This window comes from Ruegeria sp. BHSA118 (genome assembly GCF_059613405.1).
Window position 1 is genome coordinate 1 of sequence record NZ_JBXWSM010000034.1, and the last position, 44,308, is coordinate 44,308.

42 protein-coding genes and 1 pseudogene are annotated in these 44,308 nt (G+C 58.2%); 21 read left to right on the top strand and 22 right to left on the bottom strand.

Annotation, left to right across the window (positions count from 1 at the left end; translation table 11 throughout):
• Positions 1 to 70 precede the first annotated feature (70 nt).
• The 8 genes from ybgF to AC2FNN_RS11870 all read left to right on the top strand — a co-directional run bounded on the left by ybgF (position 71) and on the right by AC2FNN_RS11870 (position 8,921).
• Positions 71 to 895: a tol-pal system protein YbgF gene (gene ybgF, locus AC2FNN_RS11835; protein ID WP_496758785.1), complete on the top strand. Its 825-nt coding sequence runs from the start codon at positions 71 to 73 to the stop codon at positions 893 to 895.
• Complete coding sequence (gene tilS, locus AC2FNN_RS11840; protein ID WP_496758786.1) at positions 886 to 2,145, top strand: tRNA lysidine(34) synthetase TilS; 1,260 nt, start codon at positions 886 to 888, stop codon at positions 2,143 to 2,145. The genes ybgF and tilS overlap by 10 nt, the downstream gene beginning before the upstream one ends.
• A gap of 75 nt (positions 2,146 to 2,220) precedes the next feature.
• Entirely contained in the window at positions 2,221 to 4,134 is a 1,914-nt protein-coding gene (gene ftsH / locus AC2FNN_RS11845) for an ATP-dependent zinc metalloprotease FtsH (RefSeq protein ID WP_496758787.1), read from the top strand.
• Between the two features lie 96 nt (positions 4,135 to 4,230).
• Positions 4,231 to 4,806 (top strand): MOSC domain-containing protein, encoded by a 576-nt coding sequence (locus tag AC2FNN_RS11850; RefSeq protein ID WP_496758788.1) that lies wholly within the window; start codon positions 4,231 to 4,233, stop codon positions 4,804 to 4,806.
• Positions 4,807 to 4,971: 165 nt separating this feature from the next.
• Positions 4,972 to 6,648: a formate--tetrahydrofolate ligase gene (locus AC2FNN_RS11855; protein WP_496758789.1), complete on the top strand. Its 1,677-nt coding sequence runs from the start codon at positions 4,972 to 4,974 to the stop codon at positions 6,646 to 6,648.
• 60 nt (positions 6,649 to 6,708) lie between these two features.
• Positions 6,709 to 7,014, top strand: coding sequence for a chorismate mutase (locus tag AC2FNN_RS11860; protein ID WP_170344981.1), 306 nt, complete (start codon positions 6,709 to 6,711; stop codon positions 7,012 to 7,014).
• A 53-nt stretch (positions 7,015 to 7,067) separates the two neighbouring features.
• Positions 7,068 to 7,958 (top strand): bifunctional methylenetetrahydrofolate dehydrogenase/methenyltetrahydrofolate cyclohydrolase FolD, encoded by an 891-nt coding sequence (folD, locus tag AC2FNN_RS11865; RefSeq protein WP_171636839.1) that lies wholly within the window; start codon positions 7,068 to 7,070, stop codon positions 7,956 to 7,958.
• Between the two features lie 342 nt (positions 7,959 to 8,300).
• Complete coding sequence (locus AC2FNN_RS11870) at positions 8,301 to 8,921, top strand: LytTR family DNA-binding domain-containing protein (RefSeq protein ID WP_496758790.1); 621 nt, start codon at positions 8,301 to 8,303, stop codon at positions 8,919 to 8,921.
• 2 nt (positions 8,922 to 8,923) lie between these two features.
• Here AC2FNN_RS11870 and pdeM read toward each other — a convergent pair whose 3' ends face one another.
• The 15 genes from pdeM to AC2FNN_RS11945 form a co-directional block, all read right to left on the bottom strand.
• On the bottom strand, positions 8,924 to 9,586 hold the full coding sequence (gene pdeM, locus AC2FNN_RS11875; protein WP_496758791.1) for a ligase-associated DNA damage response endonuclease PdeM: 663 nt from the start codon (positions 9,584 to 9,586) through the stop codon (positions 8,924 to 8,926).
• A gap of 40 nt (positions 9,587 to 9,626) precedes the next feature.
• Positions 9,627 to 12,038: a ligase-associated DNA damage response DEXH box helicase gene (locus tag AC2FNN_RS11880; protein WP_496758792.1), complete on the bottom strand. Its 2,412-nt coding sequence runs from the start codon at positions 12,036 to 12,038 to the stop codon at positions 9,627 to 9,629.
• 40 nt (positions 12,039 to 12,078) lie between these two features.
• On the bottom strand, positions 12,079 to 13,386 hold the full coding sequence (locus AC2FNN_RS11885) for a DUF8689 domain-containing protein (RefSeq protein WP_496758793.1): 1,308 nt from the start codon (positions 13,384 to 13,386) through the stop codon (positions 12,079 to 12,081).
• A gap of 115 nt (positions 13,387 to 13,501) precedes the next feature.
• Entirely contained in the window at positions 13,502 to 14,047 is a 546-nt protein-coding gene (locus AC2FNN_RS11890; protein ID WP_496758794.1) for a prepilin peptidase, read from the bottom strand.
• Positions 14,048 to 14,050: 3 nt separating this feature from the next.
• Positions 14,051 to 14,902: a tetratricopeptide repeat protein gene (locus AC2FNN_RS11895; protein ID WP_496758795.1), complete on the bottom strand. Its 852-nt coding sequence runs from the start codon at positions 14,900 to 14,902 to the stop codon at positions 14,051 to 14,053.
• A 30-nt stretch (positions 14,903 to 14,932) separates the two neighbouring features.
• A complete protein-coding gene (locus AC2FNN_RS11900) occupies positions 14,933 to 15,475 on the bottom strand; it encodes a tetratricopeptide repeat protein (protein WP_496758796.1) in 543 nt (180 codons plus the stop codon).
• Between the two features lie 57 nt (positions 15,476 to 15,532).
• Positions 15,533 to 16,507 carry a type II secretion system F family protein gene (locus AC2FNN_RS11905; protein ID WP_496758797.1) on the bottom strand — a complete coding sequence of 325 codons (975 nt, stop codon included), beginning with the start codon at positions 16,505 to 16,507 and terminating at the stop codon, positions 15,533 to 15,535.
• A gap of 10 nt (positions 16,508 to 16,517) precedes the next feature.
• A complete protein-coding gene (locus AC2FNN_RS11910; protein ID WP_496758798.1) occupies positions 16,518 to 17,486 on the bottom strand; it encodes a type II secretion system F family protein in 969 nt (322 codons plus the stop codon).
• An 11-nt stretch (positions 17,487 to 17,497) separates the two neighbouring features.
• Positions 17,498 to 18,940 (bottom strand): TadA family conjugal transfer-associated ATPase, encoded by a 1,443-nt coding sequence (locus AC2FNN_RS11915; RefSeq protein ID WP_496758799.1) that lies wholly within the window; start codon positions 18,938 to 18,940, stop codon positions 17,498 to 17,500.
• 25 nt (positions 18,941 to 18,965) lie between these two features.
• On the bottom strand, positions 18,966 to 20,201 hold the full coding sequence (locus AC2FNN_RS11920; RefSeq protein WP_496758800.1) for a CpaE/TadZ family protein: 1,236 nt from the start codon (positions 20,199 to 20,201) through the stop codon (positions 18,966 to 18,968).
• Positions 20,202 to 20,422: 221 nt separating this feature from the next.
• Complete coding sequence (locus tag AC2FNN_RS11925) at positions 20,423 to 21,046, bottom strand: OmpA family protein (RefSeq protein WP_496758801.1); 624 nt, start codon at positions 21,044 to 21,046, stop codon at positions 20,423 to 20,425.
• A gap of 17 nt (positions 21,047 to 21,063) precedes the next feature.
• On the bottom strand, positions 21,064 to 22,437 hold the full coding sequence (locus tag AC2FNN_RS11930) for a type II and III secretion system protein family protein (RefSeq protein WP_496758802.1): 1,374 nt from the start codon (positions 22,435 to 22,437) through the stop codon (positions 21,064 to 21,066).
• Between the two features lie 195 nt (positions 22,438 to 22,632).
• On the bottom strand, positions 22,633 to 23,511 hold the full coding sequence (gene cpaB, locus AC2FNN_RS11935; RefSeq protein ID WP_496758803.1) for a Flp pilus assembly protein CpaB: 879 nt from the start codon (positions 23,509 to 23,511) through the stop codon (positions 22,633 to 22,635).
• 292 nt (positions 23,512 to 23,803) lie between these two features.
• A complete protein-coding gene (locus AC2FNN_RS11940; RefSeq protein ID WP_224857494.1) occupies positions 23,804 to 24,043 on the bottom strand; it encodes a hypothetical protein in 240 nt (79 codons plus the stop codon).
• A gap of 311 nt (positions 24,044 to 24,354) precedes the next feature.
• Positions 24,355 to 24,585, bottom strand: coding sequence for a Flp family type IVb pilin (locus tag AC2FNN_RS11945; RefSeq protein WP_496758804.1), 231 nt, complete (start codon positions 24,583 to 24,585; stop codon positions 24,355 to 24,357).
• A gap of 353 nt (positions 24,586 to 24,938) precedes the next feature.
• Between AC2FNN_RS11945 and AC2FNN_RS11950 the strand changes: the two genes are divergently transcribed.
• Positions 24,939 to 25,805: a lytic transglycosylase domain-containing protein gene (locus tag AC2FNN_RS11950; RefSeq protein WP_496758805.1), complete on the top strand. Its 867-nt coding sequence runs from the start codon at positions 24,939 to 24,941 to the stop codon at positions 25,803 to 25,805.
• A gap of 38 nt (positions 25,806 to 25,843) precedes the next feature.
• On the opposite strand, the gene AC2FNN_RS11955 is transcribed toward AC2FNN_RS11950, so the two are convergent.
• Both AC2FNN_RS11955 and AC2FNN_RS11960 read right to left on the bottom strand, forming a co-directional pair.
• Positions 25,844 to 26,470: a CoA transferase subunit B gene (locus tag AC2FNN_RS11955; protein WP_152457252.1), complete on the bottom strand. Its 627-nt coding sequence runs from the start codon at positions 26,468 to 26,470 to the stop codon at positions 25,844 to 25,846.
• Positions 26,470 to 27,174, bottom strand: coding sequence for a CoA transferase subunit A (locus tag AC2FNN_RS11960; protein ID WP_171636867.1), 705 nt, complete (start codon positions 27,172 to 27,174; stop codon positions 26,470 to 26,472). The genes AC2FNN_RS11955 and AC2FNN_RS11960 overlap by 1 nt, the downstream gene beginning before the upstream one ends.
• 163 nt (positions 27,175 to 27,337) lie before the next feature.
• On the opposite strand from AC2FNN_RS11960, the gene AC2FNN_RS11965 reads away from it, so the two are divergent.
• Positions 27,338 to 27,715, top strand: a complete 378-nt coding sequence (locus tag AC2FNN_RS11965) for a hypothetical protein (RefSeq protein WP_496758806.1) — start codon at positions 27,338 to 27,340, stop codon at positions 27,713 to 27,715.
• 73 nt (positions 27,716 to 27,788) lie between these two features.
• Here AC2FNN_RS11965 and topA read toward each other — a convergent pair whose 3' ends face one another.
• The 3 genes from topA to tldD all read right to left on the bottom strand — a co-directional run bounded on the left by topA (position 27,789) and on the right by tldD (position 33,369).
• Positions 27,789 to 30,416, bottom strand: coding sequence for a type I DNA topoisomerase (gene topA / locus AC2FNN_RS11970; protein WP_496758807.1), 2,628 nt, complete (start codon positions 30,414 to 30,416; stop codon positions 27,789 to 27,791).
• 168 nt (positions 30,417 to 30,584) lie between these two features.
• The gene (gene dprA / locus AC2FNN_RS11975; protein WP_496758808.1) at positions 30,585 to 31,709 is read right to left on the bottom strand and encodes a DNA-processing protein DprA; all 1,125 of its coding nucleotides are present in this window, start codon (positions 31,707 to 31,709) and stop codon (positions 30,585 to 30,587) included.
• A 238-nt stretch (positions 31,710 to 31,947) separates the two neighbouring features.
• Positions 31,948 to 33,369: a metalloprotease TldD gene (gene tldD / locus AC2FNN_RS11980; RefSeq protein ID WP_496758809.1), complete on the bottom strand. Its 1,422-nt coding sequence runs from the start codon at positions 33,367 to 33,369 to the stop codon at positions 31,948 to 31,950.
• Positions 33,370 to 33,545: 176 nt separating this feature from the next.
• On the opposite strand from tldD, the gene coxB reads away from it, so the two are divergent.
• From coxB to AC2FNN_RS12035, 11 genes are all read left to right on the top strand, one after another.
• Complete coding sequence (coxB, locus tag AC2FNN_RS11985) at positions 33,546 to 34,457, top strand: cytochrome c oxidase subunit II (protein WP_496758810.1); 912 nt, start codon at positions 33,546 to 33,548, stop codon at positions 34,455 to 34,457.
• A gap of 88 nt (positions 34,458 to 34,545) precedes the next feature.
• The gene (gene cyoE, locus AC2FNN_RS11990) at positions 34,546 to 35,496 is read left to right on the top strand and encodes a heme o synthase (RefSeq protein ID WP_496758811.1); all 951 of its coding nucleotides are present in this window, start codon (positions 34,546 to 34,548) and stop codon (positions 35,494 to 35,496) included.
• A complete protein-coding gene (locus AC2FNN_RS11995) occupies positions 35,493 to 35,654 on the top strand; it encodes a cytochrome c oxidase system small membrane protein (RefSeq protein ID WP_162896804.1) in 162 nt (53 codons plus the stop codon). The genes cyoE and AC2FNN_RS11995 overlap by 4 nt, the downstream gene beginning before the upstream one ends.
• Positions 35,654 to 36,229: a cytochrome c oxidase assembly protein gene (locus AC2FNN_RS12000; protein WP_496758812.1), complete on the top strand. Its 576-nt coding sequence runs from the start codon at positions 35,654 to 35,656 to the stop codon at positions 36,227 to 36,229. The genes AC2FNN_RS11995 and AC2FNN_RS12000 overlap by 1 nt, the downstream gene beginning before the upstream one ends.
• Positions 36,230 to 36,251: 22 nt before the next feature.
• A complete protein-coding gene (locus tag AC2FNN_RS12005) occupies positions 36,252 to 37,067 on the top strand; it encodes a cytochrome c oxidase subunit 3 (protein ID WP_496758813.1) in 816 nt (271 codons plus the stop codon).
• Between the two features lie 157 nt (positions 37,068 to 37,224).
• The gene (locus AC2FNN_RS12010) at positions 37,225 to 37,902 is read left to right on the top strand and encodes an SURF1 family protein (RefSeq protein ID WP_496758814.1); all 678 of its coding nucleotides are present in this window, start codon (positions 37,225 to 37,227) and stop codon (positions 37,900 to 37,902) included.
• Positions 37,899 to 39,287, top strand: a complete 1,389-nt coding sequence (thrC, locus tag AC2FNN_RS12015) for a threonine synthase (RefSeq protein WP_496758815.1) — start codon at positions 37,899 to 37,901, stop codon at positions 39,285 to 39,287. Before AC2FNN_RS12010 ends, thrC begins: the two co-directional genes overlap by 4 nt.
• Positions 39,284 to 40,546, top strand: coding sequence for a M16 family metallopeptidase (locus tag AC2FNN_RS12020; protein WP_496758816.1), 1,263 nt, complete (start codon positions 39,284 to 39,286; stop codon positions 40,544 to 40,546). The genes thrC and AC2FNN_RS12020 overlap by 4 nt, the downstream gene beginning before the upstream one ends.
• Positions 40,546 to 41,130 carry a GNAT family N-acetyltransferase gene (locus AC2FNN_RS12025; protein ID WP_117869702.1) on the top strand — a complete coding sequence of 195 codons (585 nt, stop codon included), beginning with the start codon at positions 40,546 to 40,548 and terminating at the stop codon, positions 41,128 to 41,130. Before AC2FNN_RS12020 ends, AC2FNN_RS12025 begins: the two co-directional genes overlap by 1 nt.
• A 102-nt stretch (positions 41,131 to 41,232) precedes the next feature.
• Complete coding sequence (locus AC2FNN_RS12030; protein WP_496758817.1) at positions 41,233 to 42,051, top strand: MBL fold metallo-hydrolase; 819 nt, start codon at positions 41,233 to 41,235, stop codon at positions 42,049 to 42,051.
• Positions 42,052 to 42,089: 38 nt separating this feature from the next.
• Complete coding sequence (locus AC2FNN_RS12035) at positions 42,090 to 43,505, top strand: FAD-binding oxidoreductase (RefSeq protein WP_496758818.1); 1,416 nt, start codon at positions 42,090 to 42,092, stop codon at positions 43,503 to 43,505.
• A 36-nt stretch (positions 43,506 to 43,541) separates the two neighbouring features.
• On the opposite strand, the gene AC2FNN_RS12040 is transcribed toward AC2FNN_RS12035, so the two are convergent.
• Both AC2FNN_RS12040 and AC2FNN_RS12045 read right to left on the bottom strand, forming a co-directional pair.
• A complete protein-coding gene (locus AC2FNN_RS12040; RefSeq protein WP_496758819.1) occupies positions 43,542 to 44,024 on the bottom strand; it encodes a fasciclin domain-containing protein in 483 nt (160 codons plus the stop codon).
• Between the two features lie 170 nt (positions 44,025 to 44,194).
• Positions 44,195 to 44,308, bottom strand: a pseudogene (locus AC2FNN_RS12045) (adenine phosphoribosyltransferase); the annotation flags it as partial.

Sequence of the window (44,308 nt, forward strand, 5' to 3'; positions counted from 1 at the left end):
GTTGAGGAATGCTATTCCAAGAACCGCCGCGCAGTGACGGTGCTGACCGGGTCAACTCTGGGGTAAGATGATGCGCATTGCAGGATGGGTATTGGCGGCAGTCATGGTGACGGCCGGTGTTGCACAGGCACAGGATCAACAGACACTGGCCGACATACGTCAGGAACTGACGGTGCTGCATGTGGAAATTCAGCGTCTGAAGCGTGAGTTTTCCACCACAGGATCGCCCGCGCCAAACTTGTCCGGCAGTTCTGTCCTCGAGCGGGTTGACGCCATAGAAGCGGAACTGCAACGCCTGACCCGTCAGACCGAGCAGCTGAACCAGCGTGTGCAGAACATTGTCTCGGACGGAACCAATCGCATCGGAGATCTGGAATTCCGCCTGTGCGAGCTGGAGGTAAACTGCGAGATTTCAGGCGAACCGACCAGCACACTGGGCGGAGAGGGTACAGATGCTGGTGCGGCCGTGATCACGCCTGCCGCACCATCCCAAACCGATCAGGGTGAACTGGCCGTGGGAGAGCGGGCGGATTTCGACGCGGCATCGCAAGCACTGGCCGATGGGAATTACCAGACTGCGGCTGATTTGTTTGCGCAGTTTGATGCGAACTATCCCGGCAGCCCTCTGGCGCCCGAAGCGAATCTGAAACGTGGTCATGCGCTTGAAGGCCTTGGCGACACCCGCGAAGCGGCACGTGCGTTTTTGGCAAGCTTTACCGGAGATTCCGAAGGCGCATTTGCCCCCGAGGCCCTGTTCGAGTTGGGCGCGGCGCTGGGGCGTCTGGGACAGACCGATCAGGCCTGCATCACGCTCAATGAAGTTGGCGTGCGCTTTCCATCCGCACCGGCGTTTGCGGATGCGACGCAAGAGATGTCTGCGCTGGGGTGTTCTTGAACAGTCACAGCGAAAACCTGCTTGCAGAGCTTCGCGCCCGGCTTCCCGAAAGGCTTCCGCGTAAACTGGGCGTGGCGGTCTCGGGCGGTGGGGATTCCGTCGCGTTGATGCATCTTTTGCATCAAGTCGCCCAAAATGAAGAGATCACCCTTTTTGTGGCCACGGTTGATCACGGCTTGCGCCCCGACGCAGCGCAAGAGGCCGTGACAGTGTCCCGCCAGGCCGCTGCATTGGGGCTGCCGCATGACATTCTGCATTGGGCAGGTTGGGACGGAGCGGGCAATGTTCAGGGCGAGGCCCGCAAGGCGCGTTACAGCCTGCTTGCCGGTTGGGCGCAACAGCGCGGAATCGACGCCGTCGTACTGGGGCACACAGCGGATGATCAGGCGGAAACGTTGCTGATGCGACTGGGTCGATCATCAGGTGTCACCGGACTGTCCGGCATGTCGGCAAGTCGGCAATGGGAAGGGGTGACATTGCTGCGGCCAATGCTGGGAGTCAGACGCAAGGATCTGAGAGCCTACCTGACCGGTATCGGCGCAACATGGGTCGAAGACCCGTCGAATCAGGACCCTCGTTTCGACCGGATCAAGGCACGAGAGGCCGTGTCCGGCCTCAAACCACTGGGAATTGACGCGCTTTCATTGTCGCGAGTGGCCGAAAATCTGGCGCAGGCCCATGCAGCCCTGGGTGTGTTTGCGCAGGAATCCGCACGGAAGGTCGCCCAGGTCGAACAAAGCGACGTGAAGGTGGACAGGGCCGGTTTTGCCGCATTGCCCAAGGAAATCAGACGCCGCGTGTTGCTTGGTTGCCTTGCCTGGATCGCTGGGCAGGGATATCCCCCGCGTCAGGCGGCGGTCGAGCAGGCCATGAAGGCCATAACCGACGGGCGGGCAGGATCGCTCAGCGGCTGCCTGTTGGTCCCGGAAGGGATGAGTGTTTGGATTTGCAGGGAATTCAAGGCTGTGGAGGCTCGGATATCAGCACCTGATGAAGTTTGGGATGGCAAATGGGTCTTGGCGGGGCCTGAGATGTCCGGTGTCGAGATCCGCGCTCTGGGTGAAGACGGGCTGCGACAGGTGCCCGAATGGCGCGAAACAGGCCGGCCCAGGCTGGCTTTGAGCGCGACGCCAGCGGTCTGGAAGGGGGCCGCGGTGCTGGCCGCTCCGCTTGCGGGATTTGCGAATGGATGGCGTGCGGACACGACGCCGGAATGGCCCGAGTTCTACGCATCTTTTTTATCGCATTGAACATACCACAATCCTCTCTATTTTAAGAGGTAACTTGGCAGCTCCTCACCTGCCGGAACTTTTGGGAGAATTTCCTTGGGCAACGCTCGCAATATCGCGTTTTGGGTCGTTCTGTTCCTGCTGATCCTTGCACTGTTCAATCTGTTCAGTGGACCGGGCGGAACGCTTCAGAGCAATGAAAGAACTTACTCCGACTTCGTCGGCGCCGTGCAAGGCGGTGAAGTCAAGAACGTGACGCTGGATGGTGAACAGATCCGCTATACGACCGAGAGCGGTGCGACTTACGTCACGATCAAACCCGGCGATGCCGAGGTCACCAAGCTTTTGATCGATGCGAAAATCCCGGTTCAGGCGGTCAAGCAACAGCAGTCGGGTTTCCAGTCCTTCCTGATCACGCTCTTGCCGTTCCTGCTGCTGATCGGTGTCTGGGTCTATTTCATGAACCGGATGCAGGGCGGCGGCAAAGGCGGTGCGATGGGCTTTGGCAAGTCCAAGGCCAAGATGCTGACCGAAAAGCATGGCCGCGTCACATTTGACGACGTCGCGGGCATCGACGAAGCCAAGGAAGAGCTGGAAGAGATCGTCGAATTCCTGCGCAACCCGCAGAAATTCTCGCGCCTTGGCGGCAAGATTCCGAAAGGCGCGCTGCTGGTCGGTCCTCCGGGTACTGGTAAAACATTGCTGGCCCGTGCCATTGCGGGTGAGGCGGGCGTTCCGTTCTTCACCATTTCGGGGTCCGACTTTGTCGAGATGTTCGTCGGCGTCGGTGCATCCCGTGTCCGGGACATGTTTGAACAGGCCAAGAAGAATGCGCCCTGTATCGTCTTCATCGACGAGATTGACGCCGTGGGCCGCCATCGTGGTGCCGGTTATGGCGGCGGTAACGACGAACGCGAACAGACCCTCAACCAGCTTCTGGTCGAAATGGACGGGTTTGAGGCCAATGAAGGCGTGATCATCCTCGCGGCCACAAACCGTAAGGACGTTCTGGATCCTGCACTGCTGCGCCCGGGCCGCTTTGACCGTAATGTGACCGTTGGCAACCCAGACATCAAAGGCCGTGAGAAAATTCTGGGCGTGCACGCGCGCAAGACACCTCTGGGCCCCGATGTCGATCTGCGCATCATTGCGCGCGGTACGCCGGGCTTCTCGGGGGCTGATCTGGCAAACCTCGTGAACGAGGCTGCGTTGATGGCCGCCCGCGTGGGCCGCCGCTTTGTCACCATGGAAGACTTTGAGAACGCCAAGGACAAGGTGATGATGGGGGCCGAGCGCCGCTCGATGGTGCTGACGCAGGACCAGAAGGAAAAGACAGCCTATCACGAGGCGGGGCATGCCGTTGTCGGCCTGACCCTGCCGTTGTGCGATCCTGTCTACAAAGCCACGATCATTCCGCGCGGTGGTGCGCTGGGTATGGTTGTATCGCTGCCTGAAATGGATCGCCTGAACTACCACCGTGATGAGTGTGAGCAAAAGCTGGCCATGACCATGGCCGGCAAAGCCGCCGAGGTTATCAAATACGGTGAAGACCACGTTTCGAACGGCCCGGCCGGGGACATCATGCAGGCCAGCCAGTTGGCGCGCGCCATGGTGATGCGCTGGGGTATGTCGGACAAGGTCGGTAACATCGACTATGCCGAGGCGCATGAAGGCTATCAGGGCAACACCGCAGGGTTCTCGGTGTCGGCCCATACGAAAGAGCTGATCGAAGAAGAGGTGAAGCGATTGATCCAGCAGGGTTATGAGCGCGCGCACCAGATTCTGACCGAACAGCACGAAGAATGGGAACGCCTGGCGCAGGGTCTGCTTGAATACGAAACCCTGACCGGTGATGAGATCAAGCGCGTCATGAATGGTGAATCACCCAGCGAGGATGACGAAGGCGACAAGCCGGATGAAGGCAGCGCACCCAGTGTCACGGCCATTCCCAAGACAAAGGCCAAGAAATCTCCGCCCGATGGCGGGATGGAGCCTGAACCCACTGCATAGTCAAAAAGACCCGGCGCATAGTCCGGGTCTTTTTTCTTTTCATCGGTGTTTTGCCGGGCAATATGCGCGCAAGAAAAATGACGAAAAGGGAAGGCTATGCCATTTTTGCGTGAAACCGAATTTGCCGCCGAAGCCGTCTGGCTTGGCCATGTCCCTGCGGGAACCTCCTTGCGGGCCAAGGCTGTTGACACGCTGGATCTGGGTTTTGACGGCGTGAAGGGTGAGCGCCACGAGGGACTCAATCGGGCGTCCTGTGTCAGGGTCTCGAACCTCTACCCGAAGGGCACTGAAATTCGCAACGTGCGTCAGCTTTCAGTTTTGTCCGAGGAGGAGTTGCAGCAAATTGCGCAGGACATGGGGTTGGACCAGCTTGACCCGTCCTATCTTGGGGCTTCCATTGTGCTGCGCGGGATCCCGGATTTCTCACATATTCCCCCGTCTTCACGTCTTCAGGCAACGAGCGGGGCGACGATAACAGTTGACATGGAAAACGCCCCTTGTGTTCTGCCGGGGCGCGAGATCGAAGCGGATCAACCGGGGCATGGCGCGGATTTCAAACCTGCGGCGGCCGGGCGTCGGGGCGTTACGGGTTGGGTCGAACGTCCGGGGCGCATTCAACTGGGGGATCGGCTGAAGCTATTCGTTCCCGATCAACCTGCCTGGGCTTGTTAAAACGGGCTTGTTTCCGATTAGAAACCCCTGAAACGAACTTACGACGCTTCGCGACGCCAGAATGTCGGAATCCATGGCTTTCGGGATTGTACACAAGGGTATGGAATGCACAGCGCCGACGCCCCGCGTCGGTTTTGCACGGTATTCAATCAAGGACCCCGGCCAATGAGCTACAAATCCGATATCGAAATCGCCCGCGAAGCGAACAAAATGCCGATTCAGGAAATCGGTGCCAAGATCGGCATCGACTCTGCGGATCTGCTGCCTTACGGCCATGACAAGGCGAAGGTCAGCCAGAACTTCATCAACTCGGTGCAGGACCGCGAAGACGGCAAGCTGATCCTCGTGACTGCAATCAACCCGACCCCGGCAGGCGAGGGCAAGACCACGACCACAGTGGGTCTGGGTGACGGTCTCAACCGCATCGGCAAGAACGCGATGATCTGTATCCGTGAGGCCTCGCTTGGCCCGAACTTCGGCATGAAGGGCGGCGCCGCAGGTGGCGGTTACGCGCAGGTTGTTCCGATGGAAGAGATGAACCTGCACTTCACCGGTGACTTCCACGCCATCACCTCGGCCCACTCGCTGCTGTCGGCGATGATCGACAACCACATCTACTGGGGTAATGAGCAGGAGATCGACACCCGCCGCGTTGCGTGGCGTCGTGTGGTCGACATGAACGACCGTGCCCTGCGTCAGATCACCGCCAGCCTGGGTGGTGTGTCGAACGGTTTCCCGCGTGAGGCAGGTTTTGACATCACCGTGGCGTCCGAGGTCATGGCGATCCTCTGCCTGGCGAACGACCTGAAAGACCTGGAAAAGCGTCTGGGCGACATCATCGTTGCGTACCGCCGCGACAAAACCCCGGTCTACTGCCGTGACATCAAGGCCGAAGGCGCAATGACCGTTCTGCTGAAGGACGCGATGCAGCCCAACCTGGTACAGACGCTGGAAAACAACCCGGCCTTTGTCCATGGCGGCCCGTTTGCGAACATCGCGCATGGCTGTAACTCGGTCATCGCGACCAAGACCGCTCTGAAAGTTGCCGACTATGTCGTGACAGAAGCCGGTTTCGGTGCGGATCTGGGTGCCGAGAAGTTCATGAACATCAAGTGCCGCAAGGCGGGCATTGCCCCGTCGGCCGTGGTGCTGGTTGCGACCGTCCGGGCGATGAAGATGAACGGCGGCGTTGCCAAGGCCGATCTGGGTGCGGAAAACGTTGACGCGGTCAAATCAGGCTGTGCCAACCTGGGCCGTCACATCGAGAACGTGAAGTCCTTCGGTGTACCGGTTGTCGTCGCCATCAACCACTTCGTTACCGATACCGATGCCGAAGTTCAGGCCGTGAAAGACTATTGTGGCGAGCACGGCGTCGAGGCGGTTCTGTCGCGTCACTGGGAGCTGGGTTCCGAAGGGTCCGCCCCATTGGCCGAGAAAGTCGTCGAAATCGTCGAAGGTGGCACCGCGAACTTCGCACCGATCTACCCCGACGATATGCCTCTGTTCGAGAAAATCGAAACCATCGCCAAACGCATCTACCGCGCTGACGAGGTTCTGGCTGACAACAAGATCCGCAACCAGCTGCGTGAATGGGAAGAGGCCGGATATGGCAACCTGCCGGTCTGCATGGCCAAGACGCAGTATTCCTTCTCGACCGACCCCACCCTGCGCGGCGCGCCTACCGGCCATTCGGTTCCGGTGCGCGAGGTGCGTCTGAGCGCGGGCGCGGGCTTTATCGTGGTCGTCTGCGGCGAGATCATGACCATGCCGGGCCTGCCCCGCAAGCCGGCTGCGGAAACCATCTGCCTCAATGACGCAGGTGAGATCGAGGGCTTGTTCTAAGCCGCCGAATAGGACATCTCGTGGTCCGGGGATTCATTCCCGGGCCATGAGGAGATGACGATGCCCACTCTGACACCGCCTCAGAACTGCAACACGATGCAGGACCTGCGGGCTGAGATCGACAAGCTGGATCGCCAACTGATCGAAATGCTGGTGACACGCGCCAGCTATATCGACCGCGCGTCGCAGCTGAAACCGGGCGAGGGCCTTCCGGCCCGTATCCCGGAACGCGTCGAAGAGGTGGTGCAACGCGTGCGTGCAAGCTCGGACGCGCTGGGGATGGACCCGGATCTGGCCGAGAAGCTATGGCGCATATTGATTGACTGGTCGATTGCACGCGAAGAGCGCGTGATTGGCACCGACTGACTGACCGGGCGCTCTGTGCGCCCGATCCGTTTTTTGAAGAAAGGGATCGAAGTATGGTAGCTCAGGTTATCGACGGTAAGGCCTTTGCCGCAAAAGTGCGCGGACAAGTTGCCGATCAGGTCGCGAAGCTGAAAGAAGAAAACGGCATCACCCCCGGCCTGGCCGTGGTTCTTGTGGGCGAAGACCCTGCCAGCCAGGTCTATGTCCGCTCGAAGGGCAAAATGACCGTTGAAGTCGGCATGAATTCATACGAGCACAAACTGGACGCCGCGACATCGGAAGAAGATCTGCTGGCGCTGATCGACAAGCTGAACAACGACCCGGCCGTGCATGGCATTCTGGTTCAGTTGCCGCTGCCCAAACACCTGAACGAGGATCTGGTGATCAACTCGATCGACCCGGCGAAAGATGTGGATGGCTTCCACATTTCGAACGTGGGCCTTCTGGGAACCGGTCAGAAATCAATGGTGCCCTGCACCCCGCTGGGCTGCCTGATGATGCTGCGTGACCACCACGGCTCGCTTTCCGGCATGGACGCCGTTGTGATCGGCCGCTCGAACATTGTGGGCAAACCGATGGCGCAGCTGCTGCTGGGCGACAGCTGTACCGTGACCATCGCGCATTCGCGCACCAAGGATCTGCCGGATGTCGTACGCCGCGCCGACATCGTTGTTGCCGCTGTTGGCCGCCCCGAGATGGTTCCGGGCGACTGGATCAAGGAAGGCGCGACGGTGATCGACGTGGGCATCAACCGCATCGAACGTGACGGCAAGAACAAGCTTGTTGGTGACGTGGACTATGCCAGCGCGTCCCAGCGTGCTGGCGCGATCACTCCGGTTCCGGGTGGTGTAGGTCCGATGACCATTGCATGCCTGTTGGCCAACACCTTGACTGCGTGCTGCCGCGCCAACGCTCTGCCCGAACCCGAAGGTTTGACGGCGTAAGGTAATCTGGTCGGGTCGATCATATCGGCCCGACACACTCCTCGGTTGTGTCTGACCCCGCGAGACAATCATTGCACGCTGTGGTCATTTTGCCCTGAATGGGTTTGACAGCTTGAAAAATCGTGATATCCCTGTTTTCCCAGTTGGTTACAGGTAAGGTGCATCAGTGCGTGTCGTGCTAAGGTTGAATTTTGTTGAGTCATGCACAAAAGCGGTATGACGTCTGGGATTAACACCGTTCGGAATGCTTGTACCCCACAGCGAGTGACGGCAGGCGTTGTCTTTCTTCCCTTACTTGCCTACGCGTTTCCTCCGTTTCTGGTTGCGGATCTGAGCTTCGGTTTGCGTCTTCTTTTCTGGACCGGGGTGATGGTCCTTGCCCTGACAGTCACCGGGTTGGCGCGCAAGCTGATGCAGAAAAACCCTGTTCTGTTGAATGTTCCCGTCCGTGATCTGGCATTTGCGGCACTGATCCTGGTTCTGTTCACGCCGTCCCTTTGGATGTTGGCGTGGGTCCTGTTCACGTGCGGGGGCCACATAGCACCTGGCGCCCAGACCGTAGCGGTATATGGGGTCCTGTTTGCAACGGGTCTGGTTCTTGTGCAACGCAATGATCTGAACCCACTGATGGCCTCGACCCCGGACGCCGAGAAGCCGCGCCTGATCAGGCGTCTGCCGCCTGACTTCGATGGTCAAATTCATCGTCTGACGGTCAGGGATCACAATGTGGATATCGTGACTTCGGAGGGCACGTTCACGATCCGCTCACGCTTTACGGACGCAATTGCCGAGATGGAGCCGGTTCCCGGGCACTGTTCGCACCGTTCACATTGGGTGGTAGACGCGTCCATTGTTGGGCTTGAAAAAAAGGCGGGCAAAACCTTTTTGCGCCTGGCGAACGGTGATCTGGTTCCAGTGAGCCGCAAGTACAAGCCGAAGTTGGAAGAAGACGGGTTGATCTGAACTCAACGCGGCATTGGAATCATCTGTGGTTGCGGACCCGTCAGAATGGCAATCGCGCCCGCGCCCATGAGATCGGAAAGTGCCCGATCCGAACTGCGCAAACCCCCAGTATAAGCTCCGTAGGCAGGCAGGATCAGCCGATTTCTGTCCAGCAGAAAGGCGGGCCGGGAAATGTGCCTGCCTTTTGTGCGAATCTGTGCTTTCGGATGAAAGTGGCCTGAAACTTCACCTTTCGGCTGATCCTGTGGGATGTGACGAAAGACAAGCGGGCCGCATTGCCATTCGACCAAATGAGAGCCCCCCATCTCGATCGGGCCGGGATCGTGGTTGCCTTCGATCCAGATCCATTGGCGCCCGGCCTGTAAAGTTGCAATCCTCAACCCTTCTGCGTCGGGCAAGGCCCAGGCGGCTTCGAGATCGTCAAAGCTGTCACCCAGGCAGATGACGGTTTCGGCGCTGGTGTGTTCCAAATCGCGCGCCAGCCGGTCAAGCGTTTCGCAACTGTCATAAGGCGGAAGCGTAGCCCCGCCCCGACGGGCCATACGTTCGGATTTTCCCAGATGCAGGTCCGAAACACAGAGCAGTCGCCGCGCCGGCCACCACAATGCGCCAGACGGCAACGCAGCGAGTTGCTGGCCTGCAAAGGAAAATTTGCACACGTTCATGATACGTTCTTGGCCTGATTCCACATCTTGCGCAAGGGGATCAAAGCTGGTCCAACCCTGCGGCTTCCAGCAGGCGTGCGCTTTCTTCGGCAAGCAGCCTTTCTTCGGCGGCCCCTTTGACAGGCACCTTTCCGACCTCAAGAAAAAGCGGCGCGGCCAGTGGGGAAACGCGGTCAAGACGCAGCAGATCGATGCGGTCGCCGATGCGGGCCAGCATCGCCTCGATCCGACCGAAGTCAACCAACCCGCGCATGGCCTCTTCGCGGGTGATCTGCATCAACAGATGGTCGGGATCATATTTCAGCAAAGTGTCATAGAGAATATCCGACGAAAACGTGGCTTGCCGTCCGGTTTTACGTTGCCCGGCCATGTTGCGTTCGATCAGACCGGCAATTGTGGCCGACGCGCGAAAGGTACGCTTCATGACTGCGTTGCCTGCCAGCCATGTGTCCAGCCCGTCACGCAGCGCTTCGGGTTGAAACAATGGGCGTGGGTCAGTGACCGCATCCAAACCCCAAATCAGCGTGGCATAGTCTGTGGCGACAAACCCCAGCGGCGCCAAACCGGTTTCCTCCATCCGTTTGGTCAGCAGCAGGCCCAGCGTTTGTTGCGCGTTGCGACCGGCGAATCCGTATACGCACAGATGCTCTCGCCCGTCGCTTGGAAAGCTTTCGATCAGCAGACGATCCCGTTGAGGCAGGCGGGACATTTGGCGCTGCAAGTCCAGCCAATCAGCCGTATGCGAAGGCAGGTGCGGCCAGTCAGTTTGGGCGAACATGCGCAGAATGCGGTCGCTGAGTTGCGTTGACGTCGCAAATTTCGTGCCCGAGAAGGTTGCGATCTTTGGTTTGCGCTCGGCGCGGCGGCTAACTTCGACCACCATTTCGCGCAGACCTTCATAACGTACGATCTGTCCGCCGATCAGGAAGGTATCGCCGGGGGTCAGCGAAGCAGCAAAGGTTTCCTCGACTTCGCCCAACGGCTTTCCACCACGGCTGCGTCTAAGGCGCACTTTGAGTGTATCCGTGTCCTGAATCGTGCCCAGATTCATGCGAATGCGCGACGCCGCGCGGGGATCGCGCAATTGCCATTGCCCGTCGGCACGCTGCTGCAACCTTTGCCAGCGATCATAGGCGCGCAAGGCGTAGCCGCCGGTGGCACAGAAATCCAGACAGGCGTCAAATTCGGATCGGGTCAACTGTGCGTAAGGTCCGGCGGATGCCATTTCGGCATACAGATCATCGGCGTTAAAGGGCCCGGCGCAGGCCGCAATCAGAATGTGCTGGCACAACACATCGCGGGGGCCGGGGCCTCGGGGTTCCCCGTCCAGGTCATGGGCTTTGGCGGCCTCGAGCGCAGCAACGCATTCGACAACTTCAAAACGGTTCGCAGGAACCAGCAGCGCCTTGGAAGGCGCGTTATAGCGGTGGTTGGCCCGTCCAATCCTTTGCACCAGCCGTTTGACGTTCTTGGGGGCACCGATCTGAATCACCAAATCGACATCGCCCCAATCAATGCCCAGATCGAGGCTGCCGGTGCAGACGATGGCGCGCAATTCGCCACGCACCATCGCGGCTTCGACCCGCTCGCGTTGCTGTCGGTCAAGGCTGCCATGATGGATGCCGATGGGCAGGCCGTCGTCATTCGCCAGCCACAGATTGTGAAAGTAGATCTCGGCCTGTGCGCGCGTGTTGTGAAAAATCAGTGTGGTCTTGTGCCGCCGGATCTGGTCCAGCACAGCCGGAATCGAATAGGCCGCGCCTCCGCCGGACCAGGGCGGCATTTCCGTTGTTTCCAGCATCTGGATGTCCGGGTCCGGGCCGGGATCGGCCTGTATGATCCGGCAGGGGTCCGGGTGGCGCGCCAGAAAGCCGGCAATTGCCACGGGGTCTTCGACCGTGGCTGAAAGGCCCACACGGCGCAAATCCGGGTTGAGGCGCTGAAGACGTGCCAGGGCCAGCATCAGTTGATCTCCGCGTTTGCTTTCCGCCAGCGCGTGGATTTCGTCGACGATGATCCGCTGCACCCCATCGAACATGCGCGGCGCATCCTCGTACGAGGTCAGCAGTGCCAGACTTTCCGGGGTGGTCAGCAGGATATGGGGCGGATCGGCCCTTTGGCGTTTTTTCTGTGTGGCCGAGGTGTCACCGGTGCGATCCTCGATCCGGATGGGCAGGCCGATCTCATCCACCGGGGTGCGCAGGTTACGTTTGATATCCGCCGCCAGCGCCTTGAGCGGCGAGACATAGAGTGTATGCAAACCGTTGTGGCCACTGTCGGCCAGTTCGGACAGGGAAGGCAGAAAACCGGCCATGGTCTTGCCGCCACCGGTTGGGGCGATCAGCAGGGTCGCCGGTTCCTTCGCCCGATCGAACATCTCTATCTGATGTGGGTGGATGGACCAGCCTTTGGAGGAGAACCACGTACCAATCCGAGCGGGAATCTGCGTCATGGTTGCAGATTACCCGCCCGGAGGAGGGATTGGCACGGCGTTATTTGACGATTTTCTCGTCTTTTACGAACATGTTGGCCCAGGCACGGTCAATCAGCTCCGGGCTCATCTGATAAGGGATGCCTTCGAACTCGCAGATCGAGATCATCTGGTCGATCAGGAAGATCGGTTGGTAGTTGGCATAAATATTGTTGATGGTCGGGTACTTGACCTTCAACAGGTGCACCAGTGCCGCCTCGTCCAGCGGCATTCCACGTTTGCGGGCCACCATGGCAAAGATTTTCAGGAAGTTCTCCTGATTGGGGCCGTCAATCTTGATCTTGAAGAAAATCCGACGCAAGGCGGCCTGGTCGAAGATCTCGTTCGGGTGGAAGTTGGTCGAGAAGATGACCAGCGTGTCAAACGGAACTTCGAACTTTTCACCTGATTGCAGGCCAAGGATATCCTTGTTTTCTTCAAGCGGGACGATCCATCGGTTGACCAGCGCTTGCGGCGGTTCGGCCTGACGGCCAAGGTCGTCCACGATGAAGATGCCTCCGGTGGATTTCAGCTGCAACGGGGCCTGATAGGTTCGTGCGGTCGGGTTGTAGACCAGATCCAACATGCTGAGCGAGAGCTCACCACCGGTTACAACGGTGGGGCGTTCACACTGAACATAGCGAGAATCGAACCGCCTGCGGCGCCGCAGACTGTTGGGGTCGTCCGGCTCCTGCTCGATCGCCGTGTGCACGATCGGGTCATAGACCGTGATCACCTGACCCGCATATTCGATGGCGTAGGGCACATAGACGTTATCACCCAGCGCATCCCGGATTCCGTTCGAGATCGAGGATTTACCGTTGCCCGGAGGACCGTACATCAGAATCGACCGGCCCGCACTGACCGCCGGGCCCAGATGGTCCAGCAGGCTGTCGGGCAGAACCAGATGACCCATTGCGCCAACCAGTTGCTCTCGTGTGACCTGAATATTCCGGATCGACTGGCGTTTGACCTGCTCGCGATAGACATCCAGCGGCACCGGCATCGCGCCAAAATATTCGGATTGGCTCAGCGCATCCAGCGCACGGGCCTTACCTGCATCGGTCAGCTGATATCCCATCTCGTTGCCGCTATTGGCGTTCAGTGTCCCGGTCGCTTCAAGCAGTTTCTGAGTACGCGCGATGTCGATCAGTTCCTGTGTTACCGAACCAGGCAGACAGATGGCTTCGGCGACTTCTGATACCGTGCTCGCGTTTTTGCGAAAAATCGTCTTCAGCAGAATGTCCCGCATCATTACAAGCGGAAGCTTCATTTCGCCCAGACCCTTGGGGGCAGGGGGGGCCATAACTGAGGAAGTCTGCATATTCATGCGCGGTGCTCGTCCATCAAAATGTCACGCCAAGAACCCGAAAACGGGCGTCTTGAAGAGAATGAACCAGCTTTGTGGCGGGACAAAGGCAGCGACAAGGCGTGCTGATGATAGTTTACGATCCGAGAACAGTGCCCAGAATCAGGTACATCGCCAATGATCCGCCCAGGGCAAAACCCATCGGAAACTGTTTGCCCCGGCTCCAGCTTTCCCAATGCGGCGCGATCGTGCGCAACTTTGTGATCCTGGCCAAACGATGAGTGACCACGGCAGCCAGAATACAGGCGGTCAGGATCATCAGCATAATTCGCAGATCGCCCAGCCAGACAAACGCCGATGCGGCGGCCAGAAACTTGGCATCGCCAGCGCCCATGGTGCCCGCAGCGTTCAGGAAGATACCAATGACCAAAACCACGACGATATGCAGCAGTTGCCAAAAGTAGATTGGCATAGACACGGTGAACGGTCCGAGATTGCCGCCGACACTGCCTGTGGACCACGGGGGAATGGCGATCAGACCTATCACAATGTAAACCACCGTCAGCGCAAGGACTGCATGGTTCTTGATCTGCATCTCACGCATATCCGTGAAGGCCACGTAAAAGCAGATCGGCAGCACAAACGGCAGAAACCAGGCCGCTGCCACTGCTGGTATTTGCATGTGTCAGACCCCTTCAAGCGCCCGAAGCGAGCGGACCGCCTCGTCGAAATGCTGCGGGTGGGTTGAAATGGCTTCGCGGAACAGGTTCTTGGCGGTGGTTATGTCGCCCTGTTTGACTGCCGAAATACCCATCGTGTTGAGCAGACGCGCCCGTTCGACCTGTGTCATGGGGACGACCGGCAGGCTATAGTTGCCTTGTGCCGATCGGGCCAAAACCAGATTGTTCTTGGCGGTAAACAGCGAGTTGTCCTGACGGATAGCGTCCGAAAACAACCGTTCGGCTTCGGCATATTCGCCTCGGGTCAGTTTGGAATATCCCCAGTTGTTCATCACACTGCCCGGACGTGTCGTCAGCCCGACAGCGGTTTCATAGAAATGATCCGCGCGTTTCCACTCTTTCCGGGAATCCGCAACGACTGCCTCGAGGCGATACCGTTTGAAGGTTTCAAAGGTGGGGGGAACCGAATCCAGAACCGTTTTGGCCTGCGACCAGTCGCCGTTTCGGACCAAGGCGTCCGCGTATTCAACCTTGTCCGCGGCGTTCGAGCCCTTCATCGTTGTGACGCGCTTCCATGCGGTCACGGCCTCGGTCGTGCGTTTGGCGCGGCCCAAAGAAATTGCCAGTCCGCGCTGAAGATCGATCCGGTCCGGGTTTTTGAGCGTTGCGCCGTGGAAATAGGTCACCGCTTCGTTTGGATCTGCGGCGCTCAGAAGCACATCGTTCAGGTTTGTTTCGTCAATAACGTTCACTTCCTGAAACGTTCGTTCAACCTTTTCCTCTTCGGTTTCCTTTGCACAGGCCGAAAGGATCAGACCACTGATAACAACAGTCGGAATCAAGAATTGCTGGCGCATTTTTTGCGTCCTTTACTGCTCTCGCCTCAATTACTGGATCTTGCGTAGCGTGAATTGCCCGTCGCCAAGCTGCTCCAGTGTGTATTCTTGTTTTTCTTGTGGGGTATTATTAACAGGATTTTCCATTTTTGCGAGTGCTAAGCGCAGATTGTCCCGGATTGCGTCACTTTCGCCATTGTCCAGCGCATAGGCCCGCTGAAACACTTGCGCGGCCTCGGGGTATTCCTGTTTTTCCATCAGCAGGACACCCAGATTGTTCCAGGCCACCGGCCAGTCCGTGTCGTCTTCGACGGCTCTGCGCAGAAGTTTTTCGGCCTGTCCCAAGCGGCGTAGCCCCACATTTGCGGTACCCAGAGACGTCAGGACCTGGGGCGTCATACCCTGTTCCAGCGCGGCCCGGGTAAAGGTTTGAAGCGCCAGTTCGTATTCTCCGGCGGCCATCAATCTGTTTCCGACCTCGATGCTGTCCTCGGCCTGACCTTTGGTGTCAATTCCCGGTGCATCCAAACCGTTGGGTGACAGGCCTTCTGTGCAAGAAGCCACCATGGCAAAAACCATGGTGGCCCGGAACATTAGGCGAAACCCGGAAGGGAAGCACCTGAATTCAGCTTTCATATGGCTCTATCCGACCTAGCGTCCAAAACTCGAAATAACATTCGCCGACGGGCCAACCAGAATAATCAGCAGCGGTGGGACCGTCAGCATCATTGTGACAAGAGTCATCTTGGTCGGCAACTTGTTCGCGGCCTCCTCGGCGCGCATCACGCGTTTGTCGCGCATCTCACCGGCGTAAACCCGCAACGCCTCGGCGATTGATGTACCAAATGTTGCCGATTGGATCATGACGGTGACAAAAGAGTTCACGTCCTGAACGCCACAGCGCACGCCGAAGTCGCGCAGGACGGTATCCTTGTCCTTACCGGCCTTCATTTCATACGCGACGGTTTCGAATTCCTGCGCGATATCCGGATAAGACGCGCTCATTTCACTGGCCACGCGAACGATGGCCTGATCCAGCGATTGACCGGCCTCGACGCAGACCAGCATCAGATCAAGCGTATCGGGAAAACCGGCGGTGATCGCTTCCTTCCGCTCTTCGACCCGTCGCGTGATCCAGTACTTGGGTGCGAAATAGCCGATCGCGCCCGGGACAAGCACCCGGATCATCATCTGTGTTCCGGTAAATTCCTGTCCGCCGGAAAAAACCGTGACCAGCAGAACACCAATGAAGATACCAAGGATACCCAAGGAAAACTGCGCAAAGTGGAAGAACCGAACCGAGTCCTTCGACCGGTAGCCGGCCTGGCGCAGCTTCAGCTCGACGGCCGAGTATTCTTCTTCGTTCTTGGGCTCAAGGAAAGTTGCGAACTTCTCGAGCTGTTCGTTTCGGCTCGAGTTTCGAAGCTGCTCTTTCTTCCCTTTTTTCTGCTTTGGAGGAGCCGCATTCGATCTTTGCAGTTTCTTCAGGGGGTCTTCCGGCTGCTTCATCATCAGTGTGACAGCGACCAGAACCATAAGCAGGCCAAGTACGCCGACAATGATAAGCGGGCCGAATTCACCCAGGTGCTGGGTCAACAGGTCATTGATGCTGGTCAGGATTTCCATGGTGCTGCCCTCAGACCTTGATGTTGGTGATGATTTTCATGACGATCAGGTTCAATGTCAGCAGGATCGCGACAACAAAACACGCGGGAATAAACCAGGGGTGATCCAACACGTCGTCGTAATAGCCCGGGTCCTTGACCAGAATGAAAATCAGACAGGCAACAGGGAACCCGGACAGGAACTTGCCGGACCATTGCGCCTCGGCGGTAATCGCCTTGACCCGGCGGAACAGGCGAAAACGGGCGCGGATCACCTTTGCCAATCCGGCCAGAATTTCGGCCAGGTTACCGCCGGATTGCTGCTGAATACCCACGGCGACGGCCAGGAAACGAAGATCCTGCATGTCCAGACGTTCAGCCATATCCTTTAGCGCCTCGCCCACGTCGCGACCATAGGCGCATTCATCGGCGATAACGCCAAATTCGGTTCCCAGCGGATCCTGAACTTCGTTTGCAACCACCTGAATCGTCGAGATGAACGGGTTGCCGACACGCAGAGATCGCACCATCAGTTCAACCGCATCGGGCAGTTGTTCTTCGATCATCCCCATGCGTTTCTTGGCCTTGTGGTTGACCCAGGCGTAAACGCCACCAATGCCGATTGCGATGGAAACAACGATGCGAAGCGCCGTGTCCGTAGCGGTTCCGATGCTCAAACCGACAAAGGCCATGGCCGAAACCAGGGCCATGATCATGATCAACTGACGGGGAGAGAACGCGATTGCCGCCTTTTGCGCCTTGTCAGCGAGAAGCGAATACAGAGGGATGCTCTGCGATTTCATATGCTGCCGCATCTCTTTGCGCAGCTGCTCCAGCACCTGTTCGCGCCCGGCACCTTTTTCCAGCATATCCAGACGTCGGTTGACCCGGCTGTTCAGGCTGATGGACTTGCCGAAGGCGACAAGATAAATGCCCTCGACCAAGGCAAGAACCCCCACAAAGATGGCGACATAAATGATCGCCTCCATAGGCAATTGCATACCCGGTTCTCCTACATTGTGGTTGGGTCGTAGATGGACGCTGGCAAGTCAAAGCCCCACAGACGGAAGCGTTCCGAATAGTGGCTGCGCACACCAGTTGCGGTAAAGTGACCGATGATCTTGTTGTCAGGTGTCAGGCCAACACGTTGAAAACGAAAGATTTCCTGCATTGAAATCACGTCACCTTCCATACCGGTAATCTCGGTGATTGAGGTCATGCGGCGCGAACCGTCCTGCAATCGGCTGGCCTGAACGATCAGGTTCACAGCGCTTGCGATCTGGCTGCGGACGGCCTTAATGGGCATTTCGATGCCGGCCATCGCGATCATGTTTTCCAGACGTGAAATCCCGTCACGGGCCGAGTTCGCGTGGATCGTGGTCATCGAACCGTCGTGGCCAGTGTTCATGGCCTGCAACATATCGATCACCTCGGCGCCGCGTGTCTCGCCGACGATGATGCGGTCAGGTCGCATACGCAAGGCGTTCTTCAGACAGTCGCGCGGACTGACCTCACCTTTGCCTTCCACGTTGGGCGGTCGGCTTTCCATCCGGCCCACATGCGTCTGTTGCAGCTGAAGTTCCGCTGTATCCTCGATGGTCAGGATGCGTTCGGCATCGTCGATAAAGCTGGACAGAGCGTTGAGCGTAGTCGTTTTACCGGAACCGGTACCGCCCGACACGATAACGTTCAGTCGGGTCGACACGGCAGCTTGCAAATAGGCAGCCATTTCCTCGGTGAACGCACCAAAATTGACCAGATCATCGATACCCAGCTTGTCTTTTTTGAATTTACGAATCGAAACCAGAGACCCATCAACCGCGATAGGGGGCACCATGGCGTTGAACCGCGATCCATCGGCCAGTCGGGCGTCAACATAGGGGTTGGATTCATCGACACGACGGCCTACCGCGGACACGATCTTATCGATGATCCGCATCAGGTGCTTTTCATCCTTGAAGGTGATGTCGCTGATTTCCAGCTTACCGGCACGTTCGACGAAAATCTGATGCGGTCCGTTGACCAGAATATCGTTGACCGTATCGTCCTGCAGAAGCGTCTCAAGCGGGCCAAGGCCTGTTACTTCGTCATAAAGTTCCTTGTTCAGTTGGGACCGGTCTTCGCGGTTCAGAACAATGTTTCTTGTTTCCAGAACTTCACTGGCGATGGCACTGATTTCAGCGCGCAACTCTGCTTCGCCGGCGTTTTCCAGCGCGGCCAGGTTCAGGTTTTCCAGCAGTTCGCGGTGCAGTTCGATCTTTATCTCACCCAGCCGCGCCTTGCGTTTGCGGTCTTTGTCTGAACTTGCGACCTCGCCAGCAACCTTTTTTACGGGTTTGCGTGCCACCGCGGTCGCAACAGGCGTCGCTTGTGCAGAAGGCGCCGCTGTTTCAGCCGGTTGTGCCGGCGTTTTGACGGGCTGCGCTGCGGGTTGCTTTTTGTATCTTGAAAACACGGCTTATCCCCCCTTTGGGATGATGTTACGCAGCTTCTTCGGCACTGCTGCCGAGGCTGTGAAGCGACTTCGCCAGCTTTGAGATTTCCCGGCGCAACGGGTTCTTGGCGGCCGCATTTGCCAGAGGCAGACCATGATCCCCACTTTGCATGACCGGTTTGCCACCATCAGGCAGCAGCAGGTCGATGGAGATTCCAAGGCTTTCCCCCATGCGTTTCACGCGGCTTTTCCCGTTCAGGTCGGTAAATTTTGGTGCCCGGTTCAACGCAAAACGCAGCTTGTTGAACGGCAGTTCCTCTGCCTGCAACGCACGTTTCAGGCGCAGGGCATTCTGGGCGGACCGCATGTCCAGCTCGATCATGGCGAAATACACATGGGCGGCCTGCAAAACTGTTTCCGACCACAGGACCAGCGTCTTTGGCATGTCGACAATGACATAGTCGAAATGCGCGCGCGCCATGTCGATCACGCGCTGAATGTCTTCCGGAGTGATCAAGTCCAACGGCACCATGTCGGACGGTGCGGTCAAGACCTGAAGCTTTTCTTCATATGTTTGAAGGGCTTGCGAGAATACTTCGTTGTCCATCGCATCCGTGTCCGACAGCATTTCAAACACGGTCTCTCGTCGCGGCAGATCCAGATAAGTGGAAACGGTCCCGTATTGCAGGTCCAGATCGATCAGGCATACGGTCGGCGCTTCTTTGTCCGAGACACAGGCCAGTTCCCAGGCCAAGTTAACGGCCAGTGTCGTTGCGCCGACACCACCCGCAAGGCCCTGAACGACAAACAATGCGCCTTCTTTTGACGCGCCACCGGCCAGGGGAACGGCGGCCGCTTGCGCGACGGCAACCGGGTCAGGTTGCTTCATGCGCGCGATGGCTTCCTGCAATTCGCCTTCGGGAAGAGGATAGGGGACGAACTCGTCCGCACCCTTGCGCAGCAGTTGGTGCAGAGACGCCGGAGTAACATCCTCGGCGATCAGAACAACTTTTACTTTCTTTTCATTGGCTTGGGTGATTATCTCACCCAGCAAAGAAAGGTTGTCTTCGTCTTCTCCGTCGATTGCCAGCGCTACGAATTCCAGCGTTTCAGCTTCGGGTTGGCTGAAAAAGGCCAACGCTTCTGCAAATCCCAGATCTCCCCAGCGCTCACCCAAGATGGCTTCCATGTCTTCGATCAGAAGGTCGAAATTCTGAACATCCCGACTGATGGTGCAGGCCAAGATTGCAGTATTGTCGTCTTGCGGCGTCGCGCTGGTCATAAACACTATCCTCGTCGTGAGGGCTCAGCATGTCATATGAACGAAATCCGCCAGATTGATGTGCTGTCGCCCCAATACGGTCAAATTTGGCCGCAGGTCACCCTATTGTTCACAATGTTGCTTTGAAGTTGGGCAAGAATTGGGCGCAAAAGAACCAATTGTAGGGAAATGGGCGACGATGCCGCCCATTTCAAACGTATTATCCACCGCTGCCAGCGGCACTAGTTGGCCGCATCTGTTGTTGATGCATCCTCAATCACGGTCTTCCACGTCGCACTTTCAACGTATTCGCGATAGATGATGTTCGCGTATTTACCGTCGAGCAGTTGCGGGTGACGGTCAACAAAACCAGAAACTTCCGTTACCGTCCGGCGGTTGCGGCGATCCCGATTCGGTGTCGCGATCAACGGCTGCGTTTTTCCAAAGGATACAACGGCTTCAAGACGTGAACGCGAGATGCCTTGCCGTTCAAGGAACGCGACGACGGCCTGTGCGCGGCGTAGCCCTAGGCTCTTGTTGTAGCTGGTCGACCCAACGGCATCCGTATGTCCATAAACCCGGAACCTGGCTTCGGGGAACTGTTTGATCCAGTCAGCCTGCTGCAACAGTATGCTTTGCGCTGATGCGTCCAGTTGCGAACTGTTGAAAGCAAAGTTCACTTGGCTGGGCACATCCGCGGCAAATCTGCGACCGAGAATTTGAGCATAGGTCAACTCGCCGTTTTGAACCTGGATATTGTTCAATGTCGCGTTTCCAAAGGTTCCGGCATCGATCTCGTATCCGACCTCGCGCGTACATGCGGCAACGGCGACCGTAAGACCCAGTGTGATGATCCACTTCTGCATTGGTCCTATCCTCCTGATCAATCTAGGACGTAGCCGTACGAGCTGCCGAAGCTCTGTTTGGCAACCTCTGACGCTCCGCCGGCACCCGCGCGCTGCGTGCGCGCCACCCGACCATTCGCGAACAGGTCGAATTCGCTGGGCGGTTTGACCCGATCGGTTGGAAGCGCAAGAGTTTCGCCCCGAGTCGGTGACACCAGATGCGCCGTGATGATGATGACAAGTTCACTTTGTTCACGCTGGTAATCAGCGCTGCGGAACAAGGCCCCCAGAACCGGCACATCTCCCAGCCACGGCACTTGGTTGACCTGGTCCACAAAGTTGTCCTGAAGCAGTCCGGCGATGGCAAAGCTTTCCCCGTCGCGCAGTTCAATTGTGGTCTTGGCTTCCCGCACGATAAAGCTGGGAACGGTGTCTCCATTGATCGTGAAGTTCGTGCTGGTGTCGATGCTCGAAACCGAGGTGCCCATTTCCAGATTGATCAGGTCGCCGTCGACAACCCGCGGAATGAAGTTCATATTCACACCGAAGGGTTTGTACTCGATTGCCACGACACCGTCGTCTTGCGGCACCGGAATCGGAACCTCACCACCAGCCAGAAACGTTGCTTCCTGACCGGACAGGGCTGAAAGGTTCGGTTCGGCAAGGTTGCGAACAAGGCCCTTCGACTCGAGGGCTTGCAGAAGCAAGTTGACTTGTGCCGATCCGACCCCGAAGCCAAACAACAAGACACCATTTTCCACGGTGACAGGGGGAACAAGGTTCTGCGGATTGAAACCACCGACAAAATCAGTGCCCGCAACTGAAAGCGTTGAAGAAAGCTCTTTAGCGACCGAGCGGTTCATCTCGGCAAAGCGAACTTTCAGCATGACCTGCTGGACGCCACCGACCGACATCAGATTCGAGACGCGCTCGGGGGCATACCGTTCAGCCAGTTCCAGCGCGCGCGCCAGTTTGGCCGAGCTGGAGATCGTACCGGACAAAACAATGCCATCATTTGCTGTGCGAACCTCGATGGGTTCGTTGGGCAGGATCTGACGCAGACGTTCCTTGAATTCCGTGACATCTGGTGCGACCCGGACGCGGACATTGGCCAAAAGATTGCCCGCGCCGTCAAACAGTGTCAGCGTGGTCAGGCCCGGGGCCTTGCCCAGAACATAGATTGTGCGCTCGGACAACGATGAGATGTCTGCAATGCCGGCATTGGCAATGCTGAGCTCTGCGAAAGGTTGTTCGCTTTCTACGACAATTGCGCGGTTCATCGGGACGTCCAGTGTTTCCACGGTCCCTTTTTTCACCACGCGCAAAGTTTCGGCCCAGGCGGTGTCGCCAATTGGGCCCATAACAAGCGACAACCCCAGCAGGGTTGCGCTGATCCAGGTACGTATTGTCATGTGACCTGCCTCTCCGATCACGCCTCGTTTTTTTGGGTCTTATGCCCTATGGGAGGAGAGACTGCGTGAAATCCGAATTTATTGCAATAATCAATGGTTTCCGTTAGCTTCCTTATGTGGGGAATTGGCAACAATCGCAAAAAAATGAGCCGCACCAAGGGCGCGGCTCTGAACCTGTAACGTTCTGAATTGTCGTCAATTTGTGCAGGGGATAGGCACATTTACGATTTCGCCACCGCGGCGGATGCGCGTTGTGCATACCTTTTCCGCCTTTGCCTCTGGTTCCGGGGCGGCTTCTTGAATTCCCAGCAGCTTGCGCTGATCCACCTCAATCGTGGAGGCAACGGATTCATCCTGTACCCCAACCAAAGCCAGGGAAAGACGCCCGGTGTTCTGGGCCTGTGCCAGCGCGGCGACCTGTTCCGGTGTGGCCGCAACTGTAACTGTACGTGCAATGGTTGTGTTGGTGACGTCTGAACCAGCGGTCTGGTCGACTGCAATGAGCTGCACGTTGGTTTCGATCAGGCGGGTAATTCCGCCGCTGTTCCCTTCGACCGTTCCACTGGAACCGGTCCAATAAATGTCGACACTGTCGCCGGGCCGCAGGAATCCGGAAACGCCCGAGGCCACGTCAACGCTGATTGCGAAGGCGCGCATACCTTTTTCCAGACGTGACGTCAGCCCGGCTTTTTCGCCCGGACGAGTGATCTTGACCTCCATGATCGCTTCGTCTTTTTCCATTGCCCTCAAAACGAAACGTTCATTTGCGCCGCTTTCGGGGAACAGGGCCGTGAGCTCGGTGAATGTACCTTCGGGAATCGCGTTTTCCGGCCAGTCAACAGCGCGGATATCTTCCTCTGTCAATGGCTCGCCGTATTTCAGAGCGCGATTCGACACAAAGACAGTGACAGTCGGAACAACATCAACTTTGGCATTGGCCAGGGCCTCTTCCGCAGCAAGTCTTTGGCGTGCCAGCTCGTTTTGGTAGGCCGCGATATAGTTTCGCGCCATGTAGACGGCGCCCCCGGCCAGTGCAACGCCGACAATCAGGACAAGTCCGAAAACTGCTCGCATGCGTGTACCTCATTCTTTTGTTTGGTCGAATACTTAGCGGCCAAGGAACCACATTGAAACAGCCTATTTGCTAACCGCAAATTGTGTCGAAATGTGGGACAAAAATGCCTGATCGTCAGATTTCTGCGTCTTCTTCCGCACAATTCCGCATGGTTGATGTGGCCTTTTCCCACGATAGCCAACGGACCGAGCGCAACAAAACAACGCTGCACCCACCGGGCACAGCGCTTTGCTTCGAAAGGGTTAAGCAAGACGTTTTTGGAAACCAGTCAGAGCGTGCGCCAGCCGCACCTTAGTTTCCGCCGCCGGCTGTTCCTGCCGTGATAATACCAGACGGCGCAGTGTTGGAGCCGGTGCTGACGACGGCGCTGTTCATGGCCCCGTTGATATTGCCGCCCATGCTGTTGACGCTTGAGCTGATGACAAGGTAGGTCGCGCCCGACAATCCTATGACCACGGCGGTCAACACCACCCAGTCAACTGTCACCGCTCCTGCTTCGTCAGTTTTGAACTGATTAAGGAACCTTAACATGTGCTTATCTCCAAATACGTCTCGTCAGTGCCAATAACAGGCTGACCTGTAACTGGTTCGCATGGATGGCGAAAGTTAGGCTAAATATTGATTTCGTAGGGAAATTTGGAAACCCTGGCAGGTTTTGCACGTTGGTTGAGTTGATCGGGGCAGAAAAACACAGCCATTACAGCAAAACGCCCTGATCGTCGCGATTGGCTTCGGAACTTGAGCGCAAGCAGGCTCCAGCGAACTTGGGATGGAGCAGTTTCAGATCATAAAAAAGGCCGCGCCCGATGAGCGCGGCCTTGGAAATTCTCTAGGTCAGCAACTTATTGGCTTTTGCCTTCGCCGGTGATACCACCTGTCGCGGTGTTGCTGCCGGTGCTCAGCGATGCGGCGTTCAGCGCTTCGTTTACGCCGGTTGCCAGGCCAGTGGCGCCACCCGAGATCTGCTGATATGCAACGGCGGCCAGGCCGATGACTGCTGCGGTCAGAACAACCCAGTCAACAGTTACTGCGCCGTCTTCATCTTTGCGGAAGTTCTTGATGAACTTGATCATGTTACGTCCCTCCTAAAGGATCAAAAAGAGTTTAACAAACCTCGGCGTCTTTCAGAGCTTTCTCTCTCAGTCCGCTCATGTCCGTCTCGGTATGGGACTATGTTTGACCGTTGGGCGTGGCAGGAATTGGGCCAAACACCGATTTTTTTTCGTACGGCTTAACTTTTTGGTTATAAATTTTATAACTACATGAAAATAAACGGTAAAAAAATCACCGCGATTGAATCGAAGGCCCTTTAGCGATGCAAAATTGCGCCAAATGAGGCGAAACTGCCCCAATTCGCTTTGTTTTTCTGGCCTTGCGGGAAGATTCGGGGTTCAAATCGCCTAAAAAGAAAACACGAGGCAGGCAAATGAATCTCCGGAACGCACTTCAATGCGCCGGCGTGCTGGCGTTTCTGATATCGGGTACTGCATCCGTAAATGCGACCGAGACGGAACCGCGCGGCGTATACAAGCGCGTCAAAGCCCCAAAACCCGGTGAACGTCCGCGTGTGACCGTGCAGATCACACCGGAAGAACACGCAGCCAACCCTTCAGCGCCCAGCACGGGCACTGAACTGGTGGTGCCGGAAATCATCGCGCGTACCAAAGTCGCTCCGCTTCCGGCGCCGGGTGCGGAGGTCAAACGAGACCCCAATGGATCGTACAAGGCTTTCTGGAACCGGATTTCACCGCACATTGATGAAGGTGGGGCCGGGCGGCTTGACGCGGCGATCAACGCCCTGGCCGCAACCAACGTAAGATCACCGCGATTGCAATCGCTGCAAGATATCGCAAAGGAACGCGGGATAGATATCCTCCGTTCCACTGTGGGAACCAATGTTTCACCTGCGCTGGTGCTTGCGGTCATCTCGGTGGAATCGGCCGGGCGTACAGACGCGGTCAGTTCCGCAGGCGCGCAGGGGCTTATGCAGTTGATGCCCGCGACAGCGGCCAGATTCGGGGTGAAGGACAGCCTTAAGCCCTCTGAGAACATTGCGGGCGGTGTAAAATACCTCAACTGGCTGATGGAAGAGTTCGGGAATGATCCAATACTTGTATTGGCTGGATACAACGCGGGTGAGGGGGCCGTACGCAAACACAGCGGCGTGCCGCCCTATGCTGAAACCCGGGATTACGTGCCAAAAGTCCTCGCCGCGTTCCAGATCGCGCGGGCCCTGTGCACGACGCCGCCGGATTTGATCTCTGATGGCTGTGTTTTTCAGACTTCCAACTAAAAAGGCCCGCCGTGATCCGGCGGGCCTTTTGCAACTGATCAGGAAACGATTGTCGCTTCCGTTGCGGCGCGCAGCTCATCTTCGCTGACACCTTCCGCCAGTTCGACGATTTTCAGACCGCCTTCGACCACATCCAGCACACCCAGGTTGGTGATGATGCGATCAACGACGCCCTTTCCGGTCAGTGGCAGGGTGCATTCCTTCAGGACCTTGCTGTCGCCATGCTTGTTGGTGTGATCCATCACGACAATCACTCGGCCGACGCCTGCGACCAGGTCCATCGCGCCGCCCATCCCCTTCACCAGCTTGCCGGGGATCATCCAGTTTGCCAGATCGCCTTTCTCATCCACTTCCATGGCGCCCAGAATCGCCGCAGCGATCTTGCCGCCGCGGATCATGGCGAAGGACGTCGCACTGTCGAAATAGGCCGTGCGGGACAGTTCGGTGATCGTCTGCTTGCCCGCATTGATAAGGTCCGGGTCTTCTTCGCCCTCAAAGGGGAAGGGGCCCATGCCCAGCATGCCGTTTTCCGATTGCAGCGTGATGTCCTTGTCACCCACATAGTTTGCCACCAGCGTCGGGATCCCGATGCCCAGGTTCACATACATGCCGTCTTCCAGTTCCTCTGCCGCGCGTGCGGCCATCTGATTGCGGTCCCAGGGCATTATGCTTCCTCCTTCTTGCGGGTGGTGCGCTGTTCGATGCGTTTTTCGTGTTCGCCCTGAATGATGCGATGCACATAGATACCGGGCAGGTGGATGCAGTCGGGGTCCAGCGAACCACGCGGAACGATCTCTTCCACTTCGGCCACGCAGATCTTGCCGCAGGTCGCGGCAGGAACGTTGAAATTACGGGCGGTCTTGCGGAAAACCAGATTGCCGGTGTCGTCAGCCTTCCAGGCTTTGACGATGGCCAGATCGGCAAAAATGCCTTCTTCCAGTATGTAGGTCTCGCCGTTGAAGTCCTTGTGCTCTTTCCCTTCGGCGATCACGGTGCCGACGCCGGTCTTGGTGTAAAAGCCGGGGATGCCCGCGCCGCCAGCGCGCATACGCTCGGCCAGAGTGCCTTGCGGGTTGAACTCCAGCTCCAACTCGCCGCTCAGGTACTGGCGCATGAATTCGGCGTTTTCGCCGACATACGAGCTGATCATCTTTTTGACCTGCTTGGTCTGCAACAGGATGCCGATTCCGAAATCGTCCACACCGGCATTGTTCGACGCAAAGCTCAGGTCCTTGACGCCCGATTCCCTGATGGCCTCAAGCAACAATTCCGGAATGCCGCACAGGCCAAACCCGCCTGCGGCAATCAGCATGCCATCCGACAGCAGCCCATCGAGCGCCTCGGTGGCATTGGCATAGACTTTCTTCATGGAAAACTCCCCCAATGACATGGTGATGGGCTGGTTGTGCCGTCGCGTCACGGGGAAGTCAATGAAACCAAGGGGTAGGTGGTATTTCTACCAATAGAATGAGTTGTTGCAATGAAACAGGCGATTCAGCATAAGCGCTGTACCGTTATAGGAGATTGAAAACATGGAACGAATTTGGGTCGGAGCAGCCGCAGGTATTGCGCTTTTGGCTATGTCAGCCTGTGAGCCTGATCAGGCGGCGGTACTTCAGCTCGATGATAACAAGATCAAAGTTGTTGGTACCGGATATTCTGAGAAGTCTTCACTTGAATCTGCAATTTCAACCGCCAACGCACGGTGCGCACAGCAGGGCAAAGAGGCCTTCGTTCTGGCCAGCGATACCGGCTATCAGGGGGTGGACAAGAATGCAGCCCTGATCATCGATGTCCTGACGGCTGCTGCCCAGAACTCAGGCAGCGCACCCGGCTACTATCCTAGCTCAAGCAGCTCGGAAGACTGGCAGACGACGCTCGAAGTGCGGTGCGGCCCACAGCCCAAGTAACACGCTGACAGCCCCCCGCAGTATCGAAACGGCGATTGTGGGGGGCCTTTTTCAGCCCCGACCATCTTTCAGCCTAGGTTGTTGCTTTCTTGGTGGTTGCTTTCTTTTTAGACGTGGACTTTTTCTTGGTGCCTTTTTTGGCTGCGCGCTCGTTGACAAGCTCGATGGCCATTTCCTGCGTCACGTCCTCGGGTTTGATGTCCTTGGGGATCGTCGCGTTGACCTTTTCCCATTTCACATAAGGCCCATAGCGCCCGTCCAGAACCTGCATCGCGCCGCCATCGGGATGCTCACCCAACTCCTTCAGAGGTTTCGCCGCGGCCCGCCGTCCACGGCCCGGGTTGGCGCGTTTTTCAGCCAGCATCTCGACCGCCCGGTTCATGCCGATCTCGAACACATCGTTCGGATCCTTGAGGTTGGCATAGACCGGCTTTGCCTCCTCCGGCAGCTGATGCATCAGGTAAGGCCCGAACCTCCCGAAATTCGCACTGATCATGCCGCCTTCGGGGTGTTCGCCGATCTGACGGGGCAGGGACAGAAGCGTCAGTGCCTTTTCCAGGTCTATGTCATCCTTGCTCCACCCGCGGGGAAGGGAAGCGCGCGGGGGCTTTTTGTTCTCGGGCGTGGGTTCGCCCCGCTGAACGTAAGGACCAAAGCGGCCGGATTTCAGCCAGATCTCATCCCCGGCATCTTCGCCCAGCAACCTTTCGTCACCTTCCGCCCCTTCACCGGCAATCGGGCGCGTATAGGTACATTCGGGATAGTTTCCGCATCCGACGAACCCACCCGTACGAGAGGTCTTCAGATGCAACTGACCGGTGCCGCATTTCGGGCAGATACGCGGATCGGACCCATCCTCGCGCGGCGGGTACAGCTGCGGAGCCAGAGCTTCGTCGAGCTTGTCCAACACTTCCGAAATCCGCAGTTCGGACGTCTCGCCAATCGCGGCTGAAAAATCACGCCAGAACTTGCCCAGCAGATCCTTGTAGTCACGGTCCCCGGCGCTGACGTCATCCAGTTGCTCTTCCAGATTCGCGGTGAACTCGTAGCCAACATACTGGCGGAAGAAGTTCAGCAGGAAGATGGTGACGATCCGGCCCTTTTCCTCGGGGATCAGCCGGTTCTTGTCCTTGCGGACATATTCCCGGTCCTGGATCGTCGTTACGATCGAGGCATAGGTTGATGGGCGTCCGATCCCCAGCTCTTCCATCCGTTTGACCAAAGTGGCTTCGGTATAGCGCGGGGGAGGTTGGGTGTGGTGTTGAAGGGCCAGAACGGATTCGTTCTCGGACAGGATTGCCTCTTTCGCGATCTTGTCGCCGCTGTCGCTGGTCGCCTTGGCAAACTGATCCTTCAGAGAGGTTTTGGCAAAACGGGCCGGATCGCCCTGCGTGATCTGTGGCAGACGCTTTTCATCTTCGTCCGCGACGTCATCCCGGCCTTCTTCGTACACCCGCATGAACCCATCGAACATTACGACCTGGCCCGTGGCGCGAAGACCGACCTGACCGTCGTCGCTGCCGATCTCGACGGTGGTGCGCTCCAGACGTGCGGCAGCCATCTGACAGGCGATGGTGCGTTTCCAGATCAGATCATAAAGCTTGCGCTGATCCTCGTCTGTCACTTTCAGCGCCTTGGCGTCGCGCGACATATCCGTCGGTCGGATACACTCGTGCGCTTCCTGCGCGTTCTTGGCCTTGTTCTTGTAGATGCGCGGGCTGTCCGGCACATATTCAGCACCGTAGCGATCCGTGATGGCGTCGCGGGTTGCGGCCACGGCTTCGGGCGCCATGTCGATCCCGTCGGTCCGCATATAAGTAATGTATCCGGCTTCATAAAGCCGCTGCGCAACTTGCATTGCATGACGCGCGCCCATGCCGAATTTGCGGCTGGCCTCCTGTTGCAGGGTCGATGTCATGAACGGCGCGCTGGGGTTGCGGGCGGCGGGTTTGGCCTCGACCGATGTCACGCTCAGCGCGCGGCTGGTGATGGCCTGAACCGCCAGTTCGGCCTGTGTCGCATTGGCCAGATCGTGCTTGTCCAGCTTCTTGCCGGCCAGCGTGACCAGACGCGCCTCATAGGTCTGCCCGCGCGGTGTCTCGAACAGCGCCCGAACCGACCAGTATTCCACCGGCTTGAATGCCTCGATTTCCATCTCGCGCTCGACGATCAGGCGCAGACAGACGGATTGCACGCGACCCGCCGATTTCGCGCCCGGCAGTTTGCGCCACAAAACCGGAGACAGGTTGAACCCCACCAGATAATCCAGCGCGCGGCGGGCCAGATAGGCTTCGACCAACGGCATATCGACCTGACGCGGGTTCTGCATCGCCTCGGTCACGGCGTCCTTGGTGATGGCGTTGAAGGTCACGCGGCTGACGGGCGTATCCTTCTTGATCGAGCGGCGTTTGGTCAACGCCTCCTGTAAGTGCCAGCTGATTGCCTCGCCCTCGCGGTCGGGGTCGGTGGCGAGGATCAGCGCATTGTCTTCTTTCAACGCGTCGGCAATGGCCTTGACATGCTTGCGGCTGTCGTTCCCGACCTCCCATTTCATCGAGAAGTCATGTTCGGGATCGACCGATCCATCCTTTGGCGGCAGGTCCCGCACATGGCCGTAAGAGGCCAGAACCGTGTAGTCGGGGCCCAGGTATTTATTGATTGTTTTTGCTTTGGCCGGAGATTCTACAACAACTACGGGCATTTAAGGGGAAACCTCGCTCGACGAATTTGACGCCTTCTATGGTGGTGCAAAATGTGTGGGGCAAGCAGGAATTGTCAATGCGTTCCTTTCGTCGATGGAAAAGCGCCGTGATTTCAGTGCGCTACCACAGATCTTCAGAAACCGGGCACGCCGGAACGAGGGGTTCGATCAACTTGCCAGCGACAGCAGACCTCCGGGCTGACGCTGGATTCGCCCATCAAGTTCAAGGTCGATCAGCGCCGGTCCAAGCTCACCGGCCGAGGCCGCGATATCCCGCAGCAATTGATCTTCGGCGATGGGCGAGGGGCCAAGCCGCGCGATGATTTGCTCGTGCAGGTCTCTTGCAGGGCGCGCGATTGGTTCCGAGGGCGGTTCGATTGGCCGGGAAAACAGGTCGTCCTGCCGCGGCAAGGCTTCAATAACGTCATCAGCGGATCGGACAAGTGTGGCGCCATCACGAATCAACAGATTGCAACCGGCGGCCCGCGCGTCGAACGGGTGGCCGGGAACGGCCAGAACCTCGCGCCCCTGATCCAGTGCGTCCCGTGCCGTGATCAGACTGCCGGACTTGGCGGCAGCCTCGACGACGACAACCGCCTGCGCAAGCCCCGAAATGATCCGATTTCGGCGTGGAAAGTGCCGGGCCTGGGGTGTCACGCCCATCGGCTGTTCCGAAATCCGCAAGCCGCTGGACGCGATGTCATGGGCCAGTTCCGTGTTTTCGGCGGGATAGATCACATCAACGCCACCGGCCATGACTGCCACCGTGCCGGTCTCCAGCGCGGCCATATGTGCGGCTGTATCGATTCCTCGCGCAAGGCCAGAGACGATTACGTGCCCCTTGCTGCCCAGTTCGGTGGCCAGGCTACGTGCCATCCGTGCGCCGAGCGAGGAACAGTTTCGCGCGCCAACCATCGCAATCGCTGATTTTTGCAGCAGCGAAACGTCCCCGATCGCCCAAAGCAGCGGCGGGGCTTCGTTCAGTTCAACCAGGGTCGCGGGGAATTCAGCGGACCCAAGGCACAAAAGCCGCGCTTTAGCGGCTTTTGCGGCCCTGAGTTCCGCCTCGATCACGCCGGGGGGGCAGGTTTCATACCCTTTTATACCGGCGGCGCGTGCCATTTCAGGCAGCGCGGCCAGCGCGTTCTGCGCTGAGCCATGTTCGCGAAGCAGCCGACGAAATGTCGCCGGACCGACCTTGCGAGAACGCAACAGACGAAGCCACGAGAACCGGTCCTCTTCCGTGGTGGGTGGGAGTGGGGGGTGATTGGAAGAAAGCTGCTCTTCGGTCATCCGTTGCTCCGCCTTGTTGCAGAACTGGTTTACGGGACAGGCAGTTAACAGCTTGTGAATCGTTGAAAATTAGAACTGATTTTTTGCAATTCTATCAGGAGAAAGCATGGAACATATTGATAATAAACAAAACAAATAATGTTCAGTCAGAAAGGGCGCTTTGGCCAGAAAAGGCGATCTTCGCGAAAAAAGAGGCGCTGGGTTAACCCTGCGCCTCTTGGACTGTGCCGCGTCCGACTCAGGCGGCCGAGCCGCCGACAGTCAGCCCGTCCATCAAGACGGTCGGCTGGCCAACACCCACCGGCACCCATTGCCCGTCCTTGCCACAGGTTCCCATGCCCGGGTCCAGCGCCATATCGTTGCCCAGCCCGCGGATGCGCTTCAAGGCCGATGGCCCGTCACCGATCAGCGTGGCGCCCTTGACCGGCGCGCCGATTTTGCCGTTTTCGACACGATACGCCTCGGTGCACGAGAAAACGAACTTGCCATTGGTGATGTCCACCTGACCGCCTCCGAACCCAACGGCCCAGATGCCGTTCTTGATATCAGCCACCAGAGCCTGCGGGTCGGCTTCGCCACCCAGCATGATTGTATTCGTCATGCGCGGCATGGGTTTATGCGCATAGCTCTGCCGCCGCCCGTTGCCCGTAGGAGCAACCCCCATCAGCCGCGCATTCTGGCGGTCCTGCATGTAGCCGGTCAATATACCGTCTTCGATCAGCACCGTGCGTGCGCTGGGCGTGCCCTCATCATCCACGGTGATCGAACCGCGACGGTCGGCAATCGTGCCGTCATCCACCACGGTCACACCTTTCGAAGCAATCTGCTGCCCCATCAACCCGGCAAAGGCCGAGCTGCCCTTGCGGTTGAAGTCGCCTTCCAGGCCGTGGCCGATGGCCTCGTGCAGCAGGATGCCCGGCCACCCGGGGCCAAGCGCGACTTCCATGACACCGGCCGGTGCAGGAACTGCGTCCAGGTTGACCAATGCGATACGCAAGGCTTCGCGTGCCTTGGCCTGCCAGTCGGCGGGGTCGATCAACCCGCTCAGGCCAACCCGGCCGCCGCCACCGGCCGATCCGCTTTCGCGGCGTCCGTTCTGTTCGACAATGACCGACACGTTCACGCGGGTCATGGGGCGCACGTCGCGGACCATCACACCATCGGGGCGCAGAATCTCGACCTCTTGCACGGCTGCCGCGATCGTGGCGCTGACCTGAACCACACGCGGGTCCAGATCGCGGGCGAAGGCGTCGATCTCACGCAATGCCTCGATCTTGACCGGGAACGCGGCAGAATCAATCGGGTCTTCGTCCGTATAGAGACGCGTATTGGTGGAGCGCGGAGCATCCGCCAAGACCCCGCCGCCATCCCCTACAGCCAGTCTTGCCGTTTCTGCCGCCCGTTTCAGAGCAGGAATCGAGACGTCTGTGGAATGCGCATATCCAGCCACTTCACCTTGTACGGCACGCAGCCCGAATCCTTCCGACGCATCGTAAGACGCGGTGCGCAGACGTCCGTCATCGAACACGAGAGACTCGGATTTTCGCCGCTCGACAAACAGCTCTCCGTCCTCGGCCCCGTCCGTGGCCGAGCGCAAAATGGCAAGCGCTTCGTCATGCGGAAGAGCGCTTTCAAACGGGCGAAACGGGGCGTCGGACATGGGTTGGGACCTTTCGGGTTTGATCCAGATCAAAAATAGCGTCTGTTTGACGCAAGCATTTTGCTTTATCTACCCGACGGAATATGGTTTTTAACGCGGCCAAAGACAACGGGAGAGGTGCGACCGATTCACACCTTTTCGCTAGGGACGCAAAGATCAAACGATCAGGACAGAACATGAAGAATGCTTTGATGCTTTCAGGGTTTATGACAGCCCTCTCCAGCCTTCCAGCCATGGCTCAGGAGCTTGAGATTATTGGCAAGCCGGTTGACGGCGGTATGGGCTTTCAGCCCGCGGCCACCAGTCTTGCCTCAGGACTTCAGCGTCTGGACGGCATGATTCTGGTGATCATCACCGTCATCTGTCTGCTGGTAGCCGGTCTTCTGGTCTACTGCATCGTGCGGTACAACCAGCGTGTGAACCCCCAGCCGGCACGTTTTTCGCACTATACCCCGGTTGAGATTGCCTGGACCCTTGGCCCCATCCTGATTCTGGTCTTCATCGGTGCGTTTTCGTTGCCGGTTCTGTTCAAACAGCAGGAAATTCCGGAAGGCGACATCACCATCAAAGTCGTCGGCAACCAGTGGTACTGGACCTATGAATATGTCGATCACGATTTTGCATTCGACAGCTACCTGCTGGGCCATCCGGCCACTCTGGACGAGGGCGCGCGCCCGGCCGACGCGGATGTGACTCCGTTTGTTCTGGATGATGCCATGCGCGCCAAGCTGGCAGATGCGGGTTACAGCGAAGACGAATGGCTGCTGGCCACCGACACTGCCGTTGTAGTTCCGGTTGGCAAGGTTGTCGTGATGCAGGTTACCGCATCTGACGTGATCCACTCCTGGACTATCCCGTCCTTCGGCGTGAAGCAGGATGGCGTGCCCGGGCGTCTGGCGGAACTGTGGTTCGAGGCCGAGAAGGAAGGCATCTATTTCGGTCAGTGTTCGGAACTCTGCGGCAAAGACCACGCCTATATGCCGATCACCGTCAAAGTCGTCAGCCAGGAAGCGTATGACCAGTGGCTGCAAGGCGCGATCGAAGAATATGCGGGTCTGCCGCAAAGCTATCAGGTTGCTTCGAACTGAGCACACTGAGGGCGGGTTTATGCCCGCCTGACACGAAATGCAGGCTGTGCGGGCTGACCGCGCAGCTTTCGCCCCAAAAGGACCCGAGATGACCGACGCAAGCATCAATGCCAGCACAGCGACCGCCCACGCGGACGAGGCCAGCTTTGGCGATTACTTCGCCCTGCTGAAGCCGCGCGTGATGTCTCTGGTCGTGTTCACGGCGCTGGTCGGTTTGCTGGCGGCCCCGGTTCCGGTCCATCCCTTTGTCGGGTTCTGCGCCATTCTGTTCATCGCCATCGGTGGCGGCGCATCGGGTGCGCTGAACATGTGGTGGGATGCGGATATCGACAAGGTGATGAAACGTACCAAAGGTCGTCCGATCCCGTCAGGCAAGGTGGAAGAGGGTGAGGCGATGGCCATCGGTCTGACCCTTTCGGGCCTGTCGGTGATCATGCTGGGTCTTGCGACCAACTGGTTCGCGGGTGCGTTTCTGGGCTTCACAATCTTTTTCTACGTCGTTGTCTACACAATGTGGCTGAAGCGCTCGACGCCGCAGAACATCGTAATCGGTGGTGCGGCAGGCGCTTTCCCTCCGGTGATCGGCTGGGTGGCTGCAACCGGGTCCATGACGGTTGAGCCGTGGCTGATGTTTGCCCTGACCTTCATGTGGACACCGCCGCATTTCTGGGCTCTGGCCCTGTTCATGCGCTCGGACTATGACGATGCGGGCGTACCCATGCTGACCGTGACACACGGCCGCCGAGCAACGCGTGTACACATTCTCGTCTATACGGCTCTGCTGGCGATACTGGCGGTGGGAACCGCGTTCTCTGGCATCGGTGGTCCCATCTATCTGGCCGTGGCTCTGGTGTTGAACGCGTTGTTCCTGCGCGGCGCCTGGCAAATTTCACGTCGGACCGAGGATGACTCGGAGGCCGACAACTTCAAGGTCGAACGCAGCTTTTTCAAGCTTTCGCTGCTCTACCTCTTCCTGCATTTCGGCGCTATTCTGGCCGAAGCCTTGCTGAAGACCTATGGTTTGGGAGGATGGTCATGAGTCTGCGCAAAAGCCATGAACTGCATCAGCGCCGGTTCAGCCGCAATCTGGGCGTTGGACTGACGCTGGCTGCCTTTATCGTGATTATCTTTGGCCTGACGATCGTCAAGGTCTCGGGCACTGATTTCAACATGGCCACGCAGGAGGTCCAGAACTGATGGCGCTGTCTGGTCCTCAGAAAACGGTCGCTCAAACCGTGGGTGTGGTTGTCCTGATGGGCAGCCTGGCCTGGGCTTCGGTTCCGTTCTACGACTGGTTCTGCCGCGTCACCGGATTTGGCGGTGCAACCGGTGTGGCCGAAGCCGCCCCCGAAGACATTCTGGACCGCACGGTCACCGTACGGTTTGATGCATCCAAGGCCAAGGACATGGCCTGGGAATTCAAACCGGTCGTTCGCGAGATGGAAATGCGCATCGGCGAGACCGGGCTGGCGTTCTATGAGGCCTACAACCCAACCGACCGCCCAATCGCGGGTCAGGCCTCATACAATGTGGCACCCTATTCGGCAGGCGGGTATTTTCAAAAGATTGCCTGTTTCTGCTTTGAAGAACAGGTGCTGCAACCCGGCGAACGCGTAGAGATGCCGGTGACCTTCTTCGTCGACCCGGAAATTGTCGACGACCCCGAAGCTCAGTATGTTCATACGATCACTCTGTCGTATACATTCTACGAAATCGACCTGCCCGAGGGCTATGCCGCCCTTGAAGCGCAGGCAGAAACAAACACGAACTAACGCCTGTAGGTGAGGGACGCTGATGGCACACGCTAAAAACCATGATTATCACATTCTGGCCCCGTCGATCTGGCCTCTGATCGGAGCTGTCGGCGGCTTTGTGATGTTGTTCGGAGCCGTCCTTTGGATGCATGGCATCACGCCGTGGATGTTCTGGGCCGGTCTGGTCGCAGTTCTCTATACCATGTTTGCATGGTGGTCCGAAGTTGTTGTCGAAAGCCGCCAGGGGGATCACACCCCTGTCGTTCGCATCGGTCTGCGTTACGGTTTCATCCTGTTTGTCATGTCCGAGGTGATGTTCTTCTTTGCGTGGTTCTGGTCGTTCTTCAAACATCGCATGTACCCGATGTACGACTATGCCGGCACCGAATACATCCAGCCGGACATCCACGCTGTTGACCCGTTCCACCTGCCGCTGATCAACACGCTGGTCCTGCTGCTGTCGGGCTGCGCGATCACCTGGGCGCACCACGCGCTGGTTCATGACAACGACCGCAAGGCGCTGATCAACGGTCTGGCCATCGGCATCGTGCTGGGCATCGCCTTCACCGCGCTGCAAGGGTTTGAGTATTACGAACTGCTGGCTCATGAGGGCTGGAAGTTCGGCGACGATCAGTTCTATTCGAACTTCTTCATGGCGACGGGTTTCCATGGCTTCCACGTCATCATCGGCACCATTTTCCTGTCGGTCTGCCTGATCCGGGCCCTCAAAGGCGACTTCACACCCGAAAAGCATGTCGGGTTTGAAGCGGCGGCCTGGTACTGGCACTTCGTTGACGTTGTCTGGCTGTTCCTGTTTTTCGCGGTCTACATCTGGGGACAGGCCCCGTTGATGTAAGCCCGATCAGCTGATCCAATTGCAAAAGCCGCCCTTGAGGGGCGGCTTTTTCTCTGTTCCGGGCGCAAGATTGCGCCCCATACAATTGCGTGGTTGCAATTTGGCCCACACGCCCCTTAACAAGACGCCGGTTCCTGAAACGAGGTTCGATCCTGCCATGCGCCGCATTCTGTTCCTGCTGATCTTCGGCCTCGCCGGTCTGGGCGTGCTGCTGTCGCTGGGCATTTGGCAGGTGCAACGTCTGGCATGGAAGCAGGGTGTACTGGCTGAAATTGAAAGCCGGATTTCTGCGGAGCCGGTTGGTTTGCCAAATACGATCTCACCGGATGCCGACAAGTACCTGCCGGTCACGATCACCGGCGATATGGAACCGGGCGAGATCCACGTTCTGGTCTCGGTCAAGCAGGTCGGGGCAGGGTACCGCATCATTCAGTCTTTCAGCACCGAGGATCGGACGATACTGGTTGACCGCGGCTTTGTACCCGTGACGGCCAAGCAGGACGAGCGCCTATATGGTCCGATGGAGATCACCGGCAACCTGCACTGGCCGGATGAGATCGACAGCTATACGCCCGAGCCCGATATCGACGACAATATCTGGTTTGCTCGCGACGTTCCGAACCTGGCCGCTGCCTTGGGGGCCGAGCCGGTGTTGCTGATCGCGCGGTCGCAGACCGATCCGGGCATCACCCCTTTGCCGGTCGACACGGCGGGGATTCCGAATGATCACCTGCAATATGCAATCACCTGGTTTGGTCTGGCCCTGGTTTGGGCCGCGATGACTGGGTACTTCCTGTGGCGCAGCCGCGCCCCTTCTGAGAGTGACGCGACATGAAATACATCTCGACCCGTGGGCAGGCGCCCGAACTGAGTTTTGAAGAGGCGATGCTGACCGGATTGGCCCGCGATGGTGGTCTGTATCTGCCCGCCGAGATCCCGGTGATGAGCCATGACGAGATCGCGGCGCTTGCTGGTCTGCCCTATGAAGACATCGCATTCCGTGTGATGTGGCCATATGTCAGCGGCTCATTCGCCGAGGATCAATTCAAGGCGATCATCGCCCGCGCTTACGAGGGCTTTGGCCATGATGCCCGCGCACCCTTGAAGCAGTTGAACGAGAACCACTTCCTGCTGGAACTGTTTCATGGGCCCACGCTGGCCTTCAAGGACTTTGCCATGCAGCTGATCGGTCAGTTGTTCCAGGTGGCGCTGAAGCGTCGCGGTGACCGTGTGACCATCGTCGGCGCGACCAGCGGTGACACCGGCTCGGCCGCGATCGAGGCGTTCCGGGGGCTGGACGCGGTGGATGTGTTCATCCTGTTCCCGCATGGCCGCGTGTCCGAGGTGCAGCGTCGCCAGATGACGACGCCTGCGGACAGCAATGTGCATGCCTTGGCCGTGGATGGCGATTTCGACGATTGTCAGGCCGCGCTGAAGGACATGTTCAACGATTTCGACTTCCGCGACGGCGTGAAACTGGCGGGTGTGAACTCGATCAACTTTGCCCGCGTCTTGGCGCAGATCGTCTATTACTTCTCGGCTGCCGTCAGCCTTGGTGCGCCGCATCGCAAGGTTAGCTTCACAGTGCCAACCGGCAACTTTGGCGACATCTTCGCTGGCTATCTGGCCAAGCGTATGGGGTTGCCGATTGATCGCCTTGTGGTGGCGACCAACCAGAACGACATTCTGCATCGCTGCCTCTCGGGTGAGGGGTATTTCAAGGGCGAGACTATCCCCTCGATCAGCCCGTCGATGGACATTCAGGTCAGCTCGAATTTCGAACGTGCGCTCTATTATGCTTATGGCGAAGACGGCGGGGCCATCGCACAATTGATGGATGAGCTGAAACAGGGTGGCTTCAATATCAGCCAGGGCGCGATGGAAGCGCTGCGCGAGACTTTCGACTCGGGCCGGGTGTCCGAAGACGAAACGCTGGCGACGATCAGGCATACGCTTGCCCACAGCGCGGAACTGGTCTGCCCCCACACTGCGGTCGGGATCAAGGTCGGCGAAGACCACCGTGCCACCGATACCCCGATGATCACCTTGGCCACTGCGCATCCCGCCAAGTTCCCCGCCGCGGTCGAGAAGGCGAGCGACGTGCATCCGCCTCTTCCATCCCGCATGTCTGATCTGTATGAACGTCCGGAACGGGTCACCCGGATCGCCAACGATCTGGGCGCCATCGAGGATCATATCAAAGGGCACATCGCCGAGTGACTGTCAGACAAGACCAACTGAAGAACGGCTTTCGTATCGTCAGTGAACACATGCCGGGGCTGCAATCTGCGGCCATCGGCATCTGGGTGACCGCCGGTGGGCGGCATGAGCGGATCGAACAGAACGGCATCGCGCATTTCCTTGAACATATGGCGTTCAAGGGAACCGAGCGTCGTTCGGCGCTGCAAATCGCCGAGGCGATCGAGGATGTGGGTGGGTATATCAACGCCTATACCTCGCGCGAGGTGACGGCCTATTACGCGCGCGTTCTGAAAGACGATGTGGCGCTGGCGATGGATGTGATCGGCGACATCGTTCTGAACCCGGTTTTCGACCCGCGCGAAATCGAGGTCGAACGCGGCGTGATCCTGCAGGAGATCGGCCAGGCCTATGACACGCCGGACGATGTAATCTTTGATTGGTTGCAGGAGCAGAGCTATCACGATCAGCCCTTGGGCCGCACCATTCTGGGACCATCCGAACGGGTCAGTGCGTTCTCGCGCGAGGATCTGTCGGGGTTTGTGGCCGAGCATTATGGCCCCGATCAGATGATCCTGTCCGCTGCCGGTGCCGTGGATCACGACATGCTGATGAAACTGGCCGAAGAGATGTTTGGCCATCTGCAATCCCGTAAAGGTCTCATCCCCGAGGTTGCACGCTTTACCGGCGGCGAAGCCCGTCAGGTAAAAGAGCTGGAACAGGCACATTTCGCCCTGGCGCTGGAAAGCCCTGGCTATCGCGACGATGCGATATATACGGCGCAGATCTATTCGACCGCATTGGGCGGTGGCATGTCCTCACGGCTGTTTCAGGAGGTGCGTGAAACACGCGGGCTCTGCTATACGATCTTTGCCCAGACCGGTGCCTATGCGGATACCGGTACGACGACGATCTATGCCGGAACCTCGGCCAATCAGGTGGCCGAACTGGCGACGATCACCATCGATGAGATGAAGCGCGCCGCCGAGGACATGACCACGGAAGAGGTTGCCCGTGCCCGTGCGCAGATGAAAGCCGGGATGTTGATGGGGCTGGAAAGCCCGTCAAACCGGGCCGAACGGTTGGCGCGGCTGGTACAGATCTGGGGGCGGGTCCCGTCTCTGGAAGATACGGTGGCCCGGATTGATGCGGTCAGCACCGAAGATGTGCGCGTATTTGCCGAGCAGATGGCCGTAAACGCGCCTGCCGCTTTGGCGCTGTACGGGCCGGTTTCGGGGGCGCCGACATTGGCCGAACTACAGGAGAGGCGGGCGGCGTGATGCTGTTGGGCAGACGCAAGCTGAAACTCGAGACTGCGCGGCTCAGCCTGCGCCCGCCAGTACATTCGGACTTCAACGATTGGGCTGCGTTGCGGCGCGCCTCGAAAGATTACCTGACGCCTTGGGAACCGATCTGGGCCAAGGACCACCTGAGCCGCAAATCCTTTACCAACCGGGTGTATTGGGCACAACGTTCTGTAGCGGCCGGGACGGCAATTCCGCTTTTTCTGTTTCGCCGCGAGGATGACGTGTTGGTTGGAGCCATCACGCTGGACAACATTCGGCGCGGTCCCGCGCAGGCGGGCACATTGGGGTACTGGACCGGTCAGGCCTTTGCCCGACAAGGGTATATGCGTGAAGCCATCGGCGCGATGGTTCATCATGCCTTTACCCGTTTGGACCTGAGCCGGATCGAAGCCGCCTGCCTGCCGGAAAACCGGGCGTCGCGCGGGTTGCTGGAAAGCTCGGCCTTCAAGTACGAGGGCGTGGCGCAGTCGTATTTGCAAATCAACGGGCGGTGGCGGACGCATGTTCTGTATGCCAGCCTGCGGTCCGATCGGCGCGGAAAAACCGACGCGGGATAGGGGGCGCTGCCACCGTCGCGGCAAGCCGCGCCTCCCCCGGGATATTTGGGGCCAGATGAACAAGGGGCATGACTTGTTGTCGTTCTGCGCTACACTCGGGGTATGCGATGGTTGATTGCGGCATTGATGGTGATTTCGGGCGGGGCCGCTGCACAGGAGCGTCGGCCAAGTCATTGTGTCGCCATTGCCGATGCGGCGCCCGGAATCGAGTATCTGCACAGGGCGGCCTGGCAGGATCCGGTACCGGAATTCTCGGTGCGGATCAGCTATATCGCGCATGCCTCTTTCATGATCCAGACTCGCGGCGGGCTGAATGTAGTGACAGACTTTACCGGGTTCATCGGTAGTGCCGATCTGATTCCCGACGTGGTGACAATGAACCATGCCCACGACACCCATTGGACGGCGCATCCCGACCCGGCCATCCCGCATGTTCTTCCGGGGTGGGGAGAGTTCGGGAAAGGTATCGAGCATCATCTGGATCTGGGGGAGATGCTGGTGCGCAATGTCTCGACCGATATCCGGTCTGTTTATGGTGGCGTCGAAGAGCGCGGCAATTCGATTTTTGTGTTCGAAGTTGAAGGGTTGTGCATAGGTCATCTGGGGCATTTGCATCATGTCCCGTCGGATGAACAGTTTGCTGCGCTTGGGCGACTGGATGTGGTCATGGCTGCCGTTGATGGCGGGACCACCATGCCTCTGCCCGAGATGATTGCGGTTCTGAAACGGCTGAAAAGTTCTGTCATCATTCCGATGCACTGGTTCTCGCAGTTTTCGCTGGATCGCTTCCTGGTGGATATCAGGGATACATTTCCGGTCGAGCGCGACGGGGTGTCGGAGATCACCGTGTCCTTGCGGAACCTTCCGGACCGACCCACGGTTGTGGTGCTTGAGCCGCGCTATCTGATTGATCTTGAATAAGGCTTGCGGCACCCGCATCGCTTGGGCATTGAAGGCGTATGAGTTTGAACCCCGCTGATGACCGTTTTGCCGCGCTGATCCGTTCGAAACTGGGCGACGGGGTGCTGCGCCCCGTAGAAGAACGGTACTTGGAAGAACCGCGCGGACGGTTTTCGGGACAGATCGGTCTGCTGGTCTTGCCGCGCAACACCGAAGAGGTGGCGCTTCTGGTAAGGTCGGCTGCGCACGCACAGGTTCCAATCGTTCCATATGGCGGCGGCACTGGCTTGGTCGGCGGGCAGGTGATGTCGGCGGGGCCCGCGCCGTTGGTGATCTCGTTGGAACGGATGACGGCCATCCGATCTGTCTTTCCGACCGAGAACGTTCTGGTCGCTGAAGCCGGGGCCATTCTTCAAGATGTTCATGCCGCAGCCGAGGCGGTAAACCGGTTGTTTCCTTTGTCATTGGCGGCGCAGGGGTCCTGCCGGATCGGGGGCAACCTGTCGACCAATGCAGGGGGCGTCAACGTTTTGCGGTATGGCAACGCGCGCGACCTGTGCCTGGGGCTTGAGGCAGTGTTGCCCAGTGGCGAGATCTGGCACGGCCTCAGCCGGCTGCGAAAGGACAATACCGGCTATGACCTGCGCAACCTGCTGATCGGGGCCGAGGGAACGCTGGGGATTATCACCGCCGCATCGCTCAAGCTGTTCCCGCGACCCGCCGGTGTCGGGACGGCGGTGTTTCAGGTGGCTTCTCCCGAAGCGGCGATCGAACTGCTTGCTTTGGCGCGGGACAAGGTGGGTGAGGCCGTCAGCACATTTGAGCTGATCCACCGGCAAGGGCTTGATTTCCTGACCGAGGTTTTGCCGGATGTCCGTCAGCCGTTCGCCTCGCCCCCGGAGTGGAGCGTATTGATCGAGCTGGGCCTGGCTGACAGGCAATCACCATTTGCCGCGTTGGAGGCACTCTTTGTTCGCGCTGAAGAACTCGGTCAGGTTCAGGACGGAGTAATCGCCCAAAGTGAAGCGCAGCGGGCCGATTTGTGGGCGGTGCGCGAACGCATTCCCGAAGCCAATCGTCTGATCGGGTCAGTGTCGAGCCATGATATCTCGATTCCGATTTCCAGAATTCCCGATTTCATTTGCGAAGGCAGAGAATTGATTGCGGGCCTGGGGCCCTTCCGGATCAATTGCTTTGGTCATCTTGGTGACGGCAACCTGCATTACAACGTGTTCCCGCCCAAAGGGCGACACCGAGCGGAGTTTGATGATCAAAGAGGCGCGATCAAGCAGGCTGTCCATGATCTGGTTGACGCCTTCGACGGTTCGGTCAGTGCCGAACATGGGGTTGGGCGCCTCAAGACCAGCGATTTGGAACGCTATGGCGATCCAGCCAAGCTGGGCGCGATGCGCGCCATCAAGCGGGCATTGGACCCGCAGGGCATCATGAATCCTGGCGCAGTCCTGAAAGTGTGAACACGGCCCGGGCGTCGGACCGTGCCCAGTTGTTTCCTACGATGCGGGCAGGATCACCTTGTCGATCACATGGATCACGCCGTTCCTGGTTTCGATGTCGGCCTGAACCACGTTGGCGTCATTCACCATCACACCCGAATCCAGATCGATTGTGATATCGCCGCCTTGTACGGTTGCAGCCGTCATGTCATCGCTCAGATCACCTGACATCACTTTGCCTGGCACAACATGGTAGGTCAGAATGGCCACCAGTTGATCCTTGTTTTCGGGCTTCAGCAAGTTTTCGACGGTGCCTTTAGGCAAAGCCGCGAACGCGTCGTCGGTGGGGGCAAACACGGTGAACGGGCCTTCACCTTTGAGTGTATCCACCAGGTCGGCGGCCTGAACTGCCGCGACGAGTGTTTCAAAGCTGCCAGCGGCGACGGCTGTGTCGACAATGTCCTTGCTGTGACCATCGGCGAATGCAGCAGTGCTGAACAGGATCGAGGCGACACCGGCGGCGGCGAATTTGCGGAACATGAGCTTTACTCCCTGGGTTGAAATGCTTCAAGCAGCATCACCCGGGATACGGGACAGCCTGACCACAAGATCACTTGTATTGATCCGTTTTGCGGCTTGATTGACGCGAAAACCGGGCTAAACCTGCCCGGTCTTCGATTTCCAGTCACGTTATTGTGAAAAACTCCTGGTCAGAGTCCTTCGAATTCGCACAGGACATGCACGTCCATGCCCATCTCCTCCAGCACTTTACTGCCGCCAAGCTCGGGCAGGTCAATGATGAAGGCGCACGAGACGATTTCGCC

Excerpts from the sequence above, each read along its gene's own strand:
- ybgF (WP_496758785.1), top strand. The coding sequence starts at position 71 with ATGCGCATTGCAGGATGGGTATTGGCGGCAGTCATGGTGACGGCCGGT.
- AC2FNN_RS11850 (WP_496758788.1), top strand. The coding sequence starts at position 4,231 with ATGCCATTTTTGCGTGAAACCGAATTTGCCGCCGAAGCCGTCTGGCTT.
- AC2FNN_RS11855 (WP_496758789.1), top strand. The coding sequence starts at position 4,972 with ATGAGCTACAAATCCGATATCGAAATCGCCCGCGAAGCGAACAAAATG.
- AC2FNN_RS11860 (WP_170344981.1), top strand. The coding sequence starts at position 6,709 with ATGCCCACTCTGACACCGCCTCAGAACTGCAACACGATGCAGGACCTG.
- folD (WP_171636839.1), top strand. The coding sequence starts at position 7,068 with ATGGTAGCTCAGGTTATCGACGGTAAGGCCTTTGCCGCAAAAGTGCGC.
- pdeM (WP_496758791.1), bottom strand. The coding sequence starts at position 9,586 with ATGAACGTGTGCAAATTTTCCTTTGCAGGCCAGCAACTCGCTGCGTTG.
- AC2FNN_RS11880 (WP_496758792.1), bottom strand. The coding sequence starts at position 12,038 with ATGACGCAGATTCCCGCTCGGATTGGTACGTGGTTCTCCTCCAAAGGC.
- AC2FNN_RS11885 (WP_496758793.1), bottom strand. The coding sequence starts at position 13,386 with ATGAATATGCAGACTTCCTCAGTTATGGCCCCCCCTGCCCCCAAGGGT.
- AC2FNN_RS11890 (WP_496758794.1), bottom strand. The coding sequence starts at position 14,047 with ATGCAAATACCAGCAGTGGCAGCGGCCTGGTTTCTGCCGTTTGTGCTG.
- AC2FNN_RS11895 (WP_496758795.1), bottom strand. The coding sequence starts at position 14,902 with ATGCGCCAGCAATTCTTGATTCCGACTGTTGTTATCAGTGGTCTGATC.
- AC2FNN_RS11900 (WP_496758796.1), bottom strand. The coding sequence starts at position 15,475 with ATGTTCCGGGCCACCATGGTTTTTGCCATGGTGGCTTCTTGCACAGAA.
- AC2FNN_RS11905 (WP_496758797.1), bottom strand. The coding sequence starts at position 16,507 with ATGGAAATCCTGACCAGCATCAATGACCTGTTGACCCAGCACCTGGGT.
- AC2FNN_RS11910 (WP_496758798.1), bottom strand. The coding sequence starts at position 17,486 with ATGCAATTGCCTATGGAGGCGATCATTTATGTCGCCATCTTTGTGGGG.
- AC2FNN_RS11920 (WP_496758800.1), bottom strand. The coding sequence starts at position 20,201 with ATGACCAGCGCGACGCCGCAAGACGACAATACTGCAATCTTGGCCTGC.
- AC2FNN_RS11925 (WP_496758801.1), bottom strand. The coding sequence starts at position 21,046 with ATGCAGAAGTGGATCATCACACTGGGTCTTACGGTCGCCGTTGCCGCA.
- AC2FNN_RS11930 (WP_496758802.1), bottom strand. The coding sequence starts at position 22,437 with ATGACAATACGTACCTGGATCAGCGCAACCCTGCTGGGGTTGTCGCTT.
- cpaB (WP_496758803.1), bottom strand. The coding sequence starts at position 23,511 with ATGCGAGCAGTTTTCGGACTTGTCCTGATTGTCGGCGTTGCACTGGCC.
- AC2FNN_RS11940 (WP_224857494.1), bottom strand. The coding sequence starts at position 24,043 with ATGTTAAGGTTCCTTAATCAGTTCAAAACTGACGAAGCAGGAGCGGTG.
- AC2FNN_RS11945 (WP_496758804.1), bottom strand. The coding sequence starts at position 24,585 with ATGATCAAGTTCATCAAGAACTTCCGCAAAGATGAAGACGGCGCAGTA.
- AC2FNN_RS11950 (WP_496758805.1), top strand. The coding sequence starts at position 24,939 with ATGAATCTCCGGAACGCACTTCAATGCGCCGGCGTGCTGGCGTTTCTG.
- AC2FNN_RS11955 (WP_152457252.1), bottom strand. The coding sequence starts at position 26,470 with ATGCCCTGGGACCGCAATCAGATGGCCGCACGCGCGGCAGAGGAACTG.
- AC2FNN_RS11960 (WP_171636867.1), bottom strand. The coding sequence starts at position 27,174 with ATGAAGAAAGTCTATGCCAATGCCACCGAGGCGCTCGATGGGCTGCTG.
- AC2FNN_RS11965 (WP_496758806.1), top strand. The coding sequence starts at position 27,338 with ATGGAACGAATTTGGGTCGGAGCAGCCGCAGGTATTGCGCTTTTGGCT.
- topA (WP_496758807.1), bottom strand. The coding sequence starts at position 30,416 with ATGCCCGTAGTTGTTGTAGAATCTCCGGCCAAAGCAAAAACAATCAAT.
- dprA (WP_496758808.1), bottom strand. The coding sequence starts at position 31,709 with ATGACCGAAGAGCAGCTTTCTTCCAATCACCCCCCACTCCCACCCACC.
- tldD (WP_496758809.1), bottom strand. The coding sequence starts at position 33,369 with ATGTCCGACGCCCCGTTTCGCCCGTTTGAAAGCGCTCTTCCGCATGAC.
- coxB (WP_496758810.1), top strand. The coding sequence starts at position 33,546 with ATGAAGAATGCTTTGATGCTTTCAGGGTTTATGACAGCCCTCTCCAGC.
- cyoE (WP_496758811.1), top strand. The coding sequence starts at position 34,546 with ATGACCGACGCAAGCATCAATGCCAGCACAGCGACCGCCCACGCGGAC.
- AC2FNN_RS11995 (WP_162896804.1), top strand. The coding sequence starts at position 35,493 with ATGAGTCTGCGCAAAAGCCATGAACTGCATCAGCGCCGGTTCAGCCGC.
- AC2FNN_RS12000 (WP_496758812.1), top strand. The coding sequence starts at position 35,654 with ATGGCGCTGTCTGGTCCTCAGAAAACGGTCGCTCAAACCGTGGGTGTG.
- AC2FNN_RS12005 (WP_496758813.1), top strand. The coding sequence starts at position 36,252 with ATGGCACACGCTAAAAACCATGATTATCACATTCTGGCCCCGTCGATC.
- AC2FNN_RS12010 (WP_496758814.1), top strand. The coding sequence starts at position 37,225 with ATGCGCCGCATTCTGTTCCTGCTGATCTTCGGCCTCGCCGGTCTGGGC.
- thrC (WP_496758815.1), top strand. The coding sequence starts at position 37,899 with ATGAAATACATCTCGACCCGTGGGCAGGCGCCCGAACTGAGTTTTGAA.
- AC2FNN_RS12025 (WP_117869702.1), top strand. The coding sequence starts at position 40,546 with ATGCTGTTGGGCAGACGCAAGCTGAAACTCGAGACTGCGCGGCTCAGC.
- AC2FNN_RS12030 (WP_496758817.1), top strand. The coding sequence starts at position 41,233 with ATGCGATGGTTGATTGCGGCATTGATGGTGATTTCGGGCGGGGCCGCT.
- AC2FNN_RS12035 (WP_496758818.1), top strand. The coding sequence starts at position 42,090 with ATGAGTTTGAACCCCGCTGATGACCGTTTTGCCGCGCTGATCCGTTCG.
- AC2FNN_RS12040 (WP_496758819.1), bottom strand. The coding sequence starts at position 44,024 with ATGTTCCGCAAATTCGCCGCCGCCGGTGTCGCCTCGATCCTGTTCAGC.